Source organism: Rhodococcus sp. Leaf233, assembly GCF_001426165.1.
Lineage (GTDB): Bacteria > Actinomycetota > Actinomycetes > Mycobacteriales > Mycobacteriaceae > Rhodococcoides > Rhodococcoides fascians.
Window position 1 is genome coordinate 230,687 of sequence record NZ_LMRO01000012.1, and the last position, 57,671, is coordinate 288,357.

Below are 57,671 nucleotides of genomic sequence, written 5' to 3' on the forward strand. Positions count from 1 at the left end.
CGATACCGTCCGAGTCGACTGCGAAGTGGTCGGCGTTGCCCGCCGGGGACGCGACCGCGTCGTCGACGCCGGACGCGACACCGAACCACTGTCGGTGCATGTTCGCCGTTCCGACGGCAGCGAGGAACGCATCCTCGCTCGCGCCGTGGTCGACGCGTCGGGCACCTGGGGATCACCGAATCCATTGGGCAGCGAGGGACTTCCGGCCATCGGCGAGAAGGCCGCCGCCGACCGCATCGACTACCGAGTCCCCGATCTGGCCGATCCGGCGATTCGCTCCCAGTTCGCGGGCAAGCACACCGTCATCGCCGGTAGCGGCCACTCCGCGCTGACCGGCATCATCACCTTCGCAGAGCTCGCCGCCGACGAGCCCGGCACGACGCTCACCTGGGCCGTGCGTCGAGGCGTCACCGCGGAGGTCTTCGGCGGCGGTGCGGCCGACGAACTCGCGGCGCGCGGCGCACTCGGCCAACGCGCGAAGAAGGCCGTCGACGACGGTTACCTCACCGTGGTCTCCGGATTTCGCACCGAAGCCGTTGCTGTACAGGGTGATCGGCTCGCCCTCGTGGGCGACGGCGGCACCCGTATCGAGAACGTCGACCGCGTCGTCGCACTGACCGGGTTCCGTCCGGACTTGTCATGGTTGTCCGAAATGCGCCTCGATCTCGATCCCACTCTGCAGGCACCGAAGTTCGTCGCCGAGCTGGTGGATCCGAATATCCACTCCTGCGGCTCGGTGTCACCACACGGAGTCGAGGAGCTCACTCAGCCCGAGCCCGGCCTGTACCTGGTCGGCATGAAGAGCTACGGACGTGCGCCGACGTTTCTTGCGATGACCGGATACGAGCAGGTGCGCAGCATCGCCGCCGAACTGGCAGGCGACCACGAGGGCGCGCGAAAAGTGGAGCTGACGTTGCCCGACACGGGCGTCTGCGGTGGGGCCGGCCTGTTCGACGAGCCCGACGCCCCGACGACCGGTGGATGCTGCGGTGTCTCCCCGGAAGCTGAGGCACAACTGATCTGAGTGTCCACTATTTCGTTCCGGAAGCGGGATCGCGCCTCCCGGCTGAAATGGTGGACACTCAGATCACCTACGACGTCAGCCGAATGCCTGGTACCCCAACCAGCCGGCGAGGCCGAGTCCCAGAATGCCGACCCCCACGCGAAGCACGATCGGCGAGATCACCTTGACGGTCGGTGGCCCGCAGGCACCGCCGACGAAGCAGCCGATTGCGAGAGCCAGAGCGGCCCACCAGTTCACGTGGCCGGAGAACGAGAAGATGATCGCCGCAATGAGATTGGCGATGCCGAGGAAGAAGCTCTTCAGAATGCTTGCGCGCCAGAACGTATCGGACGTACAGATCAGCGCCAGAGCCAGGAAGATAACCCCGGCTCCGGCTCCGAAGTAGCCCCCGTAGATGGCGACGGCGAACAGCGCCAGCGGGTACAGCGTCGGAAATTGCCTGCCGCCGGACAACGTTCGGATTTTCGGCTGCAGCAGCAGCGCAATCGCAGCCATCGCGACCAGGAACGGCACGATCACCTCGAACGATCCCTCCGGAGTGACGAGCAACAGGATGGCCCCGGTGGTCCCGCCGAGCGCCGAGTAGACGGCGTAGCGAATCAGCTGTTTGCCGTCCTTGGCGAGTTCGGCCGACGAGCTCGTAGTGGCACCCACTCCGGCAGCAACCAGCGCGACGGTGTTGGTGACGTTCGCCGAGACCGCGGGAAGCCCTACCGCCAACAGCGCCGGATAGGACACGAGGGATGCGAGCCCGGTGACGAACCCGATGAGGCCGGCGAAGAACCCGGCCACCACCAGTAGTCCGAAATCGAGCACAGTCACCGGACAAAACTACCGTGCCTAACGATCGAGCCCCTATTCGACGGGGTTCGCCATCTCCTGCAGCAAGCGGCTCGTCATCCGCACTGCCTGATCCCCACCGTCGGCGTCCTCGATGTAGACGGCGAAGGCAACATCGCCGCTGGTCGCGAGCACGAAGCGATCATCGCCGCTCTCCCCGGCAAATCCCTGCACGCCGTCGAACGTATCGAGACCACTGCTGTTCGACGATGCGGCCACGATCTCACGCAGGCGGGCTGCAGCGTCAGAGCCCATGGGCTCGGCTGCGCGGTTTGCTACTGCAGTCTGACCGGCGACGATGGCCGGAGTGGGCGCGCTGCCGCGGGAGATCGCCGCTGCCATCTGGGCCAGTCCGAACGGTGTCACCGTCGCCTCGGCCCCGGATGCAGTGGAGACGTTCCGAATGCCGTCGATCGCGCTTCGGCTGTCAGCGGGGGTGCCGGTGTAGGCGTCGAGACCGGGCATCGCATAGTGAATTCCCAGACCCAGGCGTGCTGCCGCGTCTTCGGCACTGTCGTCGCCGCGATCGGCCTGTACCGCTTTGATCAACTCCGACGCGGTGCCGGCCGGATAGGAGCCGGCGAACACCACGTCGCCCTGCTCGTTGGCGTAACTGTTCTGTGCCGCACCGAGAATCGCCCCGGTCGACATGGACACCGCCACGATCGACGCGGACGTACCCGCCATCACCACAGCGTTCTCGGCCGCGAGTTGGACGCGCGGATCGAGCGTTGCGTGCAGGTCCGGTCCGCCCGGTCCCTGGAATCCCACGCGTCGTTCACCGGTTCCGTCGACGGTGTAGGTGTCGACGGCCCAGCCTGCGGTAGCGTCGCGGCCGGATTGCCATGCGGCGCGCAGGGAGTCGAGCACCGGGGAGGTGATTCGACGGTCGTCGACGATGAGCTTCGGCTGCGGGGCGACCACCACTCCCGGCACCGCTCGCAGATCGTCTTCGAGAACGGCGAAGTCGTCGTCGCGCAGTGTCACTGCGGTGATCGGAGCTCCGTGGGCCGAATCGAGTTCCTTCAGTAGCGATTCGGAGGTGATCAGCGGCGCGACGACGTCGATGACATCGGCGAGTTGCTGAGCCGACGCCGCCGGATCACTCATCTGGGCGGGGTCGAGAGAGATGGCGTTGATGGTCCGCTCGCTCATCAGCACGTTGTTCGCCGAATCGAAGATCAACGGCGGAGCGGCGTCGGTGCGGGTGTAGCGAACCGACCCGCCGGAGGTCAGATCCGGAACGAGCGTGGCCGGATCCCACGCGATACGCCAGCCGACACTGAGCTTCTTGGTTGCGCCCTGAGCGCTGTACTTCCAGTCCTTGCCTTCGCCGAAATTCCAGGCGGACGCGAGCGTGAAGAATCCGCTCTCGTCGGAGAGATCCATGTACTGCGTCAGGTCGAAGTCGCCCGTCGATCTACCGTCGGCCGACAAACCGTCGAACATCTGATTCAGAGCTGCCGTCGCGGCGTTCGGGTACGTCGTCAGTGCGGCCGCCGCCGCGACATCGCGGTTGTCCAGCGCGTCGACGAATTTGGAGACCAGTACCTCGGCCTCGCTCGGTGGGCGGTCGACCATCCAGAACACGGCCGAGACCGACAGCGTCGCCGATGCTGCAACTGCGACGAGGTAGCGACCGCGGACCTTGCGCGGGCCACGACGGACACGACTCATAGAACTCATGAGTCACAATATTCACTGTAGTCACACGAGTAACAAGCACGGGATTCATACAAGCCGGTCACGATTGAGATACGGAGTGGTCCGTTTACCTCGGGCTGTTACCTCAGAAAGCGTCCTGCAGCCTCGATGGCGGGCGCCGAACTTCCCGCGTTGTTCACGAAGACCGCGAACGCGAGATCACCGGAGATCCCGACGAACCAGCCGTGCGCTCCTTCGTTGTTCGGCCCGAATTCAGCGGTTCCGGTCTTGCCGAGCAGCCCCGGAATGTCGTTCAGTGCCGTGGCCGTACCACCGGTGATGGTCTCGCGCATCATGGCCTTGATCTGCTCGGTGACCTGTGGGTTCACCGCTGCCGGCTGCATGTTTCCCACGCCGGGCTTACCCGAGACGACCGTCGGCGGGAGCAATCCGTTGTTCGCGATCGACGACGCGACCAGCGCCATGCCGAACGGTGACGCAGTCACCTGCCCTTGGCCGATGGCGGATTCGACGCGCTGCGCCGGGGTGTCGGCCGACGGCACCGAACCGGTGACGGTCGTCAGGCCCGGGGTCACGTAGTCGACGCCGAGGCCGTACTGCGCGGCCGCGTCGGTCAGACCGTTCGGCGGCAGGGCGACGCCGAGTCGGCCCATCGTCGTGTTGCACGATTTCGCGAAGGCAGTGTGCAACGGAACGTCGCCGAGCGCGAAGTTGTCGTCGTTGGGAATCTGACGTCCCTCGATGTTTTCCGTCGCCGGGCACGGCAACACCGTGTCGGGGGTGACGGCACCGGATTGCAGAGCAGCCGAGGTGGTCACCGTCTTGAAGGTCGACCCGGGCGGGTAGAGACCGGTCAGAGCAATCGGGCCTTCCGCATCCGCTGCGGCGTTCTGCGCGACGGCGAGAACCTCTCCGGTAGACGGCCGAAGCGCGACGATCGCAGCCTGCTGCGGCACCGACGCCAGGGCGTTCTCGGCCTTGATCTGCAACGCCGAGTCGACGGTGGTCGCGATGTCGTCACCGGTGGAGGCATCGCGACCGGCAAGCTGGGTGACGGTGTTGTCGGCAGCGACCGATTGGATCGCCCAGCCCCGATTGGCCGCCTGCTCCTGTTCCCACAGCGTCGTCAGGTCGCTGAGAACCGGCGAGACAAGATTGCGATCGGTGGCCAGCAGCCGAGTCTGTGGTGCCAGGGTGACTCCCGGAACGGCCGCGAGCTGCGCTCCGATGGGATCGATATCCGCCTGACGGAGCGAGACTATGGTTGCTGAATTGCCTTGTGCAGCAGCAACGGACGACGCAACAGACTGGGCCGTGATCCCGGGAACGACAGATCCGACGAGAGCGGCGACGGCCACCGGATCGGCCGTCGCATCGACGTTGACGAGGGTGACGACCTGCTGCGACATGAGCTCGCCGCCGTTGGCATCGAACACCCTGGGCGCGACCAGCGCGTCGGTCGGGGTGAATCGGACCGAGGAATCGGCCGTCAGTCCGGGGACCAAGATGGCCGGGTCCCAGGTGATCTTCCACCCTTGCGGAGTCTCTGCCGCGGTCGCAGACGTCGTGTAGTTCCACTCCTTCGGCTGGCCGTCCGGTTCCGCCGTGCCGTCGGTGGTGGTCGAGAAGCGCCAATCGGCGTTCAGCGTGAACGTGCCCGCATCCTCGTTCGCGTCGACAGCCTCGAAATCGGGAGTGGCCGTCACCGTTCCGCCGCCGGACAGCCCGTCGTACAGCTGGGTTAGAGCGGCGCTCGCGCCCGCGGGATCGGTCGTCAGCGCGGCTGCCTGATCGATGTTCGAGCTGCTGACGGCGGCCGCGAACTGCTCGGCGACCGTCTGCGGCTGATCGGGCCCGCTGTTTCCGCAGGCAGCGACCACCAGCGCCAGTACGGACACGATTGCGGCCAGAGTCGTCGGTCTTCTCGTTGTGCGCACGGAGTCGAGCATGCCCCAGGCCTCCGACGAATCGGCGGTGGCGCGAACCCGAGATGGGGTGTAATCATGTAATCATTATTACTGAACCTACAGAGGAGTCACCATGAAACCCAACGGACGCTCGTTCGGTCGCCCCGGCGGCTGGCAGCACGCAGATGTTCCCGACGCCACCGATGCCGGCGACTGGTTCGGCGGCAGATTGCCCGACAGCTGGTTCGAGGGCACCGCGTCGGTCGAGGTGGATCGCGAAGAGATCGTGGTGGTCGGGACGTTGCCCACCGAGGAGGGCAGTTCACCTGCCGCCACCGAAGGCCGCATCGCCCGATTCCGAGAAGGCACCCGGGCCGAGCGCATGCAGATTGCCGACGAGGCCGAGAAGCGCTATGGACGCAAGGTCGCCTGGGGCGTTCGGACCGATTCCGAGGTAGTCCTGTTCACCCACCTGGCCGTCCCGGTCATGACCCGCCTGCGTCAGCCCGAACGACGCGTCCTCGACACCCTCGTCGATGCCGGAGTCGCGCGGTCTCGTGCAGACGCTCTGTCGTGGGCCGTGAAGTTGGTCGGCGAGCACACACAGGACTGGTTGGACGAACTGCGCGGAGCCATGTCGACAGTGGACGAACTACGCAAGAAGGGACCCTCGGTCTAAATCGCTTGCGAATTGCCCACGTTCGGCATTAGCGTGGAGATCGCCTTGTTGCCCACAGATTCGGAGAGGCCATTGCTCTTCCAAAGGTTCTAGACGCCTGCAGTTCGACCGCACGCACACCTTTGGAGCATCCATGCCTCATTCATCTTCCCTCTCTGTCTCCGATCTGACGTTCTCCTGGCCCGACGGCGACCCCGTGTTCGACGCGTTGTCGGCCATCTTCCCCGGCGGCACAACAGGTCTCATCGGTTCGAACGGTGCCGGAAAGTCGACCCTTCTGAGATTGCTCGCCGGAGAACTGACACCGCAGCGCGGTTCGATCTCGATGCCCGGCGTCCTGGGTTATCTCCGTCAGGACATCGCACTCGACCCCGAGCTCCCGGTGGATCGCGTGCTGGCCATCGATTCGGTCCGAAAGGCATTGCATCGCATCGAATCCGGTACATCTTCCGAGGACGATTTCGCCATCGTCGGATCGGCCTGGGACGTCGAGGAGCGCGCCCTGGCGTTGCTGAACAAGCTCGGTCTGGGCGGCATCGTCGGCACCCTCGACGACCTGGATCGACCGGTCGGCACGCTGTCCGGTGGCGAAGCGATGCTGCTGGCTCTCACCGCGCAGTTGCTCGCCGAACCAGACGTACTGCTGTTGGACGAGCCGACGAACAACCTGGATCTCGTTGCACGAGAACGACTGTATGCGGCCGTGGACGGATACTCCGGGGTGCTCGTCGTCTGCAGCCATGACCTCGAATTGCTCGAGCGTGTCGATACCGTCGCCGAGGTCCGCGCCGAACGCAGCGGCACCTCCCGAGTACGCCTGTTCGGTGGAAACTACACGCACTACCGATCGGTGATCGACGCCGAGCAGGAAGCAGCGCGGGCGAGCATCCGAGACGCCAAGAACGACGTGCGCAAGCAGGAACGCGAATTGGTCGACACACAAATCAAACTCGATCGCAGGTTGCGCTACGGCAAGAAAATGTCGGAGCAGAAGCGCGTACCACCGGTCCTTGCGGGCCGACGCAAGCGGGCCGCACAGGAATCGGCCGGCAAACTACGCGGTACCCACGGCGACCGCGTCGACGATGCCCGAACGTCACTGTCTGCAGCCGAGGATCTCCTTCGCGACGACCGCGAGATACGCGTCGACCTGCCCGCAACGAAAGTTCATCCGGGACAGGTAGTTCTGACGCATGACGACGTTCACGTCGTCGGTCCCGAACGCATCGCGCTCGTCGGGCCGAACGGAAGCGGCAAGACCACCCTGCTGCGCAGTCTCGACGCCGCCGAGGCCGAAGTGCCATGGAAATACCTTCCGCAACGCCTCGACATCTTCGACGAATCACGCACCGTTGCCGAGAACATCGCCGACGTGGCACCGCACGCCACCGCCGAACAGATCCGTGGGCAACTGGCGCGATTCCTCTTCCGCGGATCCGACGCCGATGCCGTCGTCGCCACCCTCTCCGGAGGCGAGCGACTGCGAGCCGCACTGGCACGAATCCTGCTGGCCGAGCCTGCACCGAAACTACTGATGCTCGACGAGCCCACCAACAACCTCGACATCACCAGCCGCCAACACCTCATCGACGCACTGAACACATTCGAGGGTGTACTGATCATCGCCAGCCACGATCGCCCGTTCCTCGACGCGATCGCCCCTACCCGCACCATCGACCTGACGCCGATCGCCCAGCCCACCGAGTCGGCCGAGTCGGCCGCGGAAACACCCACCCGGGAGGAGTCAATGTGACGTTCGGTGGCCTTTTCGGGGGTCAATGTCACGTTGAGTGGACTCGACGGGCAACAATCGCGGAGTGGAATACGCCTCGAATGCAGATGATGGGACGCAAATCGCATACACGGTGGTGGGGTCCGGGCCACCGTTGTTGATGGTGCACGGCAGTTTCCTGACGCACACGATTTGGCGGACGTTCGGATATGTGAAGGCGTTGCGCGGGACTCGGCAGCTCATACTGGTCGACAGTCGCGGTCATGGCCGCAGCGAGAAGCCCCATACTCCCGACGCCTATGCCATGGCCAATATCGTCGGAGATCTGACGGCGGTTCTCGACGCGGTCGGCGCTCCGACCGTCGACTATCTCGGCTATTCGTTCGGTGCGCGGGCCGGTCTCGCGTTGACGGCGGCGAGGCCCGAACGCGTGCGTTCACTCGCGGTGGGCGGCGGTAGTCACGGCGCTCAGGCGGGAGCGTTCGACAGGCTGTTCTTCCCGGGCTGCGCGGACGTGTTGGAGCGCAGCGGCATGGACGGGTTCCTCGAGGCATGGAACGAGCACCGCATGTTCCCCATCGACCCAGGAACACGAGCGGTGTTCTCCGCCAACGATGCTCAGGCCATGGCCGCGTACATCCGAGCGTCCGACGCCGATCCCGGCCTACCCGACGAGGTCCTGCAGCACTTCACCCAACCGTCGCTGTTCTACGTCGGCAGCGAGGATCGAACCCGGCTCGAAGACACCCGTGCCGCAGCCGCCCTGGCGCCCGACTCCGAACTGCACATCGTTCCCGGATTCGACCATGCGACGACGATGGCCGCATCGGCCGAGGTGCTCGATTTCCTCGAGCGGTTCTGGAGCAACTGAGCTGAGTGTCCACAAGTCGCGTCCAGGATCGGGATCCCGGCTCCCACCGCGAATAGTGGGCGCTCACCTCACCCACGACAACCGACCCTGCCGGCCCCACCCACAACTGAGCTCAGCGTCCACAATTCGCCTCGAGAATCGGGATCCCGTCGCGAGCAGCCAATAGTGGGCGCTCACGTCACCTACGACAACCGACCCTGCCGGCCCCACCCACAACTGATCTGAGTGTCCACAATTCGCGTCCAGAATCGGGATCCCGCCTCCAGCAGCGAATAGTGGGCGCTCACGTCACCTCTTCAGCGCAGGGAACTGGTCGTCACGCCACTCGCTGTCCAGTGGTCCGACGGCCGCGTCCTCACGGGCGCGCAACTCCACGCGGCGGATCTTGCCCGAAATAGTTTTCGGTAGCTCGAAGAACTCGATACGCCGAACTCGCAGGAACGGGGCCAGGTGCTCGCGGGCGTACTTCAGGATCTCGAATGCCGTGTCTTCGTTGGGTTCCCAGCCAGCTGCGAGTGCAACGTACGCCTTGGGGACGGCCAACCGCGTCTCGTCGGGAGCCGGAACGACGGCCGCCTCGGCCACCGCGGGGTGTTCGATCAGCACGCTTTCGAGCTCGAACGGGGAGATCTTGTAGTCCGAGGCCTTGAACACGTCGTCGGTGCGGCCGACGTAGGTGATGTAGCCCTCGGAGTCCCGCGATGCGACGTCACCGGTGTGGTAGTAACCGTCGGCCATGACGGCAGCGTTGCGTTCGGGGTCGCCGAGATAGCCGGTCATCAGGTTGAACGGCTGCTGCGCCAGGTCGAGGCAGATTTCGCCCTCGTCGGCCAGTTCGCCGGTGGTGGGGTCGACGATCACCACGGGGACGCCGGGCAGTGGCCGGCCCATCGATCCGGACTTCAGCACCGCACCCGGCGTATTGGCAACCAGCGCAGTGGTTTCGGTCTGGCCGAAGCCGTCCCTGATGTTCAGGCCCCAGTCCTGCTGCACCCGCGAGATCACCTCTGGGTTGAGCGGCTCACCGGCACCGATTGCCTCACGCAGTGAACCACCTCCGCCGGCAAGGTCTGCCTGAATCAGCATGCGCCACACGGTCGGTGGCGCGCAGAACGTCGTCACCTCGGCCCGGCGGATCTGCTCGAGCAATGCCTTCGCGTCGAACTTGCCGTAGTTGTAGATGAAGATGGTCGCCTCGGCGATCCACGGTGCGAAGAAGCAGCTCCACGCATGCTTGGCCCAGCCCGGCGAGCTGATGTTCAGGTGCACGTCGCCCGGGCGTAGTCCGAGGAAGTACATCGTGCTCAGATGCCCAGCGGGATAGGAGATCTGAGTGTGCTCGACGAGTTTCGGCTTGCTGGTGGTACCGGAGGTGAAGTACATCAGCAGGCGGTCGGTGGGTGCGGTGACGGACTCGAACGGCCTGGCCTCGACGGAGCGGGCATCCGAATAGTCGACCCAACCGTCGTGGGCGGTAGTGGCGATTCGCAGATAGTCTCCGGGCACGTCGTCGAATTTGCCGGTGTCAGAGGGGTTCACGATCACGGCGCGAGCATTGCCGCGCACCACTCGGTCGGTCAGGTCGGCGGGCCCGATGGCCGTGGTCGTCGGCATCAAGACCGCTCCGAGCTTCATCACCGCGAGCATCGACTCCCAGAGTTCCACCTGGTTGCCCAGCATCAGGATCACCGAGTCGCCGCGGCCGATTCCCTGCAATTCGAGCCAACGAGCCACCTGATCGGAGCGACGCGCCATGTCGTCGAAACTGTATTTGGCCTCGCTGCCGTCCTCTTCGACGATCCACAACGCGATGCCGTCGTTGCCACGGGCAATCGCGTCGAACCAGTCGATGGCCCAGTTGAACGTCTCGCCGAACGACGGCCATTCGAAAGTCGCTACCGCACGGTCGTAATCGCCGTAGGTGTCGAGCAAGAGATCGCGTGCGTTTCTGAATGCCGTATATGCCGAGTCGACCATGTTTCCTCCTGCGCCTGTGATGCCCATCACCGCCACGGTAGGGGAGATCAACAATTCCTCGCTACCCCTGAACGGGGGTGGCAACTCGGCTAGCCTCGATCACCGTGGCCATCCGATTCTTTGCGATCGCGTGCGTACTGGGGATCATTCACGCCGCGTTCTCCGCCTATTGGGCTGCGGGTGGTCGATGGATGCTCGACACTGTCGGTGCCTTCGCCACGGAGTGGGCCGACTCCGAACCGGCAACGGCACGAACGGCACTGCTGGTGCTTGCCCTCGTCAAACTCGCCGCAGCAATTCTTCCGGCCCTCGCCTATCTGAACCGGCCGCGCCTGGCAGCACAGAACCGGACGAGGGTGCCATCATTGATCTTCGGCATATCCTGGCCCGGCTCTGTACTGCTAATTGTCTGGGGCGGTGCGTCGTTCATGGGAGCGGTGATCGGGTTGGTCGTCTCGGACGAGAACCGATCAGTCAAGTACGGTCACCTGTTCTTCGACGGCATCTTCCTGCTCTGGGGCGCCGCGCTTCTGACGGCACTGATCCTGTCGAGAAAAGCCCCGTACCAACCGCGTTAGATGCGCTCCCCCGTCTCAGGGTGGAAGAGGTGGATCGCACCGTCGAGTCGCGTCAGCCCGATGCTCTCGCCGATCTTGGCCGGAGCTCGGACGGCCGAGCGGGCGACGAGTGAGACCGGCCCGCCGTCGAGCCCCTTGACCTTCGGGTCGTCGAGGTGCGCGTAGAGGTAGGACTCGCTGCCGAGTTCCTCGATCAGATCCACCTTGCCCTCGAAGCCTTCGCCGCCGCCGTGCACGATGCCGAGCTGCTCCGGGCGTAGCCCGACGGTGACGTTGTCGAGGCCGAGGCCGGCGAGCTTGGTCAGCTCGTCGCGTTCGAGGGGAAGCAGGAAGCTGCCGATCTGAACGCCACCCGAGCCGATGGGAACCGTCATCAGGTTCATTGCAGGCGAGCCGATGAAGCCGGCGACGAATGCGTTGACGGGGTTGTCGTACAGGTCTGTGGGAGAGGCGAACTGCTGCAGTTTGCCACCGCGCAACACGGCAACGCGATCACCCATCGTCATGGCCTCGACCTGGTCGTGCGTGACGTAGACCGTCGTGGTGCCGAGTCGACGCTGTAACGCCGCGATCTGCGTTCGCGTCTGGACTCGCAGTTTCGCGTCGAGGTTGGACAGGGGCTCGTCCATGCAGAACACCTGCGGCTCACGAACGATGGCACGCCCCATGGCAACTCGCTGACGCTGACCACCCGAGAGCTTGCCGGGCTTGCGATCCAGGTACTCGGTGAGGTCGAGGATCTTTGCGGCCTCGGCCACCTTCTTCGTGCGCTCCTCGAGGGACACACCACGCATCTTCAGGGCGAAACCCATGTTCTCCCCGACGGTCTTGTTGGGGTACAGGGCGTAGTTCTGGAACACCATCGCGATGTCGCGGTCCTTCGACGGCACACCCACCATGTTCTTGCCACCGATCTCGATGGCACCACCGTCGATCTCCTCGAGACCGGCGAGCATCCGCAGAGCAGTGGACTTGCCGGAGCCGGAAGGCCCGACCAGCACGACGAATTCGCCGTCCTGGATGTCGAGGTCGAGTGAATCGACGGCGAGCTTGTCGGCACCTTCGTAGACGCAGGATGCCTTCTTGTACGTGATTGCAGCCATGAGACTTTCTCCTACTTGATTGCGCCGAAGGACAGGCCGCGCACGAGCTTGTTCTGCGCGAACCATCCGGCAAGGACGACGGGAAGTGCTGCGAACGTCGCAGCTGCGGAAAGCTGGGCCCAGTACAGACCCTGACCGGTGATGAATCCGACGAGGTACACCGGAATCGTCTGGGCCTGAACGGCAGTGAGGTTGACTGCGAAGAAGAATTCATTCCACGAGAAGATGACACAGATCAACGACGTGGCCGCGATGCCGGGCGAAACCAGCGGCAGGATCACCTCACGTACCGAGGTCCACAGTGACGCGCCGTCCATACTCGCGGCTTCGAGCAGCTCGCTCGGCACTTCGAGGAAGAACGATCGCATCATCCACACGGCGATCGGAAGATTCATCGCGGTGTACAGCACGACCAAAGTCCAGATGTTGTCGAGCATTCCGATGTCACCGACGATGACGTACAGCGGGACGATCGCGGCGACGACGGGCAGCATCTTGGTGGAGATGAAGAAGAACAGCACGTCCTTCGTCTTCTTGACCGGTCGCAGCGACAGCGCGAAGGCAGCCGGAACACCCAGCAGCAGAACAAAGATCGTCGAGACGACGGTCGCGAACGCCGAGTTCAGCAACGTCGTGCCGATGCCGCTCTCCAGGACCCCTCGATACTGATCGAGGGTAGGTGTGAAGAACAGCTTGGGCGGGTCGGAGTAGGCGTCGGCCTCCTGCTTGAAACCGGTGAGGACCATCCACAGCACCGGGAAGAAGAACGCGATGCCTGCGACCCAGGCGACGAAGGACCAGATGGAACCCGGGCCCCACTTGCTCTTGCGCTTGATCGGCGCGGAAGTAGTTGTCTTGTCTACAGTTGCGGTACTCATCACGCAGCCTCCTCGGTTCCGCTGAAGCTCTTGAAGATCAGTCTCAGCGCCAGGGTGCTGACGATGATGGTGGCCACGACGGTGACGACGCCCATGGCCGCGGCCTGGCCGATGTCGAAGCCGAGGAACGCTCGCTGGTAGATGTAGAACGGCAGGTTCGCGCTCGCCACACCCGGTCCGCCGGAGGTCATCATGTAGACCGCGTCGAAGGTGTTGACCAGATAGATGGCCCCGAGCACCGCACCGAGCTCGATGAATCGACGCAGATGCGGCAACGTCAACTCACGGAACAGCTTGACCGGACCCGCACCATCGACCCGTGCGGCCTCGGCGATGTCCTTCGGCATCGACTGCAGGCCGGCAAGGATCAGCAGCATCATGAACGGGGTCCACTGCCAGATCAGGTTCGCCATGACGGCGGGCAATGGGTAGCGCGAGACCCAGTCGATCTGATCGACACCGAACGGACTCAGCGCGAAGTTGATCAGGCCGAAGACGGGATCGAACATCGTGGTCTTCCAGATCAACGCGCCGGCAACCGGGGTGATGAGGAACGGGGTGATCAGTAGGGTGCGAATCAGGCTGCGGCCGATGAACTTCCGGTCCAACAGCAGAGCCAGGAACAACCCGAGAACCACCGAGATGATGACGGTTCCGACGATCATGATCACCGTGTTGAGGGCGACCTCGCGGAACTGACTGTCCTGGAAGACAGCGACATAGTTGTTGAGCCAGTTGAACTTCTGCGAACCCGGTCGGACCAGGTTCCACGACTGCGTCGAGTAGTACAGCGTGAAAAGGAACGGAACCTGGGTGACGAGAATGGCGAACACCATGGCCGGCAGCAGCGGGCCGCGGCGACGCCACCCTTCGGCCTTGGAGATCGTCCTCGGTCTCGGTACGAACTCCTCGGAATCGGCCTGCGCCGATCGTGTTGCGGTGGTGGTCATCCCTGGTCCTCCTGGTACGTCTTACCGACCACTTCGGCGTATTGCTGCGCTTGTTCGAGCGCGTCGTGGACGCTGATTCGTCCTGCTACTGCGGCGCTGATCTGTTGACTGACACGGGTTCCGAGGTCCTGGAACTCGGGGATGGTCAGGAACTGCACTCCGGTGTACGGAACCGGATCCACCGTGGGATTGTTCGGATCCGCGCCGTTGATCGAATCGAGGGTGACCTGACCGTACGCAGCGGACGCCTCCTCGTATTCGGGAATCTGGTAGGTCGACAGACGGCTGCCGGGAGGCACTCGCTCCCAACCCAATTCGTTGCCGACCTTGTTCAGGTATTCCTTGCTGGTCATCCACGAGACGAACTTCCAGGCGTCGTCCGGATTCTCGGACGTCTTCGGGATACCGAGGGCCCAGGAGTACAGCCACCCGTTGTCGCCCTTGGCGGCCGACGGTGCCTTGGCGTATCCGATCTTGCCGACGACGTTCGACGACGTCGGGTCTTCGAGGACCGACACTGCAGATGTGGCGTCGTACCACATTGCCGTATTTCCCTGCGACAGTTGCGTTCCGCATTCGCTGAAACCGCTCGTCGCTGCGCCTGCCTGACCGTGCTCACGTACCAGGTCGACGTAGAACTGAACGGCCTGTTCCACCTCTGGGCTGTTGAGCTGTGCGTTCCAGTTCTCGTCGAACCACCGGCCACCGAATGCGTTGATGACGGTATCCAACGGGGCGAGTACTTCACCCCAACCGGGCTTGCCGCGCAAACAGATTCCCGATACGTCCGGGCTGTCGAGCTTCGCGGCGGCGTCGGCGACTTCCTGCCAGGTGGGCTCCTCCGGCATGGTGATGCCGGCAGCCTCCATCAGGTCCTTCCGGTACATCAGGAAGGAGGATTCGCCGTAGAACGGCACCGAGTACATGCTCCCCTCGTACGACAGCGACTCCTTCAGGGTGGGAATGAAGTCGTCCTCGTCGTAGCCCGGTGTTGCGTCGGCATACTCGGACAGGTTGGTCAGCCAGCCGTTCTCGGCCCACTGCGGGGTCTCGAAGTTGCTGATCATCACCACGTCGAACTCGCCGCCGCCGGTGGCGACCGAGGCGGTGATCTTGGCCCGCGCCTCGTTCTCCGACAGCGACACGAACTTCAGATTGATGCCGGGATTCTCCGCCTCGAACTCCGGAGCGAGCGAAATGGCGTCGGACATCTGTGAATTGGAGACGATCGCGACGGTGATCGTCTTGCCGGCACCGTCACCACCGAACGAGCCGGCTCCGGCGCAGCCGGACAGCACCAAGGTTGTCGCAAGCGAAGCCGCGACAGCCACTTTCGGTAAAACCCTCACTGAAATACCTTTCCATTGGAGGTCGCCGTTGCAGGAGCTTGCGCAACGAGCCAGCGTGCACTTTCGATGTCGGTCACCAGGATCGAGGCCAGTCCGCCGCGCAGAGCACCGAGGAGCGCCTCGTGTTTACGTTGCCCACCGGTGACGAGCACAGCCCGATCACACGCCCTGATGGCGTCGAGCCCCACCGACACGGTTCGGCCGGGGAGTGATCCTCCGGTATCGATGCCGTCGGCGTCGTAGAACCGTCCGCCGATCTCGCCGACTGCACCGAGGCGGCGCAATTCTTCGAGCACGTCGAGGTCGATGAAGCTGCCCTCGAACAAGGTGGTGGACGTGGAAACGGGACCGATGCCGTACATCATCACATCGGCATCGGTCCCGGCTTTGAGGGCGCGAGAGATCACGGAATCCTGCTCCAACGCAACGACTGTCGCCTGATCGGCGTACAGCGGCGCGTTGAGCCTGATGGGTGTCGCTTGCAGGTACGCAGCGCACCGTCCGAGTGTGTACTCGACACCGGTCTGATAGTCGGCCGAGGTGATGGAGCCGTCGAGTTGTACCACCGCAGCACATTTGGTGGATCGGGTCTTCAGCGAGCTCGCCACCGCCACCGTTTCGGGGCCCCAGGTGAACCCCAGGACGTCGCGATCCTTGAGTCGACGCGAGAGCAACGTCGCTGCCGCTCGGCCGAGGGATCCGTAGCCGGTGTCCGTGCCGTCGATGACGTCCGAGACGACCAACACCTCGGTGAGTCCGAACTTCGCTTCGAGCTCACGCTCGACGTCCGCATGCACGGTGCCCTGCAGATCGTCGGGGACGTTGATCTCGATCGTCACGAGCCCCTGGGAACGAGCCCGCGCGACCAACCGTCCTGCAGTCGGGCGCGAGACGCCGAGCTTCACGGCGATCTCGGCCTGCGTCGCACCTTCGAGGTGGTACATGGTGGCGGCGCGCAGAGCCAGCCGGAGATCTTCTCCCGACCGCGCGGACTTCGCCCCGCCGGGCTCCGATCCGTCCATGACGCCTCCCTGACCAGTGAGCAAATGCTCAGCTCGTGTTCATCTGCTCACTAAGCTAACATTAAGGTGTGATCTACACAACACCCCCTCGCATCCAGCGGCCCGTGCCACAGTCCATGCAGGCCAGCGTGCTCACCGGCGTGCACGAGATACGAATGGAGGACCGGCCGGTGCCGACCCCCGCCCACGACGAGGTGCTGGTCCAGGTCACCGCCGTCGGCGTGTGCGGGTCCGATGCGCATTACTACCGGGAGGGACGCATCGGCGAGTACGTGGTCGACGGCCCGCTGGTCCTCGGTCACGAGGCGGCCGGTGTAATCGTGGCGGTCGGCTCCGATGTGTCCGACGCCCGCGTCGGGCAGCGGGTGTCCATCGAACCGCAGCGTCCCGATCCCACCAGCGCCCAGTCGCGCGCCGGCCGTTACAACCTGTGCCCGGCCATGGAATTCTTCGCCACGCCGCCGATCGACGGCGCGCTGGCAGAGTACGTGCTGATCCAGTCGGTGTTCGCGCACGACGTCCCCGACTCGATCTCCGACGAAGCCGCAGCACTGTTCGAGCCGCTGTCGGTCGGTATCGCGTCGGCGCAGAAGGCCGGAATCACCGCCGGATCCAACGTGCTGATCGCCGGCGCAGGTCCGGTCGGCATCGTCACCGCCCAGGTGGCCCGTGCTTTCGGTGCCACCGAGGTGATCGTCAGTGACATCGACGCACCGCGACGTGACAATGCCGCGAAACTCGGTGCGACGCGGGTGCTCGATCCAGCAGTGGAGGACGTGCGTGCGCTCGAGGTGGACGCGTTCATCGACGCATCGGGTGCAGCTCGAGCAGTCGTCGACGGTATTCATGCTGTGCGGCCGGCGGGTACCGTCGTACTGGTGGGCATGGGCGGTTCGGATTACCCGCTCCCCATCTCACTGATTCAGAACCGAGAACTGGTTCTCACCGGCGTGTTTCGGTACGCCAACACGTGGCCGATCGCGCGCGAGCTCGTCCTGGCCGGTCGCGTCGACCTCGATGCTATGGTCACCGCGCGTTTCGGCCTCGATCGCGTCGAGGATGCCTTGAATGCAGACAAGCAACCCGGCAGCATCAAAGCCGTTGTGATTCCCGGTCTTTCCCAGAGCCCATCGAAGGAGACGAACGTATGAAGTTGAACTCGCGCAATCTCGACGACTTCATCGAGGACGTGGCCGTTCCCACCTACGACCGTTCCGACGTCACCGTGGGCATCGTGCATTTCGGTGTCGGCGGCTTCCATCGAGCACATCAGGCGATGTACATCGACCGGCTGTTGCAACAGGGGCAAGGGTCCGAGTGGGGCATCTGTGGAGTGGGCGTACTTCCCGGAGACCGCCGGATGAAGGACGTGATGGAGGCGCAGAACTGCCTGTACACGTTGGCGCTCAAGCATTCCGACGGCACCTGGGACACCCGCGTCATCGGATCCATCGTCGAATATCTCTTCGCGCCCGACGACGCAGAGGCCGTCATCGAGAAGATGGCCGCGGAGACCACGAGAATCGTCTCTCTCACGATCACCGAGGGCGGCTACAACTTCTCCGCGACGACGGGCGAGTTCGACGTCGAGAACCCCGCCATCGTCGCCGATCTCGTGGACGGGGCCGTTCCGGCAACCACATTCGGGCTCGTCGTGGAGGCATTGTCACGGCGCAAGGAACGCGGACTGAAGCCGTTCACGATCATGTCGTGCGACAACATCGAAGGCAACGGCCACATCGCACAATCGACATTCACCACCTTCGCCCGCCTGAAGGATCCAGCTCTCGCAGAGTGGATCGCCGCAGAAGGGGCGTTCCCCAACTCCATGGTCGACCGCATCACTCCGGTCACGACACCGGAAGTGATCGAGGAACTCTCGGCCCGCTACGCCATCGACGATCAGTGGCCCGTAGCCGGTGAGCCGTTCACACAGTGGGTGCTCGAGGACAACTTCACGCTGGGGCGACCGCCTCTCGAGGACGTCGGAGTTCAGGTTGTCGACGACGTCACGCCGTACGAGCTGATGAAGCTGCGCCTACTCAACGCCAGCCATCAGGCGCTCGCGTATTTCGGCTACCTCAGCGGTTTTCGACTGGTGCACGAAGTCTGTCAGGACCCGCAGTTCGCCGCGTTCCTGCTCGCGTACATGGACGAGGAAGCAACGCCCACGTTGCAACCCGTTCCCGGCATCGACCTCGCCGAATACAAGCACACGCTCATCGAACGGTTCTCCAACCCGGAAATCCGCGACACCGTCGCCCGCCTGTGCGCCGAGTCCTCGGATCGAATTCCCAAGTGGCTGTTGCCCGTAATCCGCAAGAATCTCGAGAGCGGCGGTGAGATCACTCGCTCCACCGCAGTCGTTGCCAGTTGGGCACGCTACGCCGAGGCAGTCGACGAGGCCGGTGAGCCCATCGACATCGTCGATCAGCTGAAGGATTCACTCGTTCCGATCGCGCAGAGTCAGCGAGAGCATCCGACGGCCTTCATCGCCAATCGCGCAGTGTTCGGCGATCTGATCGACAACGAACGTTTTGTCGCCGAGTACACGAAACAGTTGGCGTCACTTCAGGAGAACGGTGCGCGCGCGACCTTGGAGGCGCTCATGTCGACTCGCTGAATTTTTCGGTGTCTCGAACCTGGCCGGAGACGATGACGGTATCGCCTGCGCCGATCACCGTGTCTGCCGTGGCGTAGGTGAACCCTTCACCCGGACGCTTGACTGCAACGACGGTCACTCCGTGCTTGGTGCGAATTCCACTCTCGCCCAGAGTTTTTCCTAGCAGCGAGGCCGGGGGCGACGTCTTCGCCATGGCAAAGCCGTCGTCGAACTCGATGTAGTCCATCATCCGACCACGTACCAGGTGAGCTACTCGCTTACCCATGTCGTGCTCGGGCCTGACGACGTGGTGGACGCCGATCTGGCTGAGAATCTTGGCGTGCGCGTTGCTCAGAGCCTTGGCCCAGATGGTCGACATCGACAGATTCACCAGAGCCGATGCGGTGAGCAGGCTCGCTTCGAGATTGGAACCGATGCCCACGACGGCGCGGTCGTACTCGTGTACCGAAAGTTGTCGCAACGACTCCTCGTCGGTGGTATCGGCCACCACAGCATGCGTCAAACGGTCTGCCACGCGTTGCACTACGGCCTCGTCGCTGTCGACGCCGAGCACCTCGACTCCCTGGCTCATCAGTTCCAGCGCCAGCGACTTGCCGAAGCGGCCGAGACCGAGAACGACGACGACGTCGGAGGACGGTTTGCTAGCCAATGAACGGCCTTTCCGTGGGAAGCGTGTAGCGCCGACCGCGGTCGCGGGCGGCGAGAGCACTGACCAGAGTGATGGAACCGATGCGGCCCAGATACATCAGGACGATCAGAATCATCTGGCCCCAGCCCGGCAACTGCGCGGTGATTCCGGTGGACAGGCCCACCGTCGCGAATGCCGAGACGACCTCGAAGAGAAGCACGTCGAGGTCGAAGTTCGTGCCGGCCAACAGCGCCACCACCGGCAGCATGATGAGGGCCACCCCGATCAACGCGACGGTCAATGCCTGACGTTGCACCCGAGGATCTATTCGACGGTCGAACACCGTCACCTCGCGGTCACCGCGGATTTCGGCCACGATGACGAACAGCAGCAAGGCAAATGTGGTGACCTTGATGCCGCCTGCCGTACCGCCGCTGCCACCACCGATGAACATCAGGACATCGGTGATCAAGAGGGTCGCGTTGTCCACATCCGCGTAATCGACACTGTTGAAGCCTGCGGTGCGGGGCATGACGCCCTGGAACGTCGCGACGAGCATCTTGTCCCAGAACCCGAATCCGCCCAGGGTTCTCGACCACTCGAAAAGCAACACCACCGTCGGACCGAGAACCAACAGAACGGCGGTGACGGACAACGTCATCCGGGTGTGCAAGGTCCAGCGCTTGCGAGAACGAACGCCGCGGGCACGCGATCGGATACGACGGGCGATCTCGAACAGAACCGGAAACCCGATGCCGCCCAGCACGACCGCGATCAACAACGGCACACAGATCCACGGGTCGGTGGCGAACCCGATCATGTTGTCGCTGAAGAGCGCGAATCCTGCGTTGTTGAACGCCGACACGGAATGGAAGATCCCCAGCCAGATCGCGCGGCCGAGGGGCTCGTCGTATCCGAAGAAGAAGCGCGCCGACAGACAGAGCGCGACGACGCCCTCGATGATCAGACTGGTACGAAACACACCCACGACGACGCTTCGAACGTCGCCCAGCCCGGATGTGCGTACCTCGGCTGCCGCATTCAACCTGCCCCGAAGACCGATCCGATCCGCCAGGAGCAACCCGACCAAGGACGCGATCGTCATGATCCCGAACCCGCCGATCTGAATCAGGCCGAGAATGACGCCCTGGCCGAGACCCGACCAGTACACCGGGGTGTCCACCACGATCAGACCCGTCAGGCTCACCGCCGAGGTCGACGTGAACAGCGCCTGCAGAATGCCGGTGTCGTTTCCAGGCACGGTGGCCGCCGGAACCATCAGGATGCCCGCACCGAGGAGTATGGCCACCGCGAAACCCGTTGCCATCACTCTGACCGGCGTCGGCCTGAAGAGCGCGAACCGTCGTGATGCCTGGTGAGCGTCTGTCACCCGGCAGACAGTACCGGTGGGACGAGCCGCTTCGCGGCACGTGCGCGGAACTTCGTAGCAGGGGTCGAGTTTCCGCGCACGTCAGCGCTCCACGTCAGCGCACCACTGCCTTCGCCACCGTCCAGGCCCGGCCCTGCTCGCTCAATGTGAATCCCAGCCCCGGGCGAGCGGACAGGTGCATCCGGCCGTCCCGCGTCTCGAGGTGCTCGTCGAACAATGGGTCCAACCAGTCGAAGTGCTCCACCCAGGTCTGCAGTGGGTACACCGCTGCGAGGTGCAGATGAATCTCCATCGCAAAGTGCGGGGCGAGCTGCACGTTGTGGTGTTCGGCCAGCCCGGCCAATTTCAGGAACTGGGTGATGCCGCCGATGCGGGGTGCGTCGGGCTGCAGGATGTCGACCGCGCCGGCCTCGAGGAGGCGGACATGCTCGCCGACGCTGGCCAGCATCTCCCCCGTCGCAATGGAGGTGTCGAAATTCCTGGCCAGCATCGCATGCCCCTCGGCGTCGTAGGCATCGAGCGGTTCTTCGATCCAGACGAGGTCGAACTGCTCGAGGATGCGGCACATGCGGTTCGCCGTCGGACGATCCCACTGTTGATTCGCGTCGACCATCAGCGGGACGTCGTCACCGAGAAACTCGCGTACCGCGGTGACGCGGGAGATGTCGGTGCGCCAATCAGGTTGGCCCACCTTCAGTTTGATACCGCCGATTCCGTTCGCGAGCGACCCGGCCGCGTTGTCCATGACCTCCTCGATCGGAGTATGCAGAAATCCACCGGAGGTGTTGTACGTCTGCACCGAATCGCGGGACGCGCCGATCAGCTTCGCCAGCGGTAACCCGGCGCGCTTGGCTTTGAGATCCCACAGGGCAATATCGATCGCAGCGATGGCCTGTGTCGCAACGCCACTGCGGCCGACCGACGCTCCGGCCCACACCAACTTGGTCCAGACCTTGCCGATATCGTTCGGGTCCTCACCGATGAGCACCGGCGCGATCTCCTGGGCGTGCGCGAACTGGGCAGGCCCACCCGCCCGCTTCGAATAGCTGAAACCGATTCCCTCATGGCCCTGTTCGGTACGGATCTCGACGAACAGAAACACCACCTCGGTCATCGCCTTCTGTCGACCGGTGAGAACCTTGGCGTCGCTGATCGGATTGCGCAGCGGCAGCACGATCGAGGACAGCGTCACCTCGGAGATGCTGTCGACGGACGCGTCACCGGATGCGAGGGCCCGAATCGCCGCATCGGGCGCGGTGAGTCCGCTCGAGGGCTTGTCGATGTACGTTGTCATCTCACATCTCCTGTGTTTGCGAAGGGTGTTGCCTCACAGCCTAATTCGGGCTCCTTACGCGTCCAACATAATTCAGCGGGCCATCGATACGGCAAGTGCATTGATGTTCGACGCGATGTCGGCGACCCGGCCGACGAACGTGTGATGCGTGACGCCCGACGAGTGCGGCGTCATCAGCACGTTCTCCAGCTCGCGGAACGGCAGGGAACTGGGCTCACCACGCCCGTCCGGCCCCGGGTAGCTGTACCAGACATCGATGGCGGCGGCGGCAATCTCGTTGCGAGACAGAGCGTCGAACAGTGGTTGTTCCTGAATCAGCGGGCCTCGACCGACGTTGACGACTATCCCTCCGCTTCCCAGCCTGCGCAGTTCCTCGGCACCGATCATGCCGCGGGTGTGCTCGTTCAGCGGTGCGGAAACCACGAGTACATCGGCGAACTCGGCAAGCTTTCCCAAATCCTTTGCATCCGAAACCCATTCGAGCCCCTCGTCCGAAGCCCGACCGCTCCCGGTGACGGCAGCACCGGTTGCCCCGTATGCCCGAAAAAGCTGCCAGGTCTGCCGGCCGATATGTCCGAACCCGACGAACCCGATCCGCGCACCGCTCAGCGACAACGGCTGCGGGATGGTCGGGTCGTACACGGACGTGGCAAACAATCCCGAGCGGAGGGCGCGGTCTTGCTCCAGGAACTTTCGTCGCAACATCACCGTTGCCGCGACGACGTATTCGGCAATCGACTGCTCGTGGTGAAAGGTGTTGCACACCTGCACATCGGGCCGCATTCCGGATCGATCCACGTTGTCGGTACCGGCGCCGGCAACGTGAACCATCCGCAGCCTCGGGGCAGCCGCGCCCATGGCCGCACTGAACTTGCCGCCGACATAGACGTCGGCGTCGTGGAGATGGGCGATCACGTCCTGCTCGTCGAAGGGAACGCTCCACACCACCTCGGCGTTCGCCGGTAGACCCGCCTCGAACTGCTCGCGATGCGGCACGACGTTGCGGTCACCGACGACGATCTTCATCGACGCACCAGAACTTTTCGAACCAGAACTCATCGAACGAGGGCCGGGCGCTTGCTGTCGAATGTCCAGCCCTCGATCAGGTACTGCATGCCGATGGCGTCGTCTCGGGCCCCCAGTCCTTCCTTCTGGTACAGCTCGTGCGCCGCATCGATCTGCTCGAAGTCGAGTTCGACACCCAGACCCGGCTTGTCGGGCACCGTGAGGTAGCCATCCTCGATCGTGAACGGCTCCATGGTCACTCGCTGCCCGTCCTGCCAGATCCAGTGGGTGTCGATGGCGGTGATGTTCCCGGGAGCTGCAGCAGCGACGTTCGTGAACATCGCCAGGGAGACGTCGAAGTGGTTGTTGGAGTGCGATCCCCACGTCAAGCCCCACGCGTCGCAGAGCTGCGCGACGCGCACGGACCCGGCCATCGTCCAGAAGTGTGGATCGGCCAGCGGGATGTCCACGGCACCGGACCGGACGGTGTGGCCCATCTCGCGCCAGTCCGTCGCGATCATGTTGGTCGCGGTCTGTAACCCGGTGGCCCGCTTGAACTCCGTCATCACCTCGCGGCCCGAGAAACCACCCTCGGGGCCGACGGGATCCTCGGCGTACGCCAGCACGTCACGCAGCCCTCGGCAGGTCTCGATCGCATCCTTCAGCAACCAGCCGCCGTTGGGATCCAACGTGATTCGCGCCTCGGGAAAGCGCTCGGCCAGAGCACGAACAGCGGCGGCCTCCTCGGCTGCCGGCAGTGCACCACCCTTGAGCTTGAAATCTTGGAAGCCGTAGCGTGCCTGCGCAGCCTCGGCGAGGCGCACGATCGACTCCGGATCCATCGCCTCCTCGTGCCTGATCCGCAGCCAGTCGTCGGCTCCGGCCGCCTCGTCGGCGCTGCTCCGGTATGCGAGATCGGTCTTGTTGCGATCGGCGACGAAGAACAGGTAGCCCAGCGCCTGCACCTTCTCGCGCTGCTGTCCTTCGCCCAGCAACGCCGCGACGCTGACGCCGAGATGCTGACCGAGCAGATCCAACAACGCCGATTCCACTGCCGTTACCGCATGAATGGCGATCCGCAGATCGAACGTCTGCGCGCCGCGGCCACCGGCATCACGATCTGCGAACGCGCGACGCATTGCGGCCAGCACCGCGTTGTACCGGCCGATGTTCTGCCCCTCGACCAGTACGCGCGCGTCCTCGAGCGTCTGTCGAATCGGCTCCCCGCCCGGCACTTCGCCGACGCCGGTGCGCCCGTCCGAGTCGGTGAGCACCACCAGATTGCGGGTGAAATACGGCGCGTGCGCGCCGCTGAGGTTCAGCAACATGTCGTCGTGACCGGCAATGGGAATGACACGCATTTCGGTGACGACGGGGGTGCTGGTGTGGACGACCATGCCCGACCTTTCTCGCATACCTCTGGTGATTCGGCTCACAGACGACAGTAGGGCCAGCTATCGATTCCCGTCCAACACCATCTGCGCATCGACTGATGCAGTCGAGGTATCGAGGACCGGCATCCACGCTCGAATAGACGGTCAGCGAGGCGATACCGAGACTGCATCAAACACAACATTTTTAGACTTGGACATGTATCGATCCGGCTCCTACCGTGGTGAGCTATGAGCCAGGTCACGGCCTCGGCGTCACTGCACGTACCGCACCACAGCCTTAGGAGTCACCCCATGACAGCGTCGACGACACAGTCCACCGACCTCACCGGTCGGATGATCATCGCCGGCGTTCCGGTTTTCGGTGCCGGGACGCAGATTCACGGAATCGATCCCGGTACCGGAGAGAATCTCGAACCCGCTTACGGCCACGGCGACGACTCGGATGTCGAGCGGGCCTGTGCCGCAGCGGCCGACGCCTTCGCCGACTACCGCGCTACCTCGTCGGACACTCGCGCACGGTTTCTCGAGACCATCGCCGACAACATCGCGGCCCTGGGCGACACGCTCATCGAGCGTACGGTCGCCGAGTCCGGTCTGCCGCTGGCACGCATCACCGGCGAGGTCGGCCGCACCACCGGTCAACTCCGTCTGTTCGCTTCGGTTCTGCGCGAGGGCAGTTGGAACGGAGCCCGCATCGATCCGGCCCAGCCCGAGCGCAGCCCGCTGCCGCGGGCGGACATCCGCCAGCGCAAGATCCCCCTCGGGCCGGTTGCCGTGTTCGGTGCCAGCAACTTCCCCCTCGCCTTCTCCGTCGCAGGCGGCGACACCGCGTCCGCCCTCGCTGCCGGCTGCCCGGTGATCGTCAAGGCACACGACGCCCATCCAGGAACGTCCGAGCTGGTCGCCCGCGCCATCACCGACGCGGTTGTCTCCACCGGAATGCCCTCCGGCACATTCTCGTTGCTGTTCGGCTCCGGCCGCGGACTCGGCACCGCTCTGGTCACCGACCCCCGCATCAAGGCCGTCGGATTCACCGGATCACGTTCGGGTGGAACAGCTCTCGTCGCCGCAGCGGCGGGTCGTCGTGAGCCCATCCCGGTGTACGCCGAGATGAGTTCCATCAATCCGGTGTTCGTCATGGACGGTGCACTCGCCACCCGTGGAGCCGAATTGGGCCGCGCGTTCGTCGCATCGCTGACGATGGGCTCGGGTCAGTTCTGCACCAACCCCGGTCTGGTCATCGCCGTCGACGGCCCGGGCTTGCAGTCGTTCATCGACGCCGCTGCCGCCGCAGTGCAAGAATCCGCTCCCTCCACGATGCTGACGCCGAACATCGCCTCGAGCTACGCCGAGGGTGTGCGAACACTGTCCGACGCGGTGACGGTGGTAGCGCGGGGATCCGACACCGACGCCCCGAATGCCTGCCGCGCAGCGCTGTTCGACACCGATGCGGACACGTTCCTCACCTCGGAGGCAGCGCAGGCCGAGGTGTTCGGCGCGTCGAGCCTCGTCGTGCGCTGTGCAGATGCCCAGCAGGTTCGGCGGGTGGCGGCACAGCTCGAAGGTCAGCTCACCGCCACCATTCATGCCGACGAATCCGATCATTCCGAGGCCGGAAAGCTGCTCTCGGTGCTCGAACTCAAGGCCGGCCGGATCCTGTTCGACGGATGGCCCACCGGTGTCGAGGTCGGCCACGCCATGGTGCACGGCGGGCCGTTCCCCGCGACCTCGGACTCCCGCACCACGTCGGTCGGATCGCTCGCGATCGAACGCTTTCTGCGCCCGGTCGCCTACCAGGACGTACCACAATCGTTGTTGCCCAACGCCATCGCGGACGGAAATCCGGACGGCATCTTCCGCCGCATCGACGGCCAGCTCACCCAAGACTGACGCACCCCACCTAGTTCTCGAGGAGACCCCCATGCTCGACGGAGTTCTGTTCTTCCCCGTCACCCCGTTCACCGCATCCGGTGAGGTCGATTACGACCTCCTGGCCGCTCACATCACGAAGGGTGTCGACGCGGGACCCGGTGGAGTGTTCATCGCCTGCGGCACCGGCGAATTCCACGCCCTCGAACTCGAGGAGTTCGGCAACATCGTCCGTACCGCAGTCGACAGCGTCGCAGGCCGCGTTCCTGTCTACGCCGGTGCAGGCGGATCCGTCGCGCAGGCAAAGGCATTCGCACACGCGGCGAAGACCAACGGAGCCGACGGCATTCTGTTGCTGCCGCCGTACCTGGTGACGATGCCGCAAGCCGGTCTCGTCAATTACACCAAGGCCGTTGCCGCCGCATCGGACCTGCCGCTGATCGTCTACAACCGCGGCAACGCTCGCTTCACCGAGGAGTCCGCCGTCGAGGTTGCACAGCTTCCCACCGTCGTCGGATTCAAGGATGGCACCGGCGATCTCGATCAGGTCGGCCGCATCGTCCGTGCGGTACTGGACACTCTGGAGCCGTCGGGCAAGCCCTTCCAGTTCTTCAACGGACTACCCACCGCCGAGGTCTCCCAGCAGGCGTACCGAGCGATCGGTGTCACGCTGTACTCCTCCGCGACATTCGCGTTCGCACCCGAACTGGCACTGGCGTTCTACCGCTCTCTCGACAGCGGAAACGACAAGCTTACTGCCGCACTGCTACGCGAGTTCTTCCACCCGCTCGTCCGCTTGCGCGACAAGGTTCCCGGCTACGCCGTCTCTCTCATCAAGGCCGGCGTGACGATGGAGGGCATCGAAGCAGGGCCGGTTCGCCCACCCCTGGTGGACATCAGCGCACCGCACCTCGAGGAACTCACCGCAATCGTTGCCGCCGGCCGGGCCGTGCTGGCAGACGAGCTCGCGGTGCACTGATGCAAGAACCGGTACTGATCACCGGCGCTCGAATCACACCGATCGCCTTCGTCGATCCTCCGTTGCTCAACACCGTCGGCGTACATCAGCCGTATGCGCTCCGCGCGATCATTCAGCTGGACACCGACGCCGGTGTCGTCGGACTCGGTGAAACGTACGCCGACACTGCTCATCTGGCTCGACTGGAAGCGGCCTCCACCGCCATCTCCGGTCTGGACGTGTTCGCGCTCAACGAGATCCGAGATGCCATCGATGCCGTCCTGGGAACCCTGTCGATCACCGGCGGCGACGGCGTCGCAGGCATGATCACCACGGCCAGCACCACCGATCGGGTGTTCTCCCCCTTCGAGATCGCGTGCCTGGACGTGCAGGGCAAGGTCCTGGGTCGACCGGCGTCCGACCTGCTCGGCGGCAAGGTTCGGGACTCCGTTCCGTTCAGTGCGTATCTGTTCTACAAGTGGGCAGCTCATCCCGGCCAGGAGCCCGACGAATGGGGCGAGGCGATCGATCCGGACGGATTGGTTCGTCAGGCCCGAAAGATGATCGACGAGTACGGCTTCGGGGCAATCAAAGTCAAGGGCGGCGTCTTTGCGCCCGACGAGGAGATCGCCGGAATCAAGGCGCTCCGGCAGGCGTTCCCGGAGCTGCCGTTGCGGTTGGATCCCAACGCCGCCTGGACTGTCGACACATCCATCCGGGTAGCCGCCGAACTCGAGGGCATCGTCGAATATCTCGAAGATCCCACACCCGGGCTCGACGGGATGGCCGAGGTTGCGCGCGAAGCCAAGATGCCGCTGGCGACGAACATGTGTGTCGTTGCCTTCGATCACCTGAAGCCTGCCGTGGTGAAGGATTCGGTGCAGGTGGTGTTGTCCGACCACCATTACTGGGGCGGACTCCAGCGATCGAGGTTGCTCGCCGGAATCTGCGAGACGTTCGAGATGGGACTGTCGATGCACTCGAACAGCCACCTCGGAATCAGTCTGTCCGCCATGGTTCATCTCGCAGCGGCGACACCGAACTTGACCTATGCCTGCGACACGCATTGGCCCTGGAAGAACGAGGATGTCGTCGTGCCGGGGGTGTTGAACTTCGTCGACGGCGCAGTGGCCGTTCCCACCGGACCCGGTCTGGGCATCGAGATCGACGAGGACGCACTCGCGGCACTGCATCAGCAGTACCTCGACTGCGGAATTCGTGACCGCGACGACACCGGATACATGCAGAGCATCGATCCGAGCTTCGAGAACACCTGCCCACGTTGGTGATCGGACTCTACGTCTGCAGCGGCGCGACGATATTGGCGAGCATGGTCGCGATCGTGGCGACGACGATGCGGCGATCCGCGGCGTAGTCGCTCTGGTACCAGGTCATGGCGGTGTGGCTGATGGCACCAATGGCAGCGGTGGCGAGCAGGTCCACGTCGAGCTCCGGGCCCGACGGCACCTCGCCGGCGAACGTGCGGAGGTAGCCGAGCAGCAGGGTGCCGAATTGCTGCATCACCGTCAGATACGTCTGCTCCACGCGAGGGCTGACGCCGAGCACCTCCATCCACACCACGCGGGCCAGGTGCGGGTCCTCGACGACCCGGAAGAACGGGTCGAGCAACTGCTCGGTGACAGCCCTCAGATCACCGTCCCGATTCACCTGCACAATTGCGTCGGACACCGAATCGGTCAGGCGTGCAATGCATTCGGCATAGACGGCGAGCAGAAGATCCTCGGTCTTGTCGAAATACTGATAGAAGTGGCGATCGGCGATCTTGGCCTCACGGCACAGTCCACGGACGGTCGCGGCGCGGTACCCGACGCTGCCGAACACCCGCAGTCCCGCGTCCAGCAGCTGCCGCCGCCTGCGATCGTCGCGGTCGGCCGCACTCTCACCGCCGTAGGCGCGGCCGGCCGCTTCGGACACTGTGCTCATGACCGCCGGGCATCCAGTTCGGCAGTCAGACGGATCAATTCGGCATCCCGCTCCATCGCGGCGTCCATGATCGGGTTGACGATGCCGCGCAATATCGAGATCGGGATCCAGCGACCGGGTACGGCGATGCGCGCCGCTCGGCGTCCGATACCTCGTACGGCCACGCGGGCAAGCTTGTCCGGTGTGATCGGGCGGAGCAGTGGCGAGGGAAAGGCGCGGGCAGTCATCGCCGTCGCGACGGTGTCGCCGCCGAACGCAACGTCGGCGATCGGCGTCGCCACCCACCCCGGATACAGCACTCCCGCTGTCGCTTTCGTGCCCGCGAGTTCCGCACGCAGAGCACGACCGAGTTGTTCCACCGCCGCCTTCGAGGCCGCGTACGGTGCGTTCGCCAGACCGTTGAGGTAGGCGTACGTGGACGAGGTGAGCAGCACGTAGCCCCCGGACTCGACGATATGAGGAAGGACGGCGCGCACCGTGTTCCACACGCCGACGAGGTTGACGCCGATGACCCTCTCGAACACTCCGTCCTCGATCGACCGAACGGTCGATGCCTGTGCACCGCTGGAGATTCCGGCGTTGGCCATCACGATGTCGAGCGAGCCGAAGGTGTCGATCGCGGTGGCGACGGCCGCGTCGAGCTGCTCTCGCACGGTGACGTCGGCATGGGCGATCGCTACGCGCTGGTTGCCCAGCTTCGCAGCAACCGATTCGAGATCGGTCGACTCCATGTCGACCAGAACGATCGAGACACCGCGCCGATGCAGTGCTGCCGCCACAGCAGAGCCGATACCGCCTGCCGCACCGGTTATCAGCGCTACCTGGCCCGAATGATTCTTCATGCCGATACCTCGTCCTTCGTCGTCACGTCGGTGGACGACCGATGGATGTGATGGGCTTCCGGCCGAAAACGCTTGGCCCACCGTCGGAACGTGAAGCTGAAGCCGGGGAACATGGCGACGACATGCCCGGATTTCGACTGGTACCAGCTGTGGCAGCCGCCGTCCTTCCAGACGGTGCCGTCCATCTCGCGGTGAATCGTGTCGGTGTACTCCTGCTCGGCGGCGGCAGTGACCTCGATGGCGGTTGCACCCGCGTGCTGAACTGCGTCGACGGCTCGCACGATGTACTCCATCTGCGCCTCGATGAGGAAGATGGCGGAGGTGTGCCCGATTCCGGTGTTCGGTCCGGTGACCACGAACAGGTTGGGGAAACCGGGAATCGTGGTGCCGAGGTAAGCGCGGGGGTAGGGATCCCAGACCTCGGACAGCGCCCGGCCGTCCCGCCCGATCACCGGATACGAGATGACCCCGTCGGTGGCGTCGTATCCGGTCGACCACACCAGCAGGTCGACGTCGACGTGTTCCCCCGAGGTGGTCACGATCCCGGTTTCGGTGATCTCGGCGATACCGTCGTTCTTGTCGTGCAGGGTCACGTTCGCTTCTCCCAGTGCGGGATACAGCGTGTTGGAGAGCAGCACGCGCTTGCACCCGATGGTGTAGTCGGGGGTGACTTTCGCCCGAAGCTGGGAGTCCGGAACCTGAGACTCGATGTGCTTCAGGGCAGTCCGCTGGGCAACGGCTTTCAGCATCCGCCGCGAGTACTTGAATCCGATGATGCGGGTCTCGAGACTCCAGTAGATGCCGGCTCGCACCAGCCGTCGAATGGGCTCGGATCGCAGCAACTTTCGTTGCAGCGGCGTGAATTCGCGATCGTGACGCGGCATCACCCAGTGTGGCGTGCGCTGGAAGACGTGCAACGCTTCGACGTCGGGCTGGATCGCGGGGATCACCTGTGCGGCGCTGGCACCGCTACCGACGATGGCTACCCGTTTTCCGGCGTGATCGTAGGAAGTGTCCCAGTCGTTGGTGTGGAACTGCTTGCCGCGGAACTTCTCTCGACCCGAGAACGGTGGGATCACCGGGGTGCTGAGCGGGCCGGATGCATTGACGACGAACTTCGCTGCGTAGTCACCGCGAGACGTGGTGATCAGCCAGTGATCGCCGACCCACTGGATCTTCTGAACGTCGGTTGCGGCATGTGTGCGTTGCGGCAGCCCGTTGGACTCGAGCACGTGCTGGGTGTAGCGCTCCAGTTCCTCCCGCTCGGCGAACATGCGCGACCACTCGAACGGCTCGGAGGCAATGGAGTACAGGGGACTCTGCACGTCGACTGCCGCGCCCGGGTAGCGATTCTGCTTCCAGGTTCCACCGAGAAAGGGCCTTCGCTCGAGAATGACGAGGTCGTCGATACCGCGGTCGAGCAGGGTTTTGGCGGCGCATTGACCTCCGAAGCCGCTACCGATGATCACCACCGTGTGAATACGCATATCGACGAACCCCTCCAGCACAAGACGCAATCCGATGTTGCGTGTCATCACATTAAAGTGATGACACGTGATTCCGCAATGGTCCTTCGTGTCGAGGTGCCCCCACCGGTGAACGCGCGCCGACAAGCCGGCGAGCCGATTGCGAACTACCGGCCGGGCAGGACGTTGCCCGTATCAGGCCGGCCCGATGGTAGCTGCGACCACTCGTTCGTCGCTTCGATCCACCGGCCCTCCGCGCGTGGACGCATCGAAGTCGACGACGCGCGGAAACGCCGAGCTCTGTCCGTGTCCGAGTCCCGGATCATGGCCGGTCAGCACGACGTCGGAATTGGCGACGATGCGGTGGATCGAATCCATTGCGGCGACGACGTCCGTGACGATCCCGGGTGGCGTATTGAGTCTGATGTTCTCCGGTGAATTCATTGCGTCGCCGCAGAGGGCGGCAACACCCTCGGCAGTGTTGACCAAGATGGTCTGGATGCCCGGGCAATGGCCTGGCGTCTGCATGGACCTGATGCCGGGAGCGATGTCGAAGTACTTGCCCTCGATCAACGTGTAGTGAAACGGCGTGAGGTCTCCGGCAAGCCATCGGCCGGTGTAGATGCTGTCCTGGAGTTCGAAAGGCTCGGCTGCGCTGTCCCATTCGATGCGTGAAACGAAGAATTTTGCGTGCGCGAAGAGCGGGTTGTTGTCGCTGTGGTCGTAATGCAGGTGGGTATTGACGACGATGCCGATGTCCTCCGGCGTGAGGCCGACCGTTCCCAACGATCCGACGATCGTCTCGTCGGCCGCCTGACGACAAGGTGCGACGTTGTCGGCGACCCATCCGGGATCGGCGATCCCGGTGTCGACCAGAATATTCGGGATCGTCTCGCCCTGAATCAGGTACGCCCACACGGGTACCCAGATGGACTCGCCGAAGCCGTGCATGTACGTCTGCGAGCTTCGGTCCACCTCCAGCCACCCTTGACGCAGAGCAGTGACTCGATAGATCGGAATCGATCCGTTGGACGATGCGGAATGGTTCACCGTGATACTCCCAGTCATGCGCGCAGGCGCGGGGTTCGTGAATTGGCGAGCAACAGCACGAGCAGAATCAATCCGGTCACGATCTGTCGTACCGCGTTGCCCACTCCCACAGTCAACAGGAAAGTGGTCAGCACCTGTAGCGCGATAGCTCCTGCCGCTGTGCGAATCACGTTGCCGTCACCACCCGACAGCGCTGCACCGCCGATGACGGCGGCCGAAATCGTCAGAATTTGGTAATCGGCACCGAGTGAGAGATTCGCCGTCCCTGCGTAGCCGAGCAGGAGAATGCCTGCGACGCCGGCAAGTACACCAGCCCCGACGAAGGCAGTGATCACGACGCGTTGGACGGGTATTCCGCTGAGCCGGGCCGCCTCGCGGTTGCTACCGACGAGGAGCAGCTGACGCCCGAACCGGCTGCGGTGGAGAAAGACCGCCAACAGTCCTACCAGGACCACGGCGATCAGCGTGATCGGTCTGATGCCACCGATGCTGGCGGACGAGAGGTTCAACAGCACGGCGGGCACCGATCCGGCGGGCGTACCTCCTTGGGCGATGGCGAAGGTGAGGCCGGAGGCGATGACGAGGGTGCCGAGAGTGACGACCAGCGCGGGCAGTCGGAACACGGTGACGATCGTTCCGTTCACGAGGCCGAACAGGGCGCCGACCACGACGACGACCACCAGTGCAACCGGCATCATGGACGGCCCACCTGCCATGGCCATGTATGCGAGCACGGCCGTCAACGACATCACCGCACCGATGGACAGGTCGATTCCGAAGTCACCGGCGATGATGACCAGAGTCTGCCCCGCGGCCGCGATCGCCAGAATGGCGGCGACCGCCAAGATGTCGTTGAGGTTCTGCCACGTCGCGTAGCCCGGTGACAGCACGCCACCCAAGACGAACAGGATCACTGCAGTGGCGACCGCGGGAATCCAGGTGGCCCGCCGGATGCGTGCCCGCAGTCCTGGCCCCGTAACGATCCGCTCGGTCGATGGTGTGACGGTCATGATCGTGCCTTTCTGGCCCGGGCAGCGCGGGTGGTCGCCGCGAGTGCAACGACGATGATCACTCCCGACGCGAGTTGCTGGAAGTAGGTGGGGACATTCAGCGCATCGATGAGAACACCGACCAGGCCCAGAGCTGCGGCTCCCAACAGCGGCCCGACGGGGTCGAGAAGGCCTCCTCGAAGTGCCGCACCGCCGAGCACGGCTCCCGCAACAGCGTTGAGGGTGAACGTGACTCCGATGGTGGGGTCTGCGGACGCCACGGACAGCGTGAACAGCACGCCGGCAACACCTGCGAGCACCCCAGCTGCGGTGAAAGCCAGAACCGTCGTGCGTGACACGTCGATCAAGGCCGAATATGCACGGCTACGGTCGCTTCCGACAGCACGCATCTGCACGCCCAGCGGAGACTTGGCCACCACTACCGCCAACGTGACGACGAGGACGACGGCCAACAGCGGCAAGGACAGCAATGCGGGAGCGCCGTAGGCACCGACCGCCGCCGAACTGACGCTTCCGCCGGGTTTGGGGAAGAACCACAGACCGATACCCGTGACAACGAATCCGCTTGCGAGCGTGGCGAGTAGCGGCTGAAGGCGGGCGTAGGCCACGAGGAGCCCGTTGATCAAACCGAACAGCCCGGTCACCGCGACCGCGATCGTTGCTGCCAGTGCGAACGGTAGACCCTGGGAACACAATCCTGGTTCCGAGCATGCGGCAGCAGCACCGCTGGGACCTGCCGTGAAGAGCGAGAAGCCTACCGAGCCGAGCAACACCGTGAGGATGTTCGCCATGCCCATCAGTGGACCGATGGACAGGTCGATGCTCCCGACCGACATCACGAAACCTACCCCGATCGCCAGGCAGATCGATGGCGCAAAGATCGCCAGAAACCCCGAAAGTGATGGTGCACTGACGAATTGCGGTCGTAGCGCCGTACAGACGAGCAACATGGCCACGAACAGAACGAGGACGGGAAGACCCGGCCACCGGCGCACCTGCTGCAGACGGGTGGACGACCCGTCCGAGGTGTCGTCCGCCGGTCGCGACCGGGGTGAATCGAGCGTGGTCATCGTGCCGCCTTTCTGGCGCTGTGGGTCAGTCCGCTGCGAACCGATGCATCGGATATCTTCTGCTCCGTGACGTCCGCTCCGTACAGTTCGACGACTCGTTCGCCGCGGTAGACGACGATCACGCGATCGCACACCTCGGCAAGTTCGTGGTCGTCACTCGACGTCATCAGCACCGCCGACCCGGAATCGGCTATCTCCCGGACCAAACGGTGGATCTCGCGGCGGGCCCCGATATCGATTCCGCGGGTGGGATCGTCGGCGACGAGGACCGAGGGGGTCGAACCCAACCAGCGCCCGAGGATCACCTTCTGCTGCTGTCCACCGGACAGGCCCCCCATCGCGGCTCTGCGGTGTGTCGAGGGGAGTTGCAGGCGTCCGAGCATCGCACCGACATCGAACTGCATTCTGCGCGACAGCGAGACCGACCGCGCATTCTCGTCCACGGTCCGCACGCCGAACGACATCTCCCGGTCGCGCTCGCCCGAGACGAATCCGACTCCGCTGGAGACGAAATCGCGCACCTGTCCCAGTTGCAGTACTCGCCCGTCGACGGTGACCGTGCCCTCTGCCGGTGTGGTGCCTGCGAGCGCTCGCAGCAATTCTCCTTGCCCCTGACCGCTCAGTCCTGCAATACCTGTCACCGTCTTTGCTTTCAGGGTCAGCGAAATCGGCCCGGCTGCACCGGTAACGAGTACCTGCTCGGCCACCAGTACCGGATCCCCGGCCTTCTCCGTGGCTCGAACGACGCGGCGGCGGTCGTCCGCGACCTGCTCTTCACCGGTCATGGACGTGACGAGATCCTCGATGCTCAGATCGGAGAGTGAGCCGTCGAGCACGACACGGCCGTTTCTCAGGACCGTCGCGCTGGTGCAGAAACGCTCGATCTCCTCGAGTCGATGCGAGACGAACAGCACTGCGCTGCCACCTGCGGCGATATCTGCAATGACCTCGCCCACGAGATCGACTCGCTCGGCGCGCAACGAGGCGGTGAGCTCGTCGAGGACCACATACTTCGGCCGGGCTGCGAGAACTCGCGCCAGTTCGACCAACGATCGTTGTTCGAGATCGAGATCGCGAACGTAGGACCCGAGAACAGCTGCCGACAGGCCGACGCGATCGAGCGCCGAGCTCATGGCGTCTCGCTCGCGTGACGGGGCGGACAGTAGTTTCAGTCGCGTGGGAATGCGGCGGACGCACAGGTTCTCGGCGACGGTGAGATCACCGGCGAGCGACACTTCCTGATAGGTAGCCGCGATGCCGAGCCGAGCGGCTGTGCTGGGCCCCGATATATCGACCTTCTCGCCGTCGATCTCGATCGTGCCGGTGTCCGCAGCGGTGACACCGGTGATCACCTTGGTGAGCGTGCTCTTACCGGATCCGTTGCCGCCCAGGAGCGCTCGCACCTCACCCGGTTGCAGCGTGAGATCTGCGCCCTGGAGTGCCCGGACATGACCGTAGTCCTTGGTGATGTTCTGTACATGCAGTGCCATCAGAAGAACTCCTCGATGCGGTCGACGGGCATGGATGCTTCGAGCGTGTAGTTGTCCGGCTTGCCGTCCACCCGAGCCAGTGCATCATCGAGGCTGATGACTTCGGTTCCCTCCGGCGTCCACGGGCCGGGTTGCCCATCACGCGTGATGGCCAACGACGGTGCGAGCAACACGGCATTGCGCAGATCCTCGCGCTCGGGGTTCGGCGCGAGCATGTTCGATCGAATTGTTCTGCCCTGCAACAGACGAACCGCGAACTCGATCGAATCGGCACCGTTGGTGGGCGAGTACGGCACACCGATGGACACCAGATCGGGCAACGAAGCCCATGAGCGCAAGAACCCGGCGGTGTAATCGCCGGTCATCACTCTCGGTAGATCACGACCGGATGACTGGAAGGCTCGAATGACGCCCTCCGCCATCACGTCCTGCATCAACACCCCATCTATCTGCGATTGGGTTGCGAGGACGTTCGCCATCGCGGTGCGTGCCTTCGCTGGATCCCAGAATCCAGGAACCGATGCGATCACCTCGATACCCGGCGCGCCGGCAAGCACCTCTCGAGCTGCCTTCACGCGTTGAACGTCTGCGGTGGAACCCGGCACCCCGGTGACCATGACGATTTTTCCTCGGCCGCCCAACTGCTCGACGAGCCACTGAGTCTGCATCCGCCACCATGTGCTGTTGTCACCGATGACGTTGACTGCGTCCGGCGTCGGAGCAGGGTCGTTGGACACCACGACCAGCATGCCTGCGGCCTGCAAGCGCGGAATGACGGCCTGGACCGAACCGGCCGACACCGGATCGATCAGCACGGCGTCCAGATCGGAGCTCAGGAAATTGTTCAGTTGACTGATCTGCTGCGTGATGTCGGCTGCGCTGTTGACGACGCGCAGTTCCGACAGAATCCCGGACTGTCGGAGCTGCGCACCCTTGTCCTCGATGTTGGCGACGAACTGACCGCGCCACGAGTTTCCGATGACTCCGTTCGCGTAGCCGATGCGAAATCCGCTGGAGCCGCCCGTAGTACCCGCAGCCGAGGAGCAGCTCGCCAGCACGCCCATCAGGGCAGCACCCGCGGTGCCGCGCAGAAGAGCGCGTCGAGAGAGAACCGGACCGATGTCCATCTTCGTCCTTCCAGTGATCGCCGACGATTTCCCGGCCATGGTGCCGGTGCTTGGGTCGACCGAGGGAACTGTAGGAACCTGCACGAAAATTAAGCAACGTTAAGTTGTGAGATCGACCACTCGACACATTTCGATGCAGAGGAGATCACGTATCTCGGGCACAACGTCCGTTCGGACCGAATTCGTCAGCCACTCGAGCTGGTACGACACGGCTGACTCGCACACTTACCGGCAGATCCGAGCTCCATCGCGCTTAACGTTGCTTAATGATTCAGGTCACACTTAACCTCGGATTCCGCCACGAGAGAGGGAAGGAGGTCGAGACAGTGCAGCCGAACGAAGGAGACCACACCACCGAGGGCACCGATGGTGTCGCAGCCACCTCGACCATCCGACCTCGCGTCTCGGCCGCACAGGTGGCCCGAGCTGCTGGTGTCTCGGGCGCGACCGTGTCGTACGTCATGAACGGGCGTGGAGGGGTGTCGGACGAGACCCGCTCACACGTTCTCGACGTCGCGCAGCGCCTGGGTCACACGTCGAGCGTGCGAGCCGCTCAACTACGAGCCCAACGCACTCGCGTCATCGGATTGGTGCTGACCGACATCGCAAATCCCTTCTATGCCGAAATTGCGGCCGGGGCCATCGATGCAGCACGCGCCAAGGGCTACGAAGTCTTCGTCTCCCATACCCAAGAAGATCCGGACACTCTGCGCAGCATCACCGAAGCCATGATCGCCCGCCAGGTCGACGGAGTAGTGCTCACGGTTCTGCATCCGGACGACGGCGATGTGATCCGGTCTCTACGCAGCGCGCACATCCCCTTCGTGCAGCTCTCGCGCCGCATCGACAGCATCGCCGGAGACTTCGTCGGTATCGACGACTTCACCGCTGCGACAGAGATGATGGAGCATGTCGTCGGCCACGGTTACACCGATATCGTGACCATCACCGGACCACGCACCTCGAGCGCGTCCGCCGCCCGCGAGGCCGGATTCCGCAGCGTCACCGACCGACGCGGTCTTCGCGGCTCCAGCAGCTCCGGCATCACCACCTACCTGAGTGAAGCAGGCGGAGCGCAGGCCGTGCAGAAACTGCTCGCCGGCAAAGTACTGCCCAGAGCGCTGGTATGCGGCAGCGACGTGATCGCGCTGGGAGCTCTCAGTGCGCTGCGTACGAACAACATTCGCGTCCCACACGATGTCGCAGTCACCGGATTCGACGGCCTGTTTCCCGGAGCATCCTCTCTCGTCGAGCTCACCACCGTCCGCCAGCCTCGCCGAGAACTCGCCGAGCAGGCACTCGAACTTCTGGTGCGACGCATCGACGGCGTAGGCGGATCGTTTCAAGCTGTCCTGCGCGCACACGAAATGCGCATCGGAACCACCTGCGGCTGCGTCAGAACGAACGCTGCGATCACTGCACCGACGACCTCCAGATCTCACCCCTGAAACCTTTCGCCCACAACATCTCTCACTGACACCACAGCACAGTCCCGAACGGTGTAACCCCATGCCCGAGAACGCTCACATCCTTCATCGGCCCCAGGGCGGCATCGGTCCGCATCCTTCGACATCCGCCACCGAACCCAACGAAGAGGCATACCCATGAGCATCAGAATCCTGATCGTCGGTGCAGGCGCGATCGGAGGTGTGACCGCCTCACACTTGGCCCGTGCCGGCCACCACGTCACAGTCCTCGATGCCAACGCCGCACACGCGTCGGCGATGCGTGATCCCGGGCTGCGGTTCGACGAACTCGGACACGAGTCCCTCGTGAAAATCGATGCGGTATCCAATGTTTCGGAGCTCACCGGAACGTTCGATTTCGCCCTGGTCTTCCTCAAGGCGCTCTACATCGACACCGCCTTGGCCCCCCTCGTCGAACGGAACCTGGTCGACACGTACGTGTCGTTCGGCAACGGGCTCGTCCAGGACACCGTCGAACGACTCGTCGGAAGCGACAGGTTCTTGATCGGGGTCGTCGAATGGGGCGCTACCAATCTCGGCGTCGGACACGTCGCGCAGACGACAGTGGCACCGTTCGTCATCGGGGAGAAGGATGGATCGACCTCGCCCCGCACCGAAACACTGGCGGCGCTCATGGCGGACGCAGCTGAGGTCCGCGTGGTCGACAACATACTCGGGCAAGTATGGGCAAAGCTGTTGCTCAACAGCACTTTTTCTGGTCTGGGAGCGGTCAGTGGGCTCACCTACGCCGAGATCGCGTCGGATCCGAACGGACGCAACGTCGCATTTCGACTGTGGGCCGAAGGATTCGACGTCTCGCACGCTCTAGGGATCGAACTCGACGAAGTCGCTGGAGTGTCACCGACAGCTCTCGTCGTTCGTGACGACGCCGATCGGCCGGCGGCCGACGCGGCGTTGGAAGACCTGATGTCGAAACTGGGGCCGACCAAGGCATCGATGCTCCAAGATCTCGAACGCGGCGCGCTGACCGAAGTCGACGTCATCAACGGTGGCGTCACCACCTCTGCCCGACACGTCTGCGCACAGGCCCCGTTGAACAACCTCATCGTCCAGATCGTGCACGCCTGCGAACGAGGGGAACGCAGACCCGATCGATCCACACTGGCCGAGCTCGCCGGCACCTACAACTCGACATCCTGACCGAATACGACCGAGGAGAACATCATGGACGACAAAGTAATCATCACCTGCGCCCTGACCGGCGGCATGACCGTGCCCGCACAGAGCCCCGCAATACCCGTGACCGTGGATCAGATTGTGCGCGAGGGAGTTCGAGCAGCCGAGGCAGGTGCCTCGATTCTGCATCTGCACGTCCGTGAGGAAGCGACCGGCAAGCCGGTCGCGGACCTGGAACTGTTCGATCGACTGCTGACCGAATTGAAGAAGGAAACCGACGCCGTACTCCAACCGACTACCGGTGGCGGACGCGGTATGACCATCGAAGAACGTGGGTCGGTCCTGAAGTTTCGTCCGGAAATGGGGACGTTCAACGCCGGTAGTTTCAACTTCGGCATCTTCCCGGTCGCGGCGCGAGACCTTCCGTTCGCGGACTGGGAGCGCGACTATCTGGAAGGCACCCGGGACTACATCTTCAAGAACACCTTTGCCGACATGGAGTACATGGCAGCGCTGATGAAGGACTCGAACACTCGGCCGGAAATCGAGGTCTACGACGTCGGTCAGCTGTTCAATCTCAAACAGCTCATCAAGGACGGGCATCTCGAGGCACCGTTCAACATCCAATTCGTCCTCGGTGTGCTGGGAGCAAACGGCGGTGAGCCGGACCAACTGATCCACATGCTCCGTACTGCGGAACGACTGTTCGGCCAGGATTCGTTCACCTGGTCCGCAGCCGGCGTGGGCTACCCCAACGAATTCAACCTCGCTGCACTCTCTCTCATGCTCGGCGGCAACATCCGAGTCGGAATCGAAGACAACCTACGGGTGCGGCGAACCGAGGTTGCCAAGTCCAATGCCGACCTCGTCACCAAAGCAGTAGAGCTCGCGGCCCTGTTCGACCGCTCCCCTGCAAGTCCGGCCGAGGCGCGAACCCGGCTGGGCCTCAAGGGCAACGAACACGTCGGATTCTGATCGTCCATGACTGTTCTGATATCGGAAGATTCACGCCCATCGGTCGATTCGAGCGCATGGGTCGCTTCTCCGGCAGTGGTCGTCGGAAATGTGACCATCGGACCTCGTGCAAGTGTCTGGTACGGCTCGGTCGTCAGAGGTGACGGTGACTCCATCACGATCTCGACCGGAAGCAACATCCAGGACGGATGCGTGGTGCATTCGGACCCCGGCTATCCAGTGACGATCGGAGCGAACGTGTCCGTCGGACACCGCGCCGTGCTCCATGGCTGCACGGTGGAAGACGACGTGCTGATCGGGATGGGTGCGCTGATCCTCAACGGCGCACACATCGGCCGCGGCTCGATGATCGCTGCGGGCACGCTCGTGTTGGAAGGGAGCGTCATACCACCCAACTCCATGGTTGCCGGACTACCGGGCACAGTGCGTCGGGACACGACCGAGGACGAGCGCCGCGGCGTCGTCGCGAACGCCGAGCGCTACGTCGCTCTGGGGGCCCGACATGGATCGATTTCCGGCACGCCGTCGTGACAGGACCGAAAATCGTTGTGGCACCGGACAAGTTCAAAGGATCTCTGACGGCCGGGCAGGCGGCCGGTGCGTTGGCTCGCGGCATTCGCACCTCGATCCCGTCGGCCGACGTCGTGGAGTTTCCCATCGCCGACGGCGGTGAAGGAACAGTCCAGATGATGCTCGCCCGAGGGTGGCAACGTGTGTCGTGTTCGGTGACGGGGCCGACCGGTCCGTCCGTCCGGGCAGACTATGCATACCTCGGCGGTTGTGCCGTCATGGAGATGGCCGCCGCAGCCGGCCTGGCACTCGTACCGGGTGGCCCCTCCCCGGAGTCCGCCATGCACGCCACGACCTTCGGAGTCGGCGAGTTGATCGCCGATGCCCTCGAACGCGGCGCGCACCGCATCGTGATCGGGGTCGGTGGCAGCGCCTGCACCGACGGCGGCATGGGCGCGGTGACGGCACTCGGAGCACGGATCGACCGCTCCGGGGCGAGATTGACCGGCGTCGACTCTCGGCTCTCCTCCAACGACCTCGTGGTGGTCTGCGATGTGGACAATCCATTGACCGGTCCCACCGGCGCAGCTGCGATCTACGGGCCGCAGAAAGGGGCCACAGCCCTTCAGGTCGACGCCCTCGACGCGAGATTGCGGCACTGGGCCGATCACGTGAACGTGGCGACCGGCCGTGACCTGCGCACCATGCCAGGTGCAGGTGCAGCGGGCGGACTCGCATTCGGACTCGCGAGCGTTCTCGGTGCGCGACTCGTTCCCGGCATCGAATTCATGCTCGAATTCACCGGCTTCCACGACCTGCTCGCCGATGCACAGTTGGTCGTCGTCGGCGAGGGTTCGCTCGATGCACAGAGCCTGCACGGAAAGGGGCCCATCGGAGTTGCCAGGGTTGCCCGCGAACACGGGATCGCAGTCGTTGCCGCGGTGGGCAGAAGCGAGATCAGCGACGGTGCCGCCCATGCAGCAGGCGTTTCCGACGTTCATACGCTGACTTCTCTCGAACCGGACGTCGAGCTAGCCATGCGCGACGCATCGCGCCTGTTGCAGATCGTGGGCACGACCATCGGCGACCGGTACGCCGAAATTCGGCCCAGGACATGAACAGACAACTGCGGTGGCGGCCTCACCTGCACCATCGTGTCCATTGCAGACGCGTCCCGGCGACTCGACGACTCCCGCGACGAGGTTGGACATCCTGTCCACTACGGGCAGATGCTCGAATCTACGGACCGGGGTGAACGCCAGGTCGGCAGTCCCCCGTAGCGTTGAGGTCATGTCTAGATCACCACGCCAACGCAGATCCCCCGCCGCACCTCGAAAGCGATCCTCCTCAGCGCTGTCGGCAGGGCACCTTCGCGTGATCGCGACGGGCGGTCTCGGCGAGATCGGCCGGAACATGACCGTCTTCGAATTCGACGGAAAGCTGCTCATCGTCGACTGCGGCGTGCTGTTTCCCGAGGAGCATCAGCCCGGCGTCGACGTCATCCTCCCCGACTGGAGTTGCATCCGGGATCGCCTCGACGACGTCGTCGCCATCGTTCTGACGCACGGACACGAGGACCACATCGGCGGCGTTCCGTATCTGCTGCGCGAGCGTGGCGACATTCCCGTCATCTCGTCGCGGCTGACGCTGCATTTCCTGGCTGCCAAGTTCGAGGAGTTCAAGGTCTCGACCACGCTGATCGAGGTCGAGGCGGGGCAAACCCGGCAGGAAGGCCCGTTCGAGCTCGAGTTCATTGCCGTCAACCACTCGATTCCCGACGGTCTGGCCATCGCCATTCGTACCGACGCCGGGCTGGTGCTGCACACCGGTGACTTCAAGATGGACCAGTTCCCGCTGGACGGTCGGATCACCGACCTCCGGAGCTTCGCACGCCTCGGCGAAGAAGGGCTCGATCTCCTCCTCGTCGACTCCACCAACGCCGAAGTGCCCGGGTTCATGGTCTCCGAACGCGACCTGGTCCCGGCCATCGAGAAGGTGTTCCGCGAAACGACGGGACGCGTGATCGTCTCGAGCTTCGCCAGTCACGTGCACCGCATTCAACAGGTACTCGACGCCGCACACGCACAGGGCCGCAAGGTTGCGTTCGTCGGCCGATCGATGGTGCGCAACATGAAGATTGCGACCGACCTGAGCTACCTCGACGTTCCCGACGGCCTCGTCGTGGACCTCCCGAAGCTCAACCGGCTCCCGGCCAACAAGATCACCCTGATCTGCACCGGATCGCAGGGCGAGCCCCTCGCGGCGCTGTCGCGGATGGCGTCGGGTGAGCATCAGATCAAGGTCGGCGACGGCGACACCGTGCTGATGGCGAGCAGCCTGATCCCCGGCAACGAGAACGCGATCTACCGCGTCATCAACGGCCTCGTCGACAAGGGTGCACGCGTGGTGCACAAGGGAAATGCCAAGGTGCACGTCTCCGGTCACGCCAGCGCCGGCGAGCTCGTCTACTGCTACAACATCCTCGAACCCGCCAATGTGCTTCCCGTACACGGTGAATCGCGGCACCTGCGTGCCAACGCCGATCTCGCCATCAGGACCGGTGTTCCTCGCGATCGCGTGATCATCGCCGAGAACGGAAGCGTCATCGACCTGTACGACGGCGTCGCGCAGATCACCGGCTCCGTCCCCATCGAACTGATCTACGTCGACGGCAGTGCCGTCGGTGGCGTGACGGAGGATTCACTGGCCGAGCGTCGCCTCCTCGCGAACGAGGGCGTGCTGACCGTCATCGCCATCGTCGATCCCGACACCGGGCTGCTGGTCGACGACGTCGACTTCATCGGACGCGGATTCGCCCACGAAGCAAACGCTTTCGACTCGTTGGCCAAGGCGATCGGCAAGACCCTTACACGCGAGAGCGACGTCAAGGTTGCCTCCCGCGAGAACATCGAGAAGCGCATCGTGCAGGAATCGGCCCGCTGGGCCAAGCAGACCTTGGGCCGCCAGCCCCTCATCGTCCCGGTGGTCGTGGACGGCTAGAGCCGGTCCGGTCAGATCTGGGCCGGTCAGATCTGGGCCGGTCAGATCTGGGCCGGTCAGATCTGGGCCGCTGCGCCGCGAGTCGACAGCACCTCGGTCAGCTCCTCGGCGTAGGCGAGCTGCCGCCGCAACGTGCGGCAGCTTTCCTCGGCCTTGGTGTGGCAATCACGAACGAAGGCCGCGGCCGACGACCTCGCGTCGTCGGTCGCGTTCTCGTCGCCGAGAACGTCGAGGGATTCCAGTAGCTGTTTCATTTCGGCCAACGTGAAGTCGAGTGGCTTCATCCGGCGAATCACGAGCAGGCGTTCGACGTCGGACTCGGTGTAGAGCCGAAAGCCGCCGACGGTCCGAGCAGAGGGCGTGACCAGACCGACATCGTCGTAGTGACGAACCGTGCGAATCGACAGCTCGGTTCGTTGAGCTACCTGCCCGATCTGCATGTGTACGCCGTCGACTGTCATGTGCCGCCTCTCTTCGCCCGACCAACCACCCTAGTCAGTGCTCGGCACCCAGGTTCCCACTGAGACGATCGTGCCGCTCGGTCGACGGCGCGTTCAGGCCCACGATCTCCACCGTCTTGCCCTTGGCGGCGTACTTGGTGGTGATGGCGTCGAGGGTCGCAACGGTCGACGCGTCCCAGATGTGCGACTCGGACATGTCGATGACGACGTTCTTCGGATCTCCGACGTAGTCGAACTGGTAGATCAGATCGTTGCTCGACGCGAAGAACAACTCGCCCTTGACGGCGTAGACGCGGGTGTCGTCGTCGGGATGTGCGACGTCGACAACCTCGGTCAGGTGCGCAACCCGCCTGGCGAACAAGACCATCGCGGTGATCACTCCGACGACGACGCCGTACGCGAGGTTGTGGGTGACCACGGTGACAGCCACGGTGGCCACCATGACGAGAGTTTCGCTCTTGGGCATGCGCCGCAACGTCTTCGGGTGAATGCTGTGCCAGTCGAAGGTGCCGACCGACACCATGATCATCACGGCGACCAATGCGGCCATCGGAATGAGCGCGACGATGTCGCCGAGACCGACCACCAGGATCAACAAGAAGGTGCCGGCGAGGAACGTCGAGATACGGGTGCGGGCACCGGAGACCTTCACGTTGATCATGGTCTGGCCGATCATCGCGCAGCCGCCCATACCGCCGGTGAATCCGGTGACAAGATTCGCCACGCCCTGGCCCCAGCCCTCACGAGTCTTGTTGGAGTGCGAGTCGGTGATGTCGTCGACGAGCTTGGCCGTCATCAGTGATTCGAGCAGACCGACCAGGGCAATGGCCAGAGCGAACGGCGCGATGATCGACAGGGTGTCGAACGTGAACGGCACGTCCGGGATCAGGAACGACGGCAGCGAGGACGGCAGTTCACCCTCGTCGCCCACGTCCGGGACGGCCAGCGCGAAGACGAGCGTGACGGCGGTGAGGATCACGATGGCGATCAGAGGTGCCGGCACGACAGTGGTGAGCTTCGGCAGGAAGAACATGATGAGCAGTCCGACGGCGACCATCGGGTAGACCAACCACGGCACCCCGATCAGGTACGGCACCTGTGAGGTGAAGATCAGGATAGCCAGGGCGTTGACGAATCCGACCATGACACTGCGCGGGATGAATCGCATCAACTTGGCGACGCCGAGGACGCTCAACACGATCTGCAGCACTCCCCCGAGGATGACCGCGGCAATGAGGTAGTCGAGGCCGTACTCGCGAGCCAAGGGGGCGACCACCAGGGCGATCGCTCCGGTGGCCGCGGAGATCATCGCCGGTCGACCCCCGACGATGGAGATGGTGACGGCCATCGTGAACGATGCGAACAACCCGACGCGGGGATCGACACCGGCGATGATCGAGAACGAAATGGCTTCCGGGATCAACGCCAGCGCCACCACCAGTCCGGCAAGAACCTCGGTCTTCAGTCGCCTCGGTGAGCGCAACGCACCCAGCACCGAGACGTCTTCGACGGCGGTGCCGGGCACCTGGGCAGCTCGAGACACGACGACTCCGTTCGATGGTTACGAGGGACGACAACCGGGATGGGCGTCCACTCCGCGAGCAACTCTACTCTTACCGGAGGGAAGGTTACCAATCATCGAGGCGTGGACCACGTGCGCTAGATTTATACGAAAAAGCACGCCGGTACTCCCAGCGCGATGCAAGGAATGAATCGATGTTCTCGCTCAACAGGCTGTCCTGCTTCATCGCCGTCGCCGAGGAATTGCACTTCGGCCGCGCCGCCGAACGTCTGCACATGACGCAGCCGCCGCTCAGCAGGCAGATCCAACAACTCGAGAGCGAAGTCGGCGTGCAGCTCATCGACCGCACGAGCCGGTCGGTGACCCTGACGGCCGCGGGATTGGCCTTCCTACCCGAGGCCCGACGCATCCTCGACCTCGCCGAGGGCGCACTGCTGACGGTGCGACGCGTTCCCACCGGAGACCTGGGGACTGTGATCGTGGGATTCACCGGGGCATCGGCGCATGCGGTGCTCCCGCAGCTGCTCGACGCCGCGCGCGAGAAGCTACCGGACGTGAAAATCGTTCTACGCGAGATGGTCTCGGCGGTACAGATGGAGTCCTTGGCCATCGGCGATCTGGATCTCGGGTTGGCCAGACCCCCGCTCAAGCGACCGGGCATCGCGTCCCGGCCGGTGCTGCACGAGTCGTTGATCGCGGCGATGCCCGAAGAACACCCGCTGGCCGCGAAGGACGAGCTGTCGGTAGAGGACTTCGACGAGCAGCCGATCATCATGTACTCGCCCGTCGACGCGCGGTACTTCCACGAACTGCTGATCAGCACCTTCACCATCGTCGGGGTCTCGCCGCGCTACGTGCAGTACGTGACCCAGGTACACACGATGCTGGTGCTCGTTCGCTCGGGAATCGGACTGGCCCTGGTACCCGAGTCGGCGTCGACCATGCGGCCGGAAGGCGTTGTGTTCCGGCCGGTTCGGACCGTAAAGGAACGCCCCGTCGAACTCGACGCTGCCTGGCGCGTCGACAACGACAACCCGGCACTGCACCGCTTCATGACCGACGTGCTGCCGACGCGCGAGTGGGCGTGACGACTACCGCGGCGTCCCCACCGGCGGCTTGACGGCCGTCACCGGGCAATGTGCTTCGAGCAGTACGCGCTGAGAGATGCTGCCCATGAACAACTTTCCGACGGGCGATCGACGTCGGATGCCGATGACGACCAGCTGAGCCTGCTCGTCGAACGACAGGTCGATCAGGTTGTCGGCGTGCGAGCGGCCGGCCTCGTTGTCGTGAATCTTCGTCGTGACACCGACCGCCGACGCCTCCTCGCGAGCCGATTCGACGGTGGCAGCGAACTCGGCGTCTGCCGCGCTGTTGTCCTCGGCCACGATGAGCAGATCCGTTCCGCGCATCTGGGCCTCGCGAAATGCGAAGGGCAGCGCGCCTTTTCCTTCGGTGGTCGGCGAGTAGCCGACGACGACGGTCACTTCGTCACCGGCGTGACGAGGGAGCCGTCGGCCAGGAATCGATCGAGGTTCTCCAGTGTCAGTGCTTCCATGGCGGCGCGAGTCTCCACCGTTGCGCTGCCCACGTGCGGCAACAGCACCACGTTGTCCATCGCGAGCAGGGCGTCGGGCACGTTCGGTTCGTGGGCGAACACGTCCAGACCCGCACCGGCGAGCTGCCCGGAGGCGAGCAGTTCGATCAGCGCCTCCTCGTCGACGACGCTTCCGCGCGCCACGTTGATCAGATAGCCCTGCGGCCCCAGCGCTTCGAGCACCGCGCGATCGACCAGATGGGCCGTTCCCGAGCCGCCCGAGGCGGCGACGATCAGTACGTCGACGCTCTCGGCGAGCGCTACAGGATTGGCCGCGTACGCATACGGTGAACCGTCGATCTCGTTGCGGTTGTGGTACGAGATGGGGCATCGGAATGCGGTGAGCCGGTCCGCGATTGCAGATCCGATCCGGCCGAGCCCAATGATCCCGACTCGTTTGCCAGTGACCTGGCGGGTCAGCGGAGTGTTGCCCTCAGCCGGCCAGCGGCCGGCCCGTACGAATCGCTCCGCGGACGAGAGCCCACGCACGGTGTCGATCACCAGGCCGACAGCGAGATCCGCGACGCAGTCGGTGAGCACATCCGGGGTGTTGCTGACCCCGATTCCACGCTCGGTGGCCGCGTCGACGTCGGTGGTGTCGTATCCGACTCCGAAGTTCACGACGGCTCCGAGCTGCGGCAACCGCTCCATCAGCGCTGCGTCGACGCCGGTTCGGCCGGACGTGACGACGGCGGTGATCGACGGGCCGTGTTCGGCCAGGAACTGCTCACGCTCGTCCCCGTCGGGCAAGGTCAGCGCGTCGTAGTCGGCAACCAGAGTGTCCATCAGGGACGGCTTCAGCGGCCCGACTCGGAGCACGCGGCCCCCCTGACGTGAATCTTGTTGCAACACAGACTTTTCCTGTTGACCGGTGGTCACCGTTGTTCTCCTCGCGATGTGGTGGAGCGTGCGCGTTTCCTGTACGGTATGCCGCTTCTCGGATACCTGTCCAACACGCAAATAACATGGACCGATACCCAAACGGCATGAACATGACCCTCAGCATGCAGGTATACCTAACCCGCTTCGACGTTCGACCTGCTCAGAGGCGCTGAACTGCGAGCAGCCGCACTGATTCAGCACAATTGTGACGTGGATAACGGGCCGAAACGTCGCTTTCGTCCGGTTGACGGTGGAGATCACCCACTCCTACCGTGTGTCTACCGTCACAGATCCCAATGCGGCTCGATGACGCGTATCCCTTTTCCCACTGGAGGCCACCATGAGCCCTGCACTCTCCGTGCAGCAGGGACGGACCCATCGCGTCGCCGCTATTGCTGTTGGCGCACTATCACTTTCATTGATCGCAAGCGGCTGCACCGTCGCGAACTCGAGCAACGGAACCGCAGCCCGCGCAGACACCCTGCGCATCGTTCTGCCTCAGGAACCGCCCACCCTCGAAGCCTGCGACGTATCGCTGACGTCGGTCGGAGTGGTCACGCGCTCGAACATCACCGAGCCGCTGATGGAGCGCAATCCGAGTACCGGTGATCTCGAACCGAAGTTGGCGGACTCCTGGGAGCAGACCTCGGACACCGAGTGGACGTTCGCCATTCACCCCGGCGTGACGTTCAGCGACGGCAGCCCCTTCGAAGCCGAGGATGCAGCGTTCTCCATCGACCGCACCGTCAACTCCGAACTGGGATGCAACGTCGAGGGATATGTCTTCGGCGACGCCGATCTGGTGGTGAAAGCCGTCGACCCGTTGACGCTGACGGTGCAGTCACCCGAGCCCGATCCCATTCTGCCGCTGCGGCTCTCGTTCGTGGAGATGGTTCCGCGCACTTCGAGCTACACCGAGCGGGTACGCGAACCGATCGGCACCGGCCCGTTCGCGATCGAGCGGTGGGACTACGGCCAGAAGCTCTCCCTGGTACGCAACGAGACCTACTGGGGCCCGAAGCCCGAATACGCCAGGGCCGAATACCAATGGCGCAGTGAAGGCAGTGTCCGCGCGTCGATGGTGACCAACGGCGAGGCCGAGATCGCCACGTCGGTCGGACCGGAGGACGGTGCAGGCGACCTCGGCGTGGCCTATCCCAACAACGAGACCACGGCACTGCGCATGCAGGCCGCGCAACCGCCACTGGACGACATGCGGGTTCGGCAGGCGATCAACTACGCCATCAATCGCGACGGCATCGTCAAGGCGTTGTTCCGCGGACTCGGTTCACCTGCAGCACAGCTCATTTCCGAGGGCGTCGTGGGATACAACGAAGACCTGACTCCCTGGCCCTACGACATGGACGAGGCCAGGACGTTGATCGAGCAGGCCCGTGCCGACGGGGTTCCGGTGGACACCGAGATCCGTCTCATCGGACGCACCGGTCAGTTCCCGAAGATCAACGAAACGGTGGAGGTCATTCAGAACTCGCTGTCCAAGATCGGCATGAATGTCAAGATCGAAATGATGGACGCCGCAGGAACTGCCGAGTACCAGGAGCGGCCGTTCCCGGACGTCGGTCCGTACCTGCTGGTCATCCAGCACGGCAACCAGGCCGGCGACTCCGCCTTCACGGTCGATCAGTACTTCACCAGTGACGGGTTCCAGAGTGCCTACGGCACAGCGGACTTCGACAAGGAGATCGCCGCTGCCGGCGCTCTCACCGGAGAAGACAGGCAGGCCGCGTACGCCCAGGTGTTCGCCGACGAACCGAAGGACATCATGCAGATGGCCTACATCGCGCACATGAACGGGGTGCTCGCCAAGGCCGCCTCCGTGGACTACACCCCGGACTCGGCCACGGTCGACGAAATGCATCTGGCCGCGATGACCCGCGCCGAGACCGAGAGGCCCTGACATGTTCAGATTTCTGCGCCGACGGATCTACACCAGCCTGATCCCGCTGTTCGTCGTTCTACTGGGCGTCTTCTTCCTCGCCAGGCTCACCGGCGACCCCACCAGCCTGTACCTACCCGAGTCGGCCACCCAGGCGCAGCGCGAAGCGTTCCGCGCCACCAACGGCTTCGATCAGCCGGTGCTGACTCAGTTGCTTGACTACTTCAAGGGTGTCGTACAACTCGACTTCGGGCAGTCACTGCGCACCGGCGAGGACGCGTCGGCAATGGCCCTGCGCGCCTTCCCCGCAACGCTGCAGCTGGCGTTCGCAACGATGTTCCTCGCCATCCTCGGTGCGGTGATCATCGGCTGCTGGGCCGCATACCGGCCGAACTCGCTCGCCGATCGCATCTCGAGCCTGCTGTCGATGACGGCGGCGTCCATTCCCGACTTCTGGTTCGCCATCATGGGCGTCTACGTCTTCGCCATCCTGTTCGGTTGGCTGCCCACCTCCGGGGTGGACAGCGGAATGCTCTCGTGGGTGTTGCCGATCGCCACGCTGCTCATTCGCCCGCTAGGCGTCCTGACTCAGGTCGTCCGTGGCGCGATGGTCTCGGCACTGTCGGCACCGTACGTTCGATTGGCGAGAAGCAAAGGGGCGGGCGACCTTCGAGTTGTCACCCACCACGCTCTGCGCAACGCCGCGGCACCGGCGCTGACCGTGGCCGGCGACCTGATGGTCGGACTCGTCAACGGCGCGGTGGTCGTCGAAGCCATCTTCGGCTGGCCGGGTATCGGAAAACTGATGATCGACGCCATCCTGCAGCGCGACTTCGCTGTTCTGCAGGCGGCCGTGTTGTTGACGGCGGTGAGCATCTTCGTGCTCAACATCGTCATCGATGCCTGCTATGCACTGCTCGATGCCCGGGTTCGCGACAAGGTGAAGGTCTAAGAACATGTCACTCGACTTCGAAGCACCGAAAACATCCGAGCCGGAGGATGTTCCACCATCGGCTCCGGTGGAAGCCCGCAAGGCGTCGGCCCCACTGTGGAAGCTACTCCTGCGGGACAGGGTCGCCACCGTCGCTGCCGCAATCCTGGTGCTGGTCTTCCTCACCGCGATCTTCGGCCCGATGTTGGTCGGGGACGCCGCAACCGACCAAGATCTCGACCGCTCGAACCTGCCCCCGTTCACCCTCGACACCGGCTGGATGAACATCCTCGGCACAGATCCATTGGGGCGCAGCATGTTGGCCCGGCTGATCGTCGCCAGCAGAACCACACTCTCGGTGGCCATTCCGGCCGTGATCCTCTCGGCGATCATCGGCTCGTTCATCGGTATGTGGGCCGGCTTCCATCGCGGCTGGCGCGAGACCGCGGCGATGCGCGTCGCCGACGTCATCCTCAGCTTCCCGTCCCTGCTGATGGCCGTCGTCGTGCTCTACGTCTTCTCGCCCAGTGCCGCGAACATCGTGCTGGTCCTGACGGTCACGCGTATCCCGATCTACCTGCGTACCGCCCGCGCCGAGTCCGCAGAACTGCAGAGTCGGTTGTTCGTGGACGCTGCCCGTACGTTCGGCGCGAAGAGCGGATCGGTGATCAGACGCCATGTGGCCCCGATTCTGCTGCCGACTCTGCTGACCGTCGCGACCCTGGACTTCTGCTTCGTCATCCTGGCCGAGTCGTCACTGAGCTTCCTGGGCATCGGCATTCAGCCGCCCGACGTCTCCTGGGGCCTGATGGTCTCGCAGGGCCGTACCTACCTGCAGACCGCCTGGTGGCTCTCCTTCTTCCCCGGCCTCGCGATCGTGTTGACGACCGTCTCGGCCACCGTTCTCGCCGCCTGGGCCCGCATCGCCACCGATCCCGCGCAGCGGTGGCGACTCAATGTCCCCCGATCCAAGCGGTCTCGCCTGATCCCCGCACGAAAGGTCGTCTCATGAGCGCACCGGCAACCAGCGCACCGTCGGCGCGACCCGACACCGGTAGTGTCGCCCTGGACGTACGCGGACTGACCGTCGACCTGCGAACGCCGTCGGGTGTCATCCGCGCCGTCGACAACGTCACCTTCAGCGCCCGCCGCGGTGAAACTCTTGCTCTGCTCGGTGAATCCGGCTGCGGCAAGTCGATGACGGCACAGGCCATCGTCGGGTTGCTCGAGCCGATCGCCGACATCACCGGCGGCTCGGTGGAGATGGGCGACGTCGATTTGGTCACCGCCAAGACCAAGGTGCGACGCACGATCGCGGCCACCGAACTGGCCATCGTCTTCCAGGATGCACTGACCGCACTCAATCCCGTCTATACCGTGGGAACCCAACTGGCCGAGCCGTTTCGGATCCACCGGGGTATGTCGGCCAAGCAGGCGCGAGTCGAGGCCATCGCCCTGATGGCCCGCGTGGGTATCCCCGAGCCCGAATCACGCGCCGACTCCTACCCACACCAGTTCTCCGGCGGCATGCGGCAACGCCTGCTGATCGCGATGGCCGTGGCCCTGAGTCCGTCGGTACTGCTGGCCGACGAACCGACCACCGCCCTCGATGTCACCGTGCAGGCGCAGATCATGGCACTGCTCAAGGAATTGCGCACCGAGCACGACATGGCCGTCGTACTCATCACCCACGATCTCGCTCTGGTGGCCGAAGAGGCCGATCGAGTGGCAATCATGTACGCGGGCAACGTCGTCGAAACCGGGTTGGTTTCGGAGGTGTTCGGATCGCCGCGCCACCCCTACACCAAGGGTCTGCTCGACTCGGTACCCGTGCACGCTGTCCGCGGCGAGGATCTCAAATCCATCGGCGGCACCCCGCCGGATCTGCACTCGATCCCCGACGGATGCGTCTACCAGGCACGCTGCCCCATCGCCCGTGAGATCTGTATCAGTAGCCGCCCGCCGCTCGAATCCGTCGGCAACGGCCGCCTGTCGGCCTGCCACTTCCCGAACGAGGTATCGCGCAATGTCTGAGCAACTGTTGACCGTTCGTGGCCTGAACAAGACCTTCGACGTCGGCCGCGGGAAGCTACGCGCTCTGGACTCCATCGACCTCGACCTGCGGCGCGGCGAAACCCTCGGCCTGGTCGGCGAATCCGGCTGCGGCAAGTCCACTCTCGCGCGGACGTTGATGATGCTCGAACGCCCGGACTCGGGCACCGTCGCCTTCGACGGCACGGATCCGTTCGCGCTCCGCGGCAAGGAACTCCTCGCCTGGCGCCGCCGCGTACAGATGGTGTTCCAGGATCCGTACGGTTCACTGAACTCACGCATGACGGCCGGGGACATCATCGGTGAACCATGGCGAACCCACAAGAGCCTGTACAAGACTCGACGTGACCGCTCCGCGCGGGTCCGTGAGCTGCTGCATCTGGTGGGCTTGCGACCGAGCGACGAGAACCGGTTCCCGCAGGAGTTCTCCGGCGGTCAGCGGCAGCGCCTCGGCATCGCGCGCGCTCTGGCACTGAACCCCGACGTCATCATCTGCGACGAGCCGGTGTCGGCTCTCGATCTCTCGGTCCAGGCCCAGGTGCTCAACCTGCTCAACGATCTGCAGAAGCAACTCGGCATCTCCTACGTGTTCATCTCGCACGATCTGTCGGTCGTTCGGCACGTCGCTGACCGCGTCGCGGTGATGTATCTGGGCCGCATCGTCGAATCCGGAGCCACCGAGGCAGTGTTCGATCGGCCCGCGCACCCCTACACCGCAGCGTTGATGTCGGCTGCACCCACACTCGATGCGTCGAGCCGCGGGGACAAGATTCTGCTGAAAGGCGAGGTGCCGTCGCCACTGAATCCGCCGTCGGGATGCCGTTTCCGTACTCGCTGCTGGAAGGCGACCGACCTGTGCGCGAGCGACGCACCACCCGTCGCACACGACGCCGACGAGGCCGATCATGTTGCCGAATGCCATTATCCGCTCGTGGCAGGAAATCTCGGTCTCGTCGCCGCCGGAACATGACACTCACGCACCTGAGTGTCACCGGCTTCGTCGTCGTCGCCCTCGCGATCTTCTTCGCATCCGCGATGCAGGCGTCGATCGGCTTCGGCATGGGCATGCTGGCCGCCCCCATCGTGGCCATCGTCGACCCCGGACTCGTACCGGGAACGCTGATCATGCTCGCGGTCGTGGTCAGCGTGCTCGTACTGGTACGCGACCGGACGGCTCTCGATCTCTCGGGAGCCGGGTGGGCACTCGCCGGACGACTGCCCGGCTCGGTGGTGGGTGCGCTGCTACTGGTCCTGTTGCCCGAACGCGGGCTGGCGATACTGTTGGCACTCGTGGTCCTGGGCGGCGTCGCGCTGACGTCGTTCGGCTGGGTTCCGTTGCCGCACAAACGCAATCTCGTCGTCGCCGGGGCCGCGTCGGGAGTTCTGGGAACCGCCACCTCCATCGGTGGGCCACCGATGGCTCTGGTGTGGCAAGGCAACTCCGGAGCCGAACTCCGCAGCACGATGAGTTGCTTCTTCCTCGTCGGCTCGGTCATCTCCATCGCGGTGTTGACGGTGGCCGGAGCGGTGAACAGCCACACCGCCACGCTGTTCGCGTTCCTGGCCCCGGCGACAGTTCTGGGGTTCCTGCTCTCTCGGGTGATCAACCGAGTTCTCGATCGACGACGCCTACGTATCACGGCAATCGCCGTCTCGGCCGTGGGCGCGATCGTGCTCGTCGTCCAGCAAGTACTGGCCCTGACGTGAGTGAAGCGTCACGTGTTGCATCGGCTCCAGTGGGTAACCGAATTCGATGACTACGAACACCACGCGCGCGTTGATCGTAGGTGCCACCGGCATTTCCGGGCAGGCGCTGTGCCGCGCAGCACTCGATGCAGGCTGGACCACCTACGGACTGAGTCGGAGCGGCAGTACCCCCGTCGACAGCGTCGTGCCGGTCGCGGCGGATCTGCTCGACCCGCAGTCCCTCGAAGACGCGCTGAAGGACGTCCGCCCCGAGGTCGTGTTCTTCACCGCGTGGATGAAGAAGGACTCCGAGCAGGAGAACATCGAGGTCAACTCGGCGACCCTACGCAATGTGCTGAATGTTCTCGGCCCCCTCGATTCGGTGAAACACGTCGCTCTGATGACCGGGCTCAAGCACTACCTCGGCCCGTTCGATGCATACGGTGAGGCCGTGATGGCCGAGACGCCGTTCCACGAAACCGAGGACCGCCTCGACACGCCGAACTTCTACTACGCGCAGGAAGACGAACTGTTCGCCGGCGCAGACAAATACGGGTTCGGATGGAGCGTGCACCGCGCTCACACCGTCTCCGGTTTTGCCGTGGGCAACGCGATGAACATGATGCTGACGCTGTCCGTCTACGCGTCGATCTGCAAGGAACTGGGCGAGAAGTTCGTCTTCCCCGGTTCCGAGACCCAGTGGAACGGGCTCACCGACCTCACCGACGCCGACTTGCTCGCCGAGCAGATGGTCTGGGCCGCAACCGACGACAACGCGCGCAACGAGGCGTTCAACATCGCCAACGGTGACGTCTTTCGCTGGCGCTGGCTGTGGCCGCAGTTCGCCGAGCACTTCGGCGTCGAGCCCGAGGGCTTCGACACCGAGCCGCGTCCCCTCGAACCCCGCATGTCCGACGCGGCCGCCGCGTGGAAGCGCATCGCCGAGAAGCACGATCTGGTGGAGAGCGATGTCTCCCGCCTGGCGTCGTGGTGGCACACCGACGGTGACCTCGGCCGCGACATGGAATGCCTGACAGACATGAACAAGTCCAAGAAGGCCGGCTTCCTGGGCTTCCGCTCCACGCCGGATGCCATCGCCTCGGTGATCCAGCGTTACCGAGATGCGCGCCTGATTCCCTGAGTGCCTGCGGCAGTGGTGCGGTTATGTGCCCTCTGCGGCACTCAACCGCGCCACTGCGGCGCAGCCGCATACCCCGCGTAGCGCTCTCGCACCGCCGGCGTGGGGTCTGCCTCGTATGTCTTCGAGGTGGCCTGCGCCCAGGTCGGCGGCTCACTGGTCCCGGCCAAAGTCCATGCTGCCTGGCGCGCTGCCCCGTCGGCGACGTATTCACCGGGCTCGGGTACGGCCACCGGCACCCCGAGAATTGCCGGAGCCAAGGCTCGGAGAGCCGCTGACTTCGCACCGCCGCCGATGAGCAGCACACGCCGTACGTCCACTCCCTGTGCACGCAGGTAGTCGATACCGTCGGCCAGTCCGCACAGCAGTCCTTCGACGGCAGCACGAGCCAGGTGGCCAGGAGTCGAATTGTTCAGTCGCAGTCCATGAATCGCACCGGACGCATCGGGGAGATTGGGCGTCCGCTCGCCCTCGAAGTACGGCACCATCACCACACCGTCGCTCGTCGTCGACAGAGCCAACCGCGACAACTCATCGTGATCGACGCCCAGCATTCGCGCCGTCGCATCGAGGACGCGAGCCGCGTTGAGCGTGCACACCAACGGCAGCTGACGCCCGGTGGCGTCGGCGAATCCGGCGACCAGGCCCGAACCGTCGGCCGCGGCAGCGGTGGTCACCGCCG

At 64.2% G+C, this 57,671-nt stretch carries 51 protein-coding genes (2 of these 51 running past the window's edge); 24 read left to right on the forward strand and 27 right to left on the reverse strand.

Features of this window, described 5'->3' with window-relative positions; all coding sequences use genetic code 11:
• Positions 1-1,024: the 3' portion of an FAD-dependent oxidoreductase gene (locus ASH04_RS20755; RefSeq protein WP_057474416.1), read on the forward strand. 293 nt of this gene lie to the left of the window's left edge; 1,024 of the gene's 1,317 nt are visible here — the last part of the coding sequence; its start codon lies off the left edge, out of view; its stop codon occupies positions 1,022-1,024.
• Positions 1,025-1,099: 75 nt separating this feature from the next.
• Here the strand turns inward: ASH04_RS20755 and ASH04_RS20760 are convergent, their stop codons facing one another.
• The 3 genes from ASH04_RS20760 to ASH04_RS20770 all read right to left on the reverse strand — a co-directional run bounded on the left by ASH04_RS20760 (position 1,100) and on the right by ASH04_RS20770 (position 5,478).
• Complete coding sequence (locus ASH04_RS20760; protein ID WP_027495346.1) at positions 1,100-1,846, reverse strand: sulfite exporter TauE/SafE family protein; 747 nt, start codon at positions 1,844-1,846, stop codon at positions 1,100-1,102.
• A 33-nt stretch (positions 1,847-1,879) separates the two neighbouring features.
• Positions 1,880-3,541, reverse strand: a complete 1,662-nt coding sequence (locus tag ASH04_RS20765; RefSeq protein WP_200937352.1) for an NTF2-like N-terminal transpeptidase domain-containing protein — start codon at positions 3,539-3,541, stop codon at positions 1,880-1,882.
• Positions 3,542-3,648: 107 nt separating this feature from the next.
• Positions 3,649-5,478: a penicillin-binding transpeptidase domain-containing protein gene (locus ASH04_RS20770; protein ID WP_057474417.1), complete on the reverse strand. Its 1,830-nt coding sequence runs from the start codon at positions 5,476-5,478 to the stop codon at positions 3,649-3,651.
• Positions 5,479-5,569: 91 nt separating this feature from the next.
• Here ASH04_RS20770 and ASH04_RS20775 point away from each other — a divergent pair, with 91 nt between their 5' ends.
• The 3 genes from ASH04_RS20775 to ASH04_RS20785 all read left to right on the forward strand — a co-directional run bounded on the left by ASH04_RS20775 (position 5,570) and on the right by ASH04_RS20785 (position 8,718).
• Positions 5,570-6,115 (forward strand): hypothetical protein, encoded by a 546-nt coding sequence (locus tag ASH04_RS20775; protein ID WP_032367118.1) that lies wholly within the window; start codon positions 5,570-5,572, stop codon positions 6,113-6,115.
• Positions 6,116-6,248: 133 nt separating this feature from the next.
• Complete coding sequence (locus ASH04_RS20780; RefSeq protein WP_057474418.1) at positions 6,249-7,868, forward strand: ABC-F family ATP-binding cassette domain-containing protein; 1,620 nt, start codon at positions 6,249-6,251, stop codon at positions 7,866-7,868.
• A 64-nt stretch (positions 7,869-7,932) separates the two neighbouring features.
• Positions 7,933-8,718, forward strand: a complete 786-nt coding sequence (locus tag ASH04_RS20785; RefSeq protein WP_057474623.1) for an alpha/beta fold hydrolase — start codon at positions 7,933-7,935, stop codon at positions 8,716-8,718.
• 288 nt (positions 8,719-9,006) lie between these two features.
• On the opposite strand, the gene ASH04_RS20790 is transcribed toward ASH04_RS20785, so the two are convergent.
• Positions 9,007-10,722, reverse strand: a complete 1,716-nt coding sequence (locus tag ASH04_RS20790) for an AMP-binding protein (RefSeq protein ID WP_374758033.1) — start codon at positions 10,720-10,722, stop codon at positions 9,007-9,009.
• 77 nt (positions 10,723-10,799) lie between these two features.
• Between ASH04_RS20790 and ASH04_RS20795 the strand changes: the two genes are divergently transcribed.
• The gene (locus ASH04_RS20795) at positions 10,800-11,273 is read left to right on the forward strand and encodes a DUF3995 domain-containing protein (RefSeq protein ID WP_052053594.1); all 474 of its coding nucleotides are present in this window, start codon (positions 10,800-10,802) and stop codon (positions 11,271-11,273) included.
• Here the strand turns inward: ASH04_RS20795 and ASH04_RS20800 are convergent.
• The 5 genes from ASH04_RS20800 to ASH04_RS20820 are packed head-to-tail and all read right to left on the reverse strand — an operon-like array spanning position 11,270 to position 16,575.
• Positions 11,270-12,376, reverse strand: a complete 1,107-nt coding sequence (locus ASH04_RS20800) for an ABC transporter ATP-binding protein (RefSeq protein ID WP_057474419.1) — start codon at positions 12,374-12,376, stop codon at positions 11,270-11,272. The genes ASH04_RS20795 and ASH04_RS20800 overlap by 4 nt on opposite strands.
• Before the next feature lie 11 nt (positions 12,377-12,387).
• Positions 12,388-13,254 (reverse strand): carbohydrate ABC transporter permease, encoded by an 867-nt coding sequence (locus tag ASH04_RS20805; RefSeq protein ID WP_027495337.1) that lies wholly within the window; start codon positions 13,252-13,254, stop codon positions 12,388-12,390.
• The gene (locus ASH04_RS20810) at positions 13,254-14,204 is read right to left on the reverse strand and encodes a carbohydrate ABC transporter permease (RefSeq protein WP_032367121.1); all 951 of its coding nucleotides are present in this window, start codon (positions 14,202-14,204) and stop codon (positions 13,254-13,256) included. The genes ASH04_RS20805 and ASH04_RS20810 overlap by 1 nt, the downstream gene beginning before the upstream one ends.
• Complete coding sequence (locus tag ASH04_RS20815) at positions 14,201-15,553, reverse strand: ABC transporter substrate-binding protein (protein ID WP_442971210.1); 1,353 nt, start codon at positions 15,551-15,553, stop codon at positions 14,201-14,203. Before ASH04_RS20815 ends, ASH04_RS20810 begins: the two co-directional genes overlap by 4 nt.
• A complete protein-coding gene (locus ASH04_RS20820) occupies positions 15,550-16,575 on the reverse strand; it encodes a sugar-binding transcriptional regulator (protein WP_032367122.1) in 1,026 nt (341 codons plus the stop codon). Before ASH04_RS20820 ends, ASH04_RS20815 begins: the two co-directional genes overlap by 4 nt.
• 116 nt (positions 16,576-16,691) lie before the next feature.
• Here ASH04_RS20820 and ASH04_RS20825 point away from each other — a divergent pair, with 116 nt between their 5' ends.
• The gene (locus ASH04_RS20825; protein ID WP_057474421.1) at positions 16,692-17,726 is read left to right on the forward strand and encodes an NAD(P)-dependent alcohol dehydrogenase; all 1,035 of its coding nucleotides are present in this window, start codon (positions 16,692-16,694) and stop codon (positions 17,724-17,726) included.
• Positions 17,723-19,198, forward strand: coding sequence for a mannitol dehydrogenase family protein (locus ASH04_RS20830; RefSeq protein ID WP_057474422.1), 1,476 nt, complete (start codon positions 17,723-17,725; stop codon positions 19,196-19,198). The genes ASH04_RS20825 and ASH04_RS20830 overlap by 4 nt, the downstream gene beginning before the upstream one ends.
• Here ASH04_RS20830 and ASH04_RS20835 read toward each other — a convergent pair.
• From ASH04_RS20835 to ASH04_RS20855, 5 genes are all read right to left on the reverse strand, one after another.
• Positions 19,182-19,847 (reverse strand): potassium channel family protein, encoded by a 666-nt coding sequence (locus ASH04_RS20835; protein ID WP_032406038.1) that lies wholly within the window; start codon positions 19,845-19,847, stop codon positions 19,182-19,184. The two genes, ASH04_RS20830 and ASH04_RS20835, sit on opposite strands and share 17 nt — an antisense overlap.
• Positions 19,840-21,153 (reverse strand): TrkH family potassium uptake protein, encoded by a 1,314-nt coding sequence (locus ASH04_RS20840; RefSeq protein ID WP_057474423.1) that lies wholly within the window; start codon positions 21,151-21,153, stop codon positions 19,840-19,842. Before ASH04_RS20840 ends, ASH04_RS20835 begins: the two co-directional genes overlap by 8 nt.
• 157 nt (positions 21,154-21,310) lie before the next feature.
• Positions 21,311-22,510 (reverse strand): L-talarate/galactarate dehydratase, encoded by a 1,200-nt coding sequence (locus tag ASH04_RS20845; protein WP_032369519.1) that lies wholly within the window; start codon positions 22,508-22,510, stop codon positions 21,311-21,313.
• A 72-nt stretch (positions 22,511-22,582) separates the two neighbouring features.
• Positions 22,583-23,536 carry a 2-hydroxyacid dehydrogenase gene (locus ASH04_RS20850; RefSeq protein ID WP_027495320.1) on the reverse strand — a complete coding sequence of 318 codons (954 nt, stop codon included), beginning with the start codon at positions 23,534-23,536 and terminating at the stop codon, positions 22,583-22,585.
• A 29-nt stretch (positions 23,537-23,565) separates the two neighbouring features.
• A complete protein-coding gene (locus tag ASH04_RS20855) occupies positions 23,566-24,912 on the reverse strand; it encodes an enolase C-terminal domain-like protein (RefSeq protein WP_057474424.1) in 1,347 nt (448 codons plus the stop codon).
• Positions 24,913-25,200: 288 nt separating this feature from the next.
• Between ASH04_RS20855 and ASH04_RS20860 the strand changes: the two genes are divergently transcribed.
• From ASH04_RS20860 to ASH04_RS20870, 3 genes are read left to right on the forward strand one after another with little or no spacing between them, the layout of a single operon-like run.
• Complete coding sequence (locus ASH04_RS20860; RefSeq protein ID WP_057474425.1) at positions 25,201-26,799, forward strand: aldehyde dehydrogenase (NADP(+)); 1,599 nt, start codon at positions 25,201-25,203, stop codon at positions 26,797-26,799.
• Between the two features lie 31 nt (positions 26,800-26,830).
• Complete coding sequence (locus tag ASH04_RS20865) at positions 26,831-27,757, forward strand: 5-dehydro-4-deoxyglucarate dehydratase (RefSeq protein WP_057474426.1); 927 nt, start codon at positions 26,831-26,833, stop codon at positions 27,755-27,757.
• Positions 27,757-29,025 (forward strand): glucarate dehydratase family protein, encoded by a 1,269-nt coding sequence (locus tag ASH04_RS20870; protein ID WP_057474427.1) that lies wholly within the window; start codon positions 27,757-27,759, stop codon positions 29,023-29,025. Before ASH04_RS20865 ends, ASH04_RS20870 begins: the two co-directional genes overlap by 1 nt.
• Before the next feature lie 7 nt (positions 29,026-29,032).
• On the opposite strand, the gene ASH04_RS20875 is transcribed toward ASH04_RS20870, so the two are convergent.
• From ASH04_RS20875 to ASH04_RS20910, 8 genes are all read right to left on the reverse strand, one after another.
• The gene (locus ASH04_RS20875) at positions 29,033-29,680 is read right to left on the reverse strand and encodes a TetR/AcrR family transcriptional regulator (protein ID WP_032406033.1); all 648 of its coding nucleotides are present in this window, start codon (positions 29,678-29,680) and stop codon (positions 29,033-29,035) included.
• Positions 29,677-30,522 (reverse strand): SDR family NAD(P)-dependent oxidoreductase, encoded by an 846-nt coding sequence (locus ASH04_RS20880; RefSeq protein WP_057474428.1) that lies wholly within the window; start codon positions 30,520-30,522, stop codon positions 29,677-29,679. Before ASH04_RS20880 ends, ASH04_RS20875 begins: the two co-directional genes overlap by 4 nt.
• On the reverse strand, positions 30,519-32,057 hold the full coding sequence (locus ASH04_RS20885) for a flavin-containing monooxygenase (RefSeq protein ID WP_235580057.1): 1,539 nt from the start codon (positions 32,055-32,057) through the stop codon (positions 30,519-30,521). The genes ASH04_RS20880 and ASH04_RS20885 overlap by 4 nt, the downstream gene beginning before the upstream one ends.
• 126 nt (positions 32,058-32,183) lie before the next feature.
• Complete coding sequence (locus ASH04_RS20890) at positions 32,184-33,038, reverse strand: N-acyl homoserine lactonase family protein (RefSeq protein ID WP_162247558.1); 855 nt, start codon at positions 33,036-33,038, stop codon at positions 32,184-32,186.
• Positions 33,039-33,052: 14 nt separating this feature from the next.
• Entirely contained in the window at positions 33,053-34,048 is a 996-nt protein-coding gene (locus ASH04_RS20895; protein ID WP_052057384.1) for an ABC transporter permease, read from the reverse strand.
• Positions 34,045-35,118, reverse strand: a complete 1,074-nt coding sequence (locus ASH04_RS20900) for an ABC transporter permease (protein WP_057474430.1) — start codon at positions 35,116-35,118, stop codon at positions 34,045-34,047. Before ASH04_RS20900 ends, ASH04_RS20895 begins: the two co-directional genes overlap by 4 nt.
• Positions 35,115-36,608, reverse strand: a complete 1,494-nt coding sequence (locus ASH04_RS20905) for a sugar ABC transporter ATP-binding protein (RefSeq protein WP_057474431.1) — start codon at positions 36,606-36,608, stop codon at positions 35,115-35,117. Before ASH04_RS20905 ends, ASH04_RS20900 begins: the two co-directional genes overlap by 4 nt.
• Positions 36,608-37,735, reverse strand: coding sequence for an ABC transporter substrate-binding protein (locus ASH04_RS20910; RefSeq protein WP_162247559.1), 1,128 nt, complete (start codon positions 37,733-37,735; stop codon positions 36,608-36,610). The genes ASH04_RS20905 and ASH04_RS20910 overlap by 1 nt, the downstream gene beginning before the upstream one ends.
• Positions 37,736-38,061: 326 nt before the next feature.
• On the opposite strand from ASH04_RS20910, the gene ASH04_RS20915 reads away from it, so the two are divergent.
• The 6 genes from ASH04_RS20915 to ASH04_RS20940 all read left to right on the forward strand — a co-directional run bounded on the left by ASH04_RS20915 (position 38,062) and on the right by ASH04_RS20940 (position 44,823).
• On the forward strand, positions 38,062-39,183 hold the full coding sequence (locus ASH04_RS20915) for a LacI family DNA-binding transcriptional regulator (RefSeq protein ID WP_235580058.1): 1,122 nt from the start codon (positions 38,062-38,064) through the stop codon (positions 39,181-39,183).
• Positions 39,184-39,339: 156 nt separating this feature from the next.
• A complete protein-coding gene (locus tag ASH04_RS20920; RefSeq protein ID WP_057474432.1) occupies positions 39,340-40,362 on the forward strand; it encodes a ketopantoate reductase family protein in 1,023 nt (340 codons plus the stop codon).
• A gap of 24 nt (positions 40,363-40,386) precedes the next feature.
• Positions 40,387-41,313, forward strand: coding sequence for a 3-keto-5-aminohexanoate cleavage protein (locus ASH04_RS20925; protein WP_032387571.1), 927 nt, complete (start codon positions 40,387-40,389; stop codon positions 41,311-41,313).
• Positions 41,314-41,319: 6 nt separating this feature from the next.
• The gene (locus tag ASH04_RS20930; RefSeq protein ID WP_057474433.1) at positions 41,320-41,844 is read left to right on the forward strand and encodes a gamma carbonic anhydrase family protein; all 525 of its coding nucleotides are present in this window, start codon (positions 41,320-41,322) and stop codon (positions 41,842-41,844) included.
• 17 nt (positions 41,845-41,861) lie between these two features.
• A complete protein-coding gene (locus ASH04_RS20935) occupies positions 41,862-42,941 on the forward strand; it encodes a glycerate kinase (RefSeq protein WP_156394632.1) in 1,080 nt (359 codons plus the stop codon).
• Between the two features lie 172 nt (positions 42,942-43,113).
• On the forward strand, positions 43,114-44,823 hold the full coding sequence (locus tag ASH04_RS20940; protein WP_045841016.1) for a ribonuclease J: 1,710 nt from the start codon (positions 43,114-43,116) through the stop codon (positions 44,821-44,823).
• A 56-nt stretch (positions 44,824-44,879) separates the two neighbouring features.
• On the opposite strand, the gene ASH04_RS20945 is transcribed toward ASH04_RS20940, so the two are convergent.
• The gene (locus ASH04_RS20945; protein WP_057474434.1) at positions 44,880-45,284 is read right to left on the reverse strand and encodes a MerR family transcriptional regulator; all 405 of its coding nucleotides are present in this window, start codon (positions 45,282-45,284) and stop codon (positions 44,880-44,882) included.
• 34 nt (positions 45,285-45,318) lie between these two features.
• Positions 45,319-46,827 (reverse strand): SulP family inorganic anion transporter, encoded by a 1,509-nt coding sequence (locus ASH04_RS20950; protein ID WP_027495310.1) that lies wholly within the window; start codon positions 46,825-46,827, stop codon positions 45,319-45,321.
• A 173-nt stretch (positions 46,828-47,000) separates the two neighbouring features.
• Between ASH04_RS20950 and ASH04_RS20955 the strand changes: the two genes are divergently transcribed.
• Positions 47,001-47,894, forward strand: coding sequence for a LysR substrate-binding domain-containing protein (locus tag ASH04_RS20955; protein ID WP_027495309.1), 894 nt, complete (start codon positions 47,001-47,003; stop codon positions 47,892-47,894).
• Between the two features lie 3 nt (positions 47,895-47,897).
• Here ASH04_RS20955 and ASH04_RS20960 read toward each other — a convergent pair whose 3' ends face one another.
• Together ASH04_RS20960 and ASH04_RS20965 are read right to left on the reverse strand one after the other, a co-directional pair.
• Positions 47,898-48,293, reverse strand: coding sequence for a universal stress protein (locus ASH04_RS20960; protein WP_032406029.1), 396 nt, complete (start codon positions 48,291-48,293; stop codon positions 47,898-47,900).
• Positions 48,290-49,189, reverse strand: a complete 900-nt coding sequence (locus tag ASH04_RS20965; protein WP_200937354.1) for a 2-hydroxyacid dehydrogenase — start codon at positions 49,187-49,189, stop codon at positions 48,290-48,292. Before ASH04_RS20965 ends, ASH04_RS20960 begins: the two co-directional genes overlap by 4 nt.
• Before the next feature lie 436 nt (positions 49,190-49,625).
• Here ASH04_RS20965 and ASH04_RS20970 point away from each other — a divergent pair, with 436 nt between their 5' ends.
• The 7 genes from ASH04_RS20970 to ASH04_RS21000 are packed head-to-tail and all read left to right on the forward strand — an operon-like array spanning position 49,626 to position 56,992.
• Positions 49,626-51,203 (forward strand): ABC transporter substrate-binding protein, encoded by a 1,578-nt coding sequence (locus ASH04_RS20970; RefSeq protein ID WP_057474436.1) that lies wholly within the window; start codon positions 49,626-49,628, stop codon positions 51,201-51,203.
• Between the two features lies 1 nt (position 51,204).
• Positions 51,205-52,134 (forward strand): ABC transporter permease, encoded by a 930-nt coding sequence (locus tag ASH04_RS20975; protein WP_027495305.1) that lies wholly within the window; start codon positions 51,205-51,207, stop codon positions 52,132-52,134.
• A 4-nt stretch (positions 52,135-52,138) separates the two neighbouring features.
• Complete coding sequence (locus ASH04_RS20980; protein ID WP_032392460.1) at positions 52,139-53,125, forward strand: ABC transporter permease; 987 nt, start codon at positions 52,139-52,141, stop codon at positions 53,123-53,125.
• A complete protein-coding gene (locus tag ASH04_RS20985; RefSeq protein ID WP_057474437.1) occupies positions 53,122-54,147 on the forward strand; it encodes an ABC transporter ATP-binding protein in 1,026 nt (341 codons plus the stop codon). Before ASH04_RS20980 ends, ASH04_RS20985 begins: the two co-directional genes overlap by 4 nt.
• On the forward strand, positions 54,140-55,135 hold the full coding sequence (locus tag ASH04_RS20990) for an ABC transporter ATP-binding protein (protein ID WP_027495302.1): 996 nt from the start codon (positions 54,140-54,142) through the stop codon (positions 55,133-55,135). Before ASH04_RS20985 ends, ASH04_RS20990 begins: the two co-directional genes overlap by 8 nt.
• A complete protein-coding gene (locus tag ASH04_RS20995; protein ID WP_082519362.1) occupies positions 55,132-55,872 on the forward strand; it encodes a sulfite exporter TauE/SafE family protein in 741 nt (246 codons plus the stop codon). The genes ASH04_RS20990 and ASH04_RS20995 overlap by 4 nt, the downstream gene beginning before the upstream one ends.
• A 46-nt stretch (positions 55,873-55,918) precedes the next feature.
• Complete coding sequence (locus tag ASH04_RS21000; RefSeq protein ID WP_057474438.1) at positions 55,919-56,992, forward strand: SDR family oxidoreductase; 1,074 nt, start codon at positions 55,919-55,921, stop codon at positions 56,990-56,992.
• A 41-nt stretch (positions 56,993-57,033) separates the two neighbouring features.
• On the opposite strand, the gene ASH04_RS21005 is transcribed toward ASH04_RS21000, so the two are convergent.
• Positions 57,034-57,671 carry the end of a xylulokinase gene (locus tag ASH04_RS21005; protein ID WP_057474439.1) on the reverse strand. The gene runs 775 nt beyond the window's last position, so 638 of the gene's 1,413 nt are visible here — the last part of the coding sequence; its start codon lies off the right edge, out of view; the stop codon is at positions 57,034-57,036.

Coding starts and splice junctions, on each gene's coding strand:
- ASH04_RS20880 (WP_057474428.1), bottom strand. CDS start 30,522: ATGAAGAATCATTCGGGCCAGGTAGCGCTGATAACCGGTGCGGCAGGC.
- ASH04_RS20865 (WP_057474426.1), top strand. CDS start 26,831: ATGCTCGACGGAGTTCTGTTCTTCCCCGTCACCCCGTTCACCGCATCC.
- ASH04_RS20825 (WP_057474421.1), top strand. CDS start 16,692: ATGCAGGCCAGCGTGCTCACCGGCGTGCACGAGATACGAATGGAGGAC.
- ASH04_RS20830 (WP_057474422.1), top strand. CDS start 17,723: ATGAAGTTGAACTCGCGCAATCTCGACGACTTCATCGAGGACGTGGCC.
- ASH04_RS20980 (WP_032392460.1), top strand. CDS start 52,139: ATGTCACTCGACTTCGAAGCACCGAAAACATCCGAGCCGGAGGATGTT.
- ASH04_RS20775 (WP_032367118.1), top strand. CDS start 5,570: ATGAAACCCAACGGACGCTCGTTCGGTCGCCCCGGCGGCTGGCAGCAC.
- ASH04_RS20965 (WP_200937354.1), bottom strand. CDS start 49,189: ATGGACACTCTGGTTGCCGACTACGACGCGCTGACCTTGCCCGACGGG.
- ASH04_RS20810 (WP_032367121.1), bottom strand. CDS start 14,204: ATGACCACCACCGCAACACGATCGGCGCAGGCCGATTCCGAGGAGTTC.
- ASH04_RS20930 (WP_057474433.1), top strand. CDS start 41,320: ATGACTGTTCTGATATCGGAAGATTCACGCCCATCGGTCGATTCGAGC.
- ASH04_RS20800 (WP_057474419.1), bottom strand. CDS start 12,376: ATGGCTGCAATCACGTACAAGAAGGCATCCTGCGTCTACGAAGGTGCC.
- ASH04_RS20940 (WP_045841016.1), top strand. CDS start 43,114: ATGTCTAGATCACCACGCCAACGCAGATCCCCCGCCGCACCTCGAAAG.
- ASH04_RS20910 (WP_162247559.1), bottom strand. CDS start 37,735: ATGGACATCGGTCCGGTTCTCTCTCGACGCGCTCTTCTGCGCGGCACC.
- ASH04_RS20840 (WP_057474423.1), bottom strand. CDS start 21,153: ATGGCAACGGGTTTCGCGGTGGCCATACTCCTCGGTGCGGGCATCCTG.
- ASH04_RS20805 (WP_027495337.1), bottom strand. CDS start 13,254: ATGAGTACCGCAACTGTAGACAAGACAACTACTTCCGCGCCGATCAAG.
- ASH04_RS20855 (WP_057474424.1), bottom strand. CDS start 24,912: ATGGTCGTCCACACCAGCACCCCCGTCGTCACCGAAATGCGTGTCATT.
- ASH04_RS20920 (WP_057474432.1), top strand. CDS start 39,340: ATGAGCATCAGAATCCTGATCGTCGGTGCAGGCGCGATCGGAGGTGTG.
- ASH04_RS20945 (WP_057474434.1), bottom strand. CDS start 45,284: ATGACAGTCGACGGCGTACACATGCAGATCGGGCAGGTAGCTCAACGA.
- ASH04_RS20925 (WP_032387571.1), top strand. CDS start 40,387: ATGGACGACAAAGTAATCATCACCTGCGCCCTGACCGGCGGCATGACC.
- ASH04_RS20900 (WP_057474430.1), bottom strand. CDS start 35,118: ATGACCACGCTCGATTCACCCCGGTCGCGACCGGCGGACGACACCTCG.
- ASH04_RS20780 (WP_057474418.1), top strand. CDS start 6,249: ATGCCTCATTCATCTTCCCTCTCTGTCTCCGATCTGACGTTCTCCTGG.
- ASH04_RS20870 (WP_057474427.1), top strand. CDS start 27,757: ATGCAAGAACCGGTACTGATCACCGGCGCTCGAATCACACCGATCGCC.
- ASH04_RS20845 (WP_032369519.1), bottom strand. CDS start 22,510: ATGACAACGTACATCGACAAGCCCTCGAGCGGACTCACCGCGCCCGAT.
- ASH04_RS20790 (WP_374758033.1), bottom strand. CDS start 10,722: ATGGGCATCACAGGCGCAGGAGGAAACATGGTCGACTCGGCATATACG.
- ASH04_RS20895 (WP_052057384.1), bottom strand. CDS start 34,048: ATGACCGTCACACCATCGACCGAGCGGATCGTTACGGGGCCAGGACTG.
- ASH04_RS20885 (WP_235580057.1), bottom strand. CDS start 32,057: ATGACACGCAACATCGGATTGCGTCTTGTGCTGGAGGGGTTCGTCGAT.
- ASH04_RS20990 (WP_027495302.1), top strand. CDS start 54,140: ATGTCTGAGCAACTGTTGACCGTTCGTGGCCTGAACAAGACCTTCGAC.
- ASH04_RS20860 (WP_057474425.1), top strand. CDS start 25,201: ATGACAGCGTCGACGACACAGTCCACCGACCTCACCGGTCGGATGATC.
- ASH04_RS20905 (WP_057474431.1), bottom strand. CDS start 36,608: ATGGCACTGCATGTACAGAACATCACCAAGGACTACGGTCATGTCCGG.
- ASH04_RS20975 (WP_027495305.1), top strand. CDS start 51,205: ATGTTCAGATTTCTGCGCCGACGGATCTACACCAGCCTGATCCCGCTG.
- ASH04_RS20955 (WP_027495309.1), top strand. CDS start 47,001: ATGTTCTCGCTCAACAGGCTGTCCTGCTTCATCGCCGTCGCCGAGGAA.
- ASH04_RS20850 (WP_027495320.1), bottom strand. CDS start 23,536: ATGAAGATCGTCGTCGGTGACCGCAACGTCGTGCCGCATCGCGAGCAG.
- ASH04_RS20875 (WP_032406033.1), bottom strand. CDS start 29,680: ATGAGCACAGTGTCCGAAGCGGCCGGCCGCGCCTACGGCGGTGAGAGT.
- ASH04_RS21000 (WP_057474438.1), top strand. CDS start 55,919: ATGACTACGAACACCACGCGCGCGTTGATCGTAGGTGCCACCGGCATT.
- ASH04_RS20995 (WP_082519362.1), top strand. CDS start 55,132: ATGACACTCACGCACCTGAGTGTCACCGGCTTCGTCGTCGTCGCCCTC.
- ASH04_RS20770 (WP_057474417.1), bottom strand. CDS start 5,478: ATGCTCGACTCCGTGCGCACAACGAGAAGACCGACGACTCTGGCCGCA.
- ASH04_RS20765 (WP_200937352.1), bottom strand. CDS start 3,541: ATGAGTCGTGTCCGTCGTGGCCCGCGCAAGGTCCGCGGTCGCTACCTC.
- ASH04_RS20820 (WP_032367122.1), bottom strand. CDS start 16,575: ATGGACGGATCGGAGCCCGGCGGGGCGAAGTCCGCGCGGTCGGGAGAA.
- ASH04_RS20985 (WP_057474437.1), top strand. CDS start 53,122: ATGAGCGCACCGGCAACCAGCGCACCGTCGGCGCGACCCGACACCGGT.
- ASH04_RS20970 (WP_057474436.1), top strand. CDS start 49,626: ATGAGCCCTGCACTCTCCGTGCAGCAGGGACGGACCCATCGCGTCGCC.